Annotated in this window: 57 protein-coding genes (2 of these 57 cut by a window edge); 28 read left to right on the top strand and 29 right to left on the bottom strand. The window is 63.1% G+C overall.

Going from position 1 to position 54938, the window contains the following annotated elements:
• From pdxR to V1279_RS13145, 3 genes are all read left to right on the top strand, one after another.
• Window positions 1–1308, top strand: partial view of a MocR-like pyridoxine biosynthesis transcription factor PdxR gene (gene pdxR / locus V1279_RS13155; RefSeq protein ID WP_334436264.1) — the 3' portion only. It extends 198 nt beyond the left edge of the window; 1308 of the gene's 1506 nt are visible here — the last part of the coding sequence; the start codon falls outside the window, past its left edge; its stop codon occupies window positions 1306–1308.
• A gap of 81 nt (window positions 1309–1389) precedes the next feature.
• On the top strand, window positions 1390–1545 hold the full coding sequence (locus V1279_RS13150; RefSeq protein ID WP_334436261.1) for a hypothetical protein: 156 nt from the start codon (window positions 1390–1392) through the stop codon (window positions 1543–1545).
• 14 nt (window positions 1546–1559) lie between these two features.
• On the top strand, window positions 1560–1814 hold the full coding sequence (locus tag V1279_RS13145) for a DUF6719 family protein (RefSeq protein WP_334446363.1): 255 nt from the start codon (window positions 1560–1562) through the stop codon (window positions 1812–1814).
• 19 nt (window positions 1815–1833) lie between these two features.
• Here the strand turns inward: V1279_RS13145 and V1279_RS13140 are convergent, their stop codons facing one another.
• From V1279_RS13140 to V1279_RS13130, 3 genes are all read right to left on the bottom strand, one after another.
• A complete protein-coding gene (locus V1279_RS13140; RefSeq protein ID WP_334436259.1) occupies window positions 1834–2283 on the bottom strand; it encodes a nuclear transport factor 2 family protein in 450 nt (149 codons plus the stop codon).
• A gap of 272 nt (window positions 2284–2555) precedes the next feature.
• Window positions 2556–2960: a hypothetical protein gene (locus tag V1279_RS13135; protein WP_334436256.1), complete on the bottom strand. Its 405-nt coding sequence runs from the start codon at window positions 2958–2960 to the stop codon at window positions 2556–2558.
• Between the two features lie 41 nt (window positions 2961–3001).
• Window positions 3002–3163, bottom strand: coding sequence for a hypothetical protein (locus V1279_RS13130; RefSeq protein WP_334436253.1), 162 nt, complete (start codon window positions 3161–3163; stop codon window positions 3002–3004).
• A gap of 412 nt (window positions 3164–3575) precedes the next feature.
• Here V1279_RS13130 and V1279_RS13125 point away from each other — a divergent pair, with 412 nt between their 5' ends.
• Window positions 3576–3872 carry a hypothetical protein gene (locus V1279_RS13125; protein WP_442894762.1) on the top strand — a complete coding sequence of 99 codons (297 nt, stop codon included), beginning with the start codon at window positions 3576–3578 and terminating at the stop codon, window positions 3870–3872.
• A 50-nt stretch (window positions 3873–3922) separates the two neighbouring features.
• Here V1279_RS13125 and V1279_RS13120 read toward each other — a convergent pair whose 3' ends face one another.
• On the bottom strand, window positions 3923–4471 hold the full coding sequence (locus tag V1279_RS13120; protein WP_334436248.1) for a CreA family protein: 549 nt from the start codon (window positions 4469–4471) through the stop codon (window positions 3923–3925).
• A gap of 344 nt (window positions 4472–4815) precedes the next feature.
• Here V1279_RS13120 and V1279_RS13115 point away from each other — a divergent pair, with 344 nt between their 5' ends.
• From V1279_RS13115 to V1279_RS13085, 7 genes are all read left to right on the top strand, one after another.
• Window positions 4816–6462 carry a L,D-transpeptidase gene (locus tag V1279_RS13115; protein WP_334436245.1) on the top strand — a complete coding sequence of 549 codons (1647 nt, stop codon included), beginning with the start codon at window positions 4816–4818 and terminating at the stop codon, window positions 6460–6462.
• A gap of 86 nt (window positions 6463–6548) precedes the next feature.
• Window positions 6549–7121, top strand: a complete 573-nt coding sequence (locus V1279_RS13110) for a glutathione peroxidase (RefSeq protein WP_334436242.1) — start codon at window positions 6549–6551, stop codon at window positions 7119–7121.
• A gap of 154 nt (window positions 7122–7275) precedes the next feature.
• Entirely contained in the window at window positions 7276–8217 is a 942-nt protein-coding gene (locus tag V1279_RS13105; protein ID WP_334436240.1) for a polysaccharide deacetylase family protein, read from the top strand.
• A gap of 67 nt (window positions 8218–8284) precedes the next feature.
• Window positions 8285–8794 (top strand): dihydrofolate reductase, encoded by a 510-nt coding sequence (locus V1279_RS13100; RefSeq protein ID WP_334446361.1) that lies wholly within the window; start codon window positions 8285–8287, stop codon window positions 8792–8794.
• A gap of 163 nt (window positions 8795–8957) precedes the next feature.
• The gene (locus tag V1279_RS13095) at window positions 8958–10046 is read left to right on the top strand and encodes a TRAP transporter substrate-binding protein (protein ID WP_334436237.1); all 1089 of its coding nucleotides are present in this window, start codon (window positions 8958–8960) and stop codon (window positions 10044–10046) included.
• Between the two features lie 67 nt (window positions 10047–10113).
• Window positions 10114–10707, top strand: coding sequence for a TRAP transporter small permease subunit (locus tag V1279_RS13090; RefSeq protein ID WP_334436234.1), 594 nt, complete (start codon window positions 10114–10116; stop codon window positions 10705–10707).
• Window positions 10704–12122 (top strand): TRAP transporter large permease, encoded by a 1419-nt coding sequence (locus tag V1279_RS13085; protein WP_334436232.1) that lies wholly within the window; start codon window positions 10704–10706, stop codon window positions 12120–12122. The genes V1279_RS13090 and V1279_RS13085 overlap by 4 nt, the downstream gene beginning before the upstream one ends.
• 27 nt (window positions 12123–12149) lie before the next feature.
• Here the strand turns inward: V1279_RS13085 and V1279_RS13080 are convergent, their stop codons facing one another.
• Both V1279_RS13080 and V1279_RS13075 read right to left on the bottom strand, forming a co-directional pair.
• Complete coding sequence (locus V1279_RS13080) at window positions 12150–12602, bottom strand: DoxX family protein (RefSeq protein ID WP_334436231.1); 453 nt, start codon at window positions 12600–12602, stop codon at window positions 12150–12152.
• 258 nt (window positions 12603–12860) lie between these two features.
• Complete coding sequence (locus V1279_RS13075) at window positions 12861–15170, bottom strand: NADP-dependent malic enzyme (protein ID WP_334436228.1); 2310 nt, start codon at window positions 15168–15170, stop codon at window positions 12861–12863.
• A 257-nt stretch (window positions 15171–15427) separates the two neighbouring features.
• Here V1279_RS13075 and V1279_RS13070 point away from each other — a divergent pair, with 257 nt between their 5' ends.
• Window positions 15428–17407: a hypothetical protein gene (locus V1279_RS13070; protein WP_334436226.1), complete on the top strand. Its 1980-nt coding sequence runs from the start codon at window positions 15428–15430 to the stop codon at window positions 17405–17407.
• 13 nt (window positions 17408–17420) lie between these two features.
• Here V1279_RS13070 and aspS read toward each other — a convergent pair whose 3' ends face one another.
• Window positions 17421–19196: an aspartate--tRNA ligase gene (gene aspS, locus V1279_RS13065; RefSeq protein ID WP_334436223.1), complete on the bottom strand. Its 1776-nt coding sequence runs from the start codon at window positions 19194–19196 to the stop codon at window positions 17421–17423.
• A 190-nt stretch (window positions 19197–19386) separates the two neighbouring features.
• Here aspS and V1279_RS13060 point away from each other — a divergent pair, with 190 nt between their 5' ends.
• Both V1279_RS13060 and rnd read left to right on the top strand, forming a co-directional pair.
• Complete coding sequence (locus V1279_RS13060) at window positions 19387–20859, top strand: protein adenylyltransferase SelO (RefSeq protein ID WP_334436221.1); 1473 nt, start codon at window positions 19387–19389, stop codon at window positions 20857–20859.
• Window positions 20860–21498: 639 nt separating this feature from the next.
• The gene (gene rnd / locus V1279_RS13055; RefSeq protein ID WP_334436218.1) at window positions 21499–22647 is read left to right on the top strand and encodes a ribonuclease D; all 1149 of its coding nucleotides are present in this window, start codon (window positions 21499–21501) and stop codon (window positions 22645–22647) included.
• Between the two features lie 143 nt (window positions 22648–22790).
• Here the strand turns inward: rnd and V1279_RS13050 are convergent, their stop codons facing one another.
• The gene (locus V1279_RS13050) at window positions 22791–23930 is read right to left on the bottom strand and encodes an autotransporter outer membrane beta-barrel domain-containing protein (protein WP_334436216.1); all 1140 of its coding nucleotides are present in this window, start codon (window positions 23928–23930) and stop codon (window positions 22791–22793) included.
• Window positions 23931–24303: 373 nt separating this feature from the next.
• On the opposite strand from V1279_RS13050, the gene V1279_RS13045 reads away from it, so the two are divergent.
• On the top strand, window positions 24304–24507 hold the full coding sequence (locus V1279_RS13045) for a cold-shock protein (RefSeq protein WP_334446359.1): 204 nt from the start codon (window positions 24304–24306) through the stop codon (window positions 24505–24507).
• Between the two features lie 72 nt (window positions 24508–24579).
• Here V1279_RS13045 and V1279_RS13040 read toward each other — a convergent pair whose 3' ends face one another.
• From V1279_RS13040 to purM, 4 genes are all read right to left on the bottom strand, one after another.
• Window positions 24580–25050, bottom strand: coding sequence for a glutathione S-transferase family protein (locus tag V1279_RS13040; RefSeq protein WP_334446358.1), 471 nt, complete (start codon window positions 25048–25050; stop codon window positions 24580–24582).
• Entirely contained in the window at window positions 24974–25312 is a 339-nt protein-coding gene (locus V1279_RS13035; RefSeq protein WP_334436213.1) for a glutathione S-transferase N-terminal domain-containing protein, read from the bottom strand. Before V1279_RS13035 ends, V1279_RS13040 begins: the two co-directional genes overlap by 77 nt.
• A gap of 64 nt (window positions 25313–25376) precedes the next feature.
• Entirely contained in the window at window positions 25377–26030 is a 654-nt protein-coding gene (gene purN / locus V1279_RS13030; protein WP_334436211.1) for a phosphoribosylglycinamide formyltransferase, read from the bottom strand.
• Complete coding sequence (gene purM, locus V1279_RS13025) at window positions 26027–27100, bottom strand: phosphoribosylformylglycinamidine cyclo-ligase (protein WP_334436208.1); 1074 nt, start codon at window positions 27098–27100, stop codon at window positions 26027–26029. The genes purN and purM overlap by 4 nt, the downstream gene beginning before the upstream one ends.
• A gap of 148 nt (window positions 27101–27248) precedes the next feature.
• On the opposite strand from purM, the gene V1279_RS13020 reads away from it, so the two are divergent.
• The 5 genes from V1279_RS13020 (at window position 27249) to V1279_RS13000 (ending at window position 34748) form a co-directional block, all read left to right on the top strand.
• A complete protein-coding gene (locus V1279_RS13020; RefSeq protein ID WP_334436206.1) occupies window positions 27249–27791 on the top strand; it encodes a CDP-alcohol phosphatidyltransferase family protein in 543 nt (180 codons plus the stop codon).
• Window positions 27792–27887: 96 nt separating this feature from the next.
• Window positions 27888–28565: a chromosomal replication initiator DnaA gene (locus V1279_RS13015; RefSeq protein WP_334436204.1), complete on the top strand. Its 678-nt coding sequence runs from the start codon at window positions 27888–27890 to the stop codon at window positions 28563–28565.
• A gap of 149 nt (window positions 28566–28714) precedes the next feature.
• A complete protein-coding gene (locus V1279_RS13010; RefSeq protein ID WP_334436202.1) occupies window positions 28715–30913 on the top strand; it encodes an RNA degradosome polyphosphate kinase in 2199 nt (732 codons plus the stop codon).
• A gap of 12 nt (window positions 30914–30925) precedes the next feature.
• Window positions 30926–32428, top strand: a complete 1503-nt coding sequence (gene ppx / locus V1279_RS13005; protein WP_334436201.1) for an exopolyphosphatase — start codon at window positions 30926–30928, stop codon at window positions 32426–32428.
• 211 nt (window positions 32429–32639) lie between these two features.
• Complete coding sequence (locus tag V1279_RS13000) at window positions 32640–34748, top strand: methyl-accepting chemotaxis protein (RefSeq protein ID WP_334436200.1); 2109 nt, start codon at window positions 32640–32642, stop codon at window positions 34746–34748.
• A 33-nt stretch (window positions 34749–34781) separates the two neighbouring features.
• Here V1279_RS13000 and V1279_RS12995 read toward each other — a convergent pair whose 3' ends face one another.
• From V1279_RS12995 to V1279_RS12970, 6 genes are all read right to left on the bottom strand, one after another.
• A complete protein-coding gene (locus V1279_RS12995; RefSeq protein ID WP_334436198.1) occupies window positions 34782–35393 on the bottom strand; it encodes a class I SAM-dependent methyltransferase in 612 nt (203 codons plus the stop codon).
• A gap of 277 nt (window positions 35394–35670) precedes the next feature.
• Complete coding sequence (locus V1279_RS12990) at window positions 35671–37089, bottom strand: NAD(P)/FAD-dependent oxidoreductase (protein ID WP_334436196.1); 1419 nt, start codon at window positions 37087–37089, stop codon at window positions 35671–35673.
• A 132-nt stretch (window positions 37090–37221) separates the two neighbouring features.
• Window positions 37222–37938 carry a c-type cytochrome gene (locus tag V1279_RS12985; RefSeq protein ID WP_334436195.1) on the bottom strand — a complete coding sequence of 239 codons (717 nt, stop codon included), beginning with the start codon at window positions 37936–37938 and terminating at the stop codon, window positions 37222–37224.
• Between the two features lie 175 nt (window positions 37939–38113).
• Window positions 38114–38350, bottom strand: coding sequence for a hypothetical protein (locus V1279_RS12980; RefSeq protein WP_334436193.1), 237 nt, complete (start codon window positions 38348–38350; stop codon window positions 38114–38116).
• A 137-nt stretch (window positions 38351–38487) separates the two neighbouring features.
• Window positions 38488–38748, bottom strand: coding sequence for a hypothetical protein (locus V1279_RS12975; protein ID WP_334436192.1), 261 nt, complete (start codon window positions 38746–38748; stop codon window positions 38488–38490).
• A gap of 84 nt (window positions 38749–38832) precedes the next feature.
• Entirely contained in the window at window positions 38833–39015 is a 183-nt protein-coding gene (locus V1279_RS12970; protein WP_334436191.1) for a hypothetical protein, read from the bottom strand.
• Window positions 39016–39046: 31 nt separating this feature from the next.
• Between V1279_RS12970 and V1279_RS12965 the strand changes: the two genes are divergently transcribed.
• The gene (locus V1279_RS12965) at window positions 39047–39169 is read left to right on the top strand and encodes a hypothetical protein (protein WP_334436190.1); all 123 of its coding nucleotides are present in this window, start codon (window positions 39047–39049) and stop codon (window positions 39167–39169) included.
• A gap of 156 nt (window positions 39170–39325) precedes the next feature.
• Here the strand turns inward: V1279_RS12965 and V1279_RS12960 are convergent, their stop codons facing one another.
• The 6 genes from V1279_RS12960 to V1279_RS12935 all read right to left on the bottom strand — a co-directional run bounded on the left by V1279_RS12960 (window position 39326) and on the right by V1279_RS12935 (window position 45958).
• On the bottom strand, window positions 39326–39967 hold the full coding sequence (locus V1279_RS12960) for a DUF1109 domain-containing protein (protein WP_334436189.1): 642 nt from the start codon (window positions 39965–39967) through the stop codon (window positions 39326–39328).
• Window positions 39964–40521 carry a sigma-70 family RNA polymerase sigma factor gene (locus V1279_RS12955; RefSeq protein WP_334436187.1) on the bottom strand — a complete coding sequence of 186 codons (558 nt, stop codon included), beginning with the start codon at window positions 40519–40521 and terminating at the stop codon, window positions 39964–39966. The genes V1279_RS12960 and V1279_RS12955 overlap by 4 nt, the downstream gene beginning before the upstream one ends.
• A gap of 99 nt (window positions 40522–40620) precedes the next feature.
• Window positions 40621–43803 (bottom strand): efflux RND transporter permease subunit, encoded by a 3183-nt coding sequence (locus tag V1279_RS12950; protein ID WP_334436185.1) that lies wholly within the window; start codon window positions 43801–43803, stop codon window positions 40621–40623.
• Entirely contained in the window at window positions 43800–45200 is a 1401-nt protein-coding gene (locus V1279_RS12945) for an efflux RND transporter periplasmic adaptor subunit (protein WP_334436184.1), read from the bottom strand. The genes V1279_RS12950 and V1279_RS12945 overlap by 4 nt, the downstream gene beginning before the upstream one ends.
• Window positions 45197–45604 (bottom strand): FixH family protein, encoded by a 408-nt coding sequence (locus V1279_RS12940; protein WP_334436181.1) that lies wholly within the window; start codon window positions 45602–45604, stop codon window positions 45197–45199. Before V1279_RS12940 ends, V1279_RS12945 begins: the two co-directional genes overlap by 4 nt.
• Before the next feature lie 75 nt (window positions 45605–45679).
• On the bottom strand, window positions 45680–45958 hold the full coding sequence (locus V1279_RS12935) for a hypothetical protein (protein WP_334436178.1): 279 nt from the start codon (window positions 45956–45958) through the stop codon (window positions 45680–45682).
• A gap of 325 nt (window positions 45959–46283) precedes the next feature.
• Between V1279_RS12935 and V1279_RS12930 the strand changes: the two genes are divergently transcribed.
• Window positions 46284–46688: a four-helix bundle copper-binding protein gene (locus V1279_RS12930; RefSeq protein WP_334436175.1), complete on the top strand. Its 405-nt coding sequence runs from the start codon at window positions 46284–46286 to the stop codon at window positions 46686–46688.
• A gap of 21 nt (window positions 46689–46709) precedes the next feature.
• Here V1279_RS12930 and V1279_RS12925 read toward each other — a convergent pair whose 3' ends face one another.
• Window positions 46710–47345, bottom strand: a complete 636-nt coding sequence (locus V1279_RS12925) for a class I SAM-dependent methyltransferase (protein WP_334436172.1) — start codon at window positions 47343–47345, stop codon at window positions 46710–46712.
• Between the two features lie 265 nt (window positions 47346–47610).
• On the opposite strand from V1279_RS12925, the gene V1279_RS12920 reads away from it, so the two are divergent.
• Genes V1279_RS12920 through V1279_RS12900 form a run of 5 tightly spaced genes read left to right on the top strand, consistent with a single transcriptional unit; the run spans window position 47611 to window position 49569 of the window.
• The gene (locus tag V1279_RS12920; RefSeq protein ID WP_334436170.1) at window positions 47611–47934 is read left to right on the top strand and encodes an ArsR/SmtB family transcription factor; all 324 of its coding nucleotides are present in this window, start codon (window positions 47611–47613) and stop codon (window positions 47932–47934) included.
• Window positions 47931–48362: an SRPBCC family protein gene (locus V1279_RS12915; RefSeq protein ID WP_334436169.1), complete on the top strand. Its 432-nt coding sequence runs from the start codon at window positions 47931–47933 to the stop codon at window positions 48360–48362. Before V1279_RS12920 ends, V1279_RS12915 begins: the two co-directional genes overlap by 4 nt.
• Window positions 48363–48417: 55 nt before the next feature.
• Window positions 48418–48612, top strand: a complete 195-nt coding sequence (locus V1279_RS12910) for a hypothetical protein (protein WP_057851425.1) — start codon at window positions 48418–48420, stop codon at window positions 48610–48612.
• Window positions 48613–48637: 25 nt separating this feature from the next.
• Window positions 48638–49105 (top strand): DUF1801 domain-containing protein, encoded by a 468-nt coding sequence (locus V1279_RS12905; RefSeq protein WP_334436166.1) that lies wholly within the window; start codon window positions 48638–48640, stop codon window positions 49103–49105.
• Between the two features lie 17 nt (window positions 49106–49122).
• A complete protein-coding gene (locus V1279_RS12900) occupies window positions 49123–49569 on the top strand; it encodes a DUF1801 domain-containing protein (RefSeq protein WP_334436163.1) in 447 nt (148 codons plus the stop codon).
• A 40-nt stretch (window positions 49570–49609) separates the two neighbouring features.
• Here the strand turns inward: V1279_RS12900 and V1279_RS12895 are convergent, their stop codons facing one another.
• From V1279_RS12895 to V1279_RS12885, 3 genes are all read right to left on the bottom strand, one after another.
• Complete coding sequence (locus V1279_RS12895) at window positions 49610–50605, bottom strand: Bug family tripartite tricarboxylate transporter substrate binding protein (RefSeq protein ID WP_334436160.1); 996 nt, start codon at window positions 50603–50605, stop codon at window positions 49610–49612.
• 73 nt (window positions 50606–50678) lie between these two features.
• The gene (locus V1279_RS12890; RefSeq protein ID WP_334436158.1) at window positions 50679–51896 is read right to left on the bottom strand and encodes a CaiB/BaiF CoA transferase family protein; all 1218 of its coding nucleotides are present in this window, start codon (window positions 51894–51896) and stop codon (window positions 50679–50681) included.
• Window positions 51893–52849, bottom strand: coding sequence for a hydroxymethylglutaryl-CoA lyase (locus tag V1279_RS12885; protein ID WP_334436156.1), 957 nt, complete (start codon window positions 52847–52849; stop codon window positions 51893–51895). Before V1279_RS12885 ends, V1279_RS12890 begins: the two co-directional genes overlap by 4 nt.
• Before the next feature lie 125 nt (window positions 52850–52974).
• Between V1279_RS12885 and V1279_RS12880 the strand changes: the two genes are divergently transcribed.
• Window positions 52975–53943, top strand: coding sequence for a LysR family transcriptional regulator (locus V1279_RS12880; protein ID WP_334436154.1), 969 nt, complete (start codon window positions 52975–52977; stop codon window positions 53941–53943).
• Here V1279_RS12880 and V1279_RS12875 read toward each other — a convergent pair.
• Window positions 53940–54938 carry the end of a xanthine dehydrogenase family protein molybdopterin-binding subunit gene (locus V1279_RS12875; protein WP_334436152.1) on the bottom strand. 1329 nt of this gene lie beyond the right edge of the window, so 999 of the gene's 2328 nt are visible here — the last part of the coding sequence; the start codon falls outside the window, past its right edge — the gene reads right to left on this strand; its stop codon occupies window positions 53940–53942. The two genes, V1279_RS12880 and V1279_RS12875, sit on opposite strands and share 4 nt — an antisense overlap.

The raw sequence follows: 54938 nt of genomic DNA, 5'->3' as shown, positions 1-54938 counted from the left end.
TTTCGCCGCAACGCCGTCACCTCGGCCTATGAGCGGCTGATCGCGGACGGCTTTGCTGTGGCGACCGTCGGCTCCGGTACGTTCGTCGCCGCGCGCATTCCGACCCGCGCCAGCGACGCGCGCAAGACCAAGATCGCGATCGAGGCGCCGCAGCAAGGCCCGCTGGCGCTCGGCTGCACCCATATCGATGAAAGGGCACTGCAGCGCTTCAGGTCGTTTGCCGGCCGCCGCCTGCGCGCCTTCGGCACCGAGCACCTTCAGTACGGCGACCCGCGGGGCAGCCGCGAACTCCGCGCCGCGATTGCCGATCACCTGTTGTCGGCGCGCGGGCTGCGCTGCGATCCGGACCAGATCATGCTGACGTCGGGAACGCAGCATAGCTTGAGGATCGTGCTGGGCGCGATTCTCAAGCCCGGCGATCAAATCTGGTGCGAGGATCCCGGCTATCCCGCCGCGCGAAGAGCGATCGGGCATTATGGCCTGCGCCCCGTCTCCGTGCCGGTCGACGCCTCAGGCATGATCGTGGCCAGGGGCCGGGCCCTCGCACCGTCGGCGGGCGCGGCGTATGTGACGCCATCGCACCAGTTTCCGCTCGGCGTGCAGATGTCGATGCCGCGGCGGCTGGAATTGCTCGAATGGGCAAGGGATGCCGGCGCCTTCGTGATCGAGGACGATTACGACAGCGAATTTCGATACGACGGTGCGCCATTGCTGTCGCTCGCCGGCATCGATCACCTCTCGCGCGTCATCTACATGGGCACGTTTGCAAAGACACTGTTTCCCGGATTGCGCATCGGCTACTGCGCGCTGCCCGAACGGCTGGTCGGGCCGGTGGCGACGGCCCGCGCCGCGCTCGACCGCTTTCCCGGCACGCTATTGGAGGGCGCGGTCGCAGACATGCTGAATTCGGGCGCGTTCGCGGCAAACCTGCGCAATGTGCGCGGGATCTATCGCGAAGCGCGCGACTTCCTGGCTTCGACGTTGTCGGCAGCATCGGACGGACAGCTATCGGTACCGGTACCCTCGCAGGGGCTGCATCTGGTCGCGCGGTTCGATCCATCGACTGATCCGCGCGTCGCAGCGAAGGCAAAGGCCGATGCCGGCGTCGCGGGCTGGCTCTTGGCAGAAACCTGTTTTCGCGCGCGCCCGCTACCGGGCTTCGTCCTCGGCTTTGCCGGCCATCCGATCCCGCAACTGATTGCATCGGCCGAAAGACTGGCGGAGGCATCGCTGGCTGCCCTGCGGGCAAACCGCAAAGCGAACAGCGGAACCGGCGTACGAAGGCTGAAGTCCGCGACAGGGCCGTAGCGGCGCAGCACTGCCCGTGCTCTATGAGAATCGCCGCCGCGTCACTAAGCTCGCCGTGCATCATCATGACGGAACCACCGGATGCCCGGCAATCGCAATGTCCTCCTCTATCTCATCATCGGCGTGTTGATCGTCGCGGTCGGCGCGCTCGGCTACAATCTCTATAAAGCCAAGCAAGAACCCGAGGGCCTGCAGATCAATGTCGGGCCCGATGGGCTGAAGATCAAGACCAAGTGAGCGAGGCCGGAATGATGACGACAAAGGCTGCCCGATCGCTTGCCCTGCCCGCCGGCGTCGCGCTGTGGCTCCTTACGAGTCCCGCCCTAGCCCAGGTGGCCTCGCGCGAGCAGGACATTATCGACCTGCGGCTCGGCCAGCGCGTGCTGGTCGACGATGGGTCGTGCCCTGCCGGACAGATCAAGGAGGTCCAGGGCTCGCAGATGACCACCTCGGGCGTGCTGCGCACCCGCAAATGCATTCCGAGGCTCGGAACGAAGAAGCGATAGTGGGCGGCGCGACAGCGCGCTAGAACATGCCGTTGGTGTTGGCGGCCTTCTCCGGAATCTCCTGCACGACGTCCCAGTGCTCGACGATCTTGCCGTTCTCGAGCCTGAAAATGTCGACGATGGCGCGGCCGCGCGTACCCTTCTCGCGGACGCTGTGAACGTGCACGATCACGTGGTCGCCGTCCGCAAAGGCACGCTTGATCTCGCTGCGGGAGTCCGGAAATTTCTCGCGCAGGAATCCGAGGAACGCCTTGAAGCCTTCGATACCGTCCGGCGCCGTCGGATTGTGCTGAATGTAGTGCGGTCCGAAGAACTTCGCGGCGGCGTCAAAATCCTTCCGGTTGAGCGCCGCATCGTAGAATTCGAGCACGGCCTTCTTGTTGGCTTCCTGGTTCGCAGCGTCGGCGGCGGACGCCGAAGATGTGGCCAGTGACAATAAGCCGATAAGGCCGATAAGAAGAGATCGCATGATAGCTCCCTTGTGCAACCGATCTCGATAGCAAGCCTATACTACCAACTTCCGTATTTGGCGATGACTCCCCGCCACAGCGCGCCGCGTTTGCGCTCGAAGGTCTCCTTGCCGATGCCGGCGTTCCTCGTGGCGGCGGTGATCACCATGCGGCGAAGCCGCCGTCTTCAGCGTGTCGTGCTGTAGGATGCAGCCGAGGTGACTGAAGGATCCGACGCGGCCGCGCTCGTCATCAAGCCAGTTGGCGCGAGCCGGATCGGGTAGCCGGCCGCTTACTGGTTCGTCGCCGGCTCGAACATGCATTGCAGGGTAGGCTTGGCGATTTTGGTGAAGGTCGGGCCGATTTCGGACTGCTTCGACGGCGGCACCCAGGCGGTCTCGATCGTCGGCACCCCGGTCTCGCTGATGCCGCGCAGCAGCGCCTCGCGCAGGTCGGCATCTTCCACGGTCGCGGCGGCGTGGTCGTGCAGACAGCTGCAAACGCTTTCGGGGTGCGCCCAGCGTCCGACCATATGGGGCGCGCAGAGCCGCACGAACTCGCCGCGCGGATCGGGCACTTTGAACAGGGAACGGAACGAGGTCTGCGGCGGCTGAAACTGGAGTTGAAGCTGGGCCTGCGCCGCTCCGCTGAGAAGGAAGAACGTCAGGAATACGGCAGAACAGATACGTAGGAACATACAGGGCCTTTGTCGGCGATCTTGCAAAGGATCCGCCTCACTTAGTTGGCGGCCACGACCATCGGCTGGGACGCCGACGTCGCAACCGGCGAGCCATTGTAGGCAAAGGTGCCGACACCCGGCAGAGCCTGGTCCGACGAACCAGCCATCGAGGGACCCGCCAGGATGAAGGCGAAGGCGAGGATGAAGCTGATGGTCCGCATCTGACTGTCTCCGGTGATCCCTGTCCGGCGGCGCCCCGCCGTCTCGTTGGCTACCTGATAGCCGTCGGCTGTTTCCGGCCATCTGCGCCAAAAACGGAAAATGGTTTCATCGCGCAGGAGAATTGTTTCGTCGGCGCTGCCGGACGAAACAATAGCGGGAAAAGTTCAATGAATTCAGCCGGGACGCATTCACTTCGGATGATCCGGCTGAACACCGCAGGCAGCTAATCAGGACCGCTTTGGCGCCCGTCCGGTCGATGAGGACAGCCTCGTTCACTGGCTGATCGGATGAACCGAAGCTTCGGTCTGGCCGACTCACTCGAATGCCGTGCAACCTTGCGCGCGCTTGTGCGTTGTGACCCCTCCTCAACGCTTGTGCGTTGTGACCCCTCCTCAACAAAGGATGGCAGTCGTGGGTAGTGGCAACAACGATGTTGGCAGTGCAACCCCGACCCGCAAACCCGGCCAGCCGGCGGTTGAAAATTCGTCGGTGAGTAACGGCTCCGAACTGCGGATCGATCCTTCCCTGAAGACAGGGCGCCAAGGGAAAACTCCCGCAAGCCTTTGTGGTGCGATGTCGCAGCAAGGCAGCGAATTTCGCGGCAACGTGTCGGCGCCGCAAAAATTCGTGCAGCTGGTCGGTTGCCGTGACCGCAAGGTCGGAACCGGCCTGGAGGCCCGCCAATATTCCAATCCGGTCAAACGGTAAGCCCGAAGCCCTCATCCCGGATCCGATCCGGATCCCGGCTGGCATCGGACTTACTGAATGAATTCACCGCATTTCTGAACCGCGGCATCGGCTGCCCCCCAAGGCATGATCGGTACAGAGGAGGTCGAGTTTTTGGGTGAACCCTCGATCAGCTTGTCCGAATAGACCATGTAGACCAGCACGTTGCGCTTGGCGTCACAGCCGCGAACGATCTGCATCTTCTTGAAGAACAGCGAGCGGCGCTGGCGGAACATGTCGTCGCCCTGGTCCATCTTGTGCTTGAAGCGGATCGGCGCGATCTGGCGGCAGGCCAGGGAGATGTCCGAGACCTCTTCGGCGAGACCGAGCCAGCCCTTGAAGCCGCCCTTTTCCGGCACCGTGAAGTGACAGGCCACTCCATCGATTTCCGGGTCGTCGACGGCGTAGGTCGCGAGCTTGTCGTTCGGGCTCATCCACTTGAACACGGTCGAGCGGCGAAAGATCAGGTCGGGCTCATCGGCGGCCGACGCCGGGGCCGCGTGCCACAATGTCAGCGCCAACACCACCAAGGCCACACTTCTCCACTTCCTGTCACACTTAACGATAGCCTTGGATGTCATTGAAATCTCCGCTGAAGGGCTCGCCGCCTATGTAGTGCCGGAAAGCCGGACAGGAAGGCCGCTGGGGATTTGGACGCCGCAGTACCGCCTTATGGATGGCGTCAGATTGACCAGGCGCCGTTTAACGGAATGTGAGGCTTTTTTGCTACGATCGGAGCGAAAAGCGCTGAAATTATAAGGCTTACGCTGGTGAACGCTTTTCGCCTCTGCGACAACAAATGAATACGCAGGACAGTAGATTCGAGTAACCGGGTTTGAGGACTATGCGCGTGAGCGGGCATCGATTTTTCAGTGCGAGTATTGCGGGCACAGCTATTTCGAAGCAGCGATTTTGGCAGATTGCCATGTTGACTGCGGCCGGCTCCGTCGCCGCCGCTCCCCAGGTGGATGCCGCCGCCCTGTTCTACTGGCAGGATTCCGACCCTGGTTACTACCGGCCCGCGCCGATGGTGCAGCCGCGCAAGCCGAAGGCACGTCGGCCATCAGCCAAGACCGAGGCGGCCATCAAGGAAACCAACGCCAAGCCGCAGGGGCCGCTGATCATCGCGGTCTCGATCGAGCAGCAGAAGGTTCGAATCTACGACGCCAAAGGATTGTTCGCTGAAAGCCCGGTGTCGACAGGCATGAAGGGTCATTCGACCCCGATGGGCGTGTTCAGCATCATCCAGAAGCACAAGATGCACCGCTCCAACATCTACAGCAACGCACCGATGCCTTACATGCAGCGCATCACCTGGTCGGGCGTCGCGATGCATGCCGGCGTATTGCCCGGCTATCCGGCGTCGCACGGCTGCATCCGCATGCCGACGGCGTTCGCCATGAAGATGTGGAACTGGACCAGGATGGGCGCGCGCGTCATCATTACGCCGGGCCAGATCACGCCTGCCAGTTTCACGCACCCATTGCTGGTGACGCAGAAGGTCGTGCCGCAGCCCCTCATCGCCAACGACCCGGCGACCGACGCGCCCGCGGTGAAGAGCGACAAGGGCGCGGACGCTGGCAGCGCGAGCAAGCCTGCGAATTCCAGTCTTGCGAATTCGGAGGCGAGCCTGGATCTCCGATCGACTGTCGGGCACGCGGCGCCGTTGCGCGAACAGACCCACACGGTGGATGCCAGCCGCGCGCGGCCAGCGATCAATGGCGTCGTGACCATGTTCGATGCGACGCCGTCTGCTAACTCGGCTGACAGCAGCGAACCCACAAAGACCGATATCGCCGCAAGCGAAAGCGCGAAGACCGAGGACAAGCCCGGCGAGGCGGAAATCGAAGTCAGTTCGGAAACGAAGTCGGAAGAGGTGAACGCCGAGGCTCCCACCGCTGCGATTGCCAATGCGGCGCCTGCCAAGGCGGAAGCGCCGAAGGCCGAGGAAGCCAAGACTAACGAATCCAGGAGCACCGAAAAGCCCGCTGAGCCCGTCAAGGCAGTCGCCGATGCGCCGGCTGGACCAGCCGTTGCACCCGACGTGAAGAAGGATGCGGCGCGTCTGCCCGGCGCGGAAAAGGCCGCCAGGGCCGAACCGCCGAAGCGTCCCGGCCAGATCGCGGTGTTCGTGAGCCGCAAGGATTCCAAGCTGTACGTCCGCGAGAACTTCAAGCCGCAGTTCGACGTTCCGATAACCATCGCGCCGAGCGACCGGCCGCTGGGTACGCACGTCTTCACCGCCGAGGCCGACAAGAACGATCCCAACCTGTTGCGCTGGTCAGTGGTCTCGCTGCCGGTCACGGCCCGCAATGCGGCCCGGATCGATAATGCCGACCGTGCCGCGCGGCGCGGCAAGATGGCCGGCGCCGAGGCGAAGCCGCTGCCGGTGGCGAACAGTCCCGCCGAGGCGCTGGACCGCATCGCCATCCCTGAGGATGCGATGGCGCGCATCGCGGAGTCGTTGACGACCGGAGGCTCGATCATCGTGTCCGACCATGGCATCAACCAGGGTGGCGAAACCGGCGAAGGCACTGATTTCATCGTCCCGCTGCGCATGGTCCAGCCATAACGGCTTGTTGAGGGGCAGCGGCCCGCGCGTTGCGCTATGCTTTGCGCGGTTGAACCGCATCCCGAATCTTTTCATCGAGGCTTTTCATGATCGACCGCAGGAGCGTGATGTCAGCGGCGCTGGCAGCGATCGCAGCCGTCACCTCGAACAGGCAATCCCTGGCGCAGGCCGGCATGAGCCGGATCACGGCTTATGCGTTTTCATTTCCGGGATTGGCCAGCGGCGATATCAGGCTGGCCGAATTTGCCGGCCGGCCGCTCCTGATCGTCAACACCGCTTCGCTCTGCGGCTTCACCCCGCAATATGGCGGGTTGCAGGAATTGTGGACCGAGTTTCACGGCCGAGGCCTGATGATCATCGGCGTTCCCTCCAACGATTTCGGCGGCCAGGAGCCGGGCGGCGTGACCGAAATCACCGCGACCGCGCAGAACCATCACGTCACCTTTCCGATCGCCGCGAAGGCTGTCGTCAAGGGACCGAACGCGCATCCGTTCTACAAATGGGCCGCGGAAGCGCGGCCGAAGGATGTTCCACGTTGGAACTTCCACAAATACCTGATCGGCCGCGACGGCCATATCGCCGACGTATTCCCGCAATCCGTCGACCCCGTGGATTCACGGGTAAAGACCGCCATCGCACGGGCACTCGCCGACTCCTGAATTAACCCGATCGAGGACAAATCGGCCAGGGGTCGTGACAGCCGTTGCGTTGGCGCGCCCCCTCCATCTAAGGTACTGTCCGTCAACGGATGGTGGCGGACCGGATCACGGCAAAGCCGCGACCCGGGAGCGGGATTCGAATAAGGAAAGCAAGATGCGCATTCGGGCAGGGATGATTTTTGCTGGCGCGATTTCGCTGCTGGCATCGAGCGCGGCGTGGTCACAGACACCAGCCGCCAAAGGCGTGGCCGCTCCGCAGGCGGCTCCAGCACCGATCCCTGCAGCAGCGCCCGCCCCCACCCGTCCGCCCTGCAACAATCCCAACGCGCTCGGCATCGGCCGCACGGTCGAAATCGACACCACGGGCGGCCCCGGTTTCGGCTTCGAGCATTTCAAGGATCTCGACTTCCTGCGCGACAAGGAAGTGGTGCTGACCTTCGACGACGGCCCGTGGCCGGTGAATACGCCTTCGGTGCTGAAGACGCTCGCGGAAGAATGCACTACCGGCATCTTCTTCCCGATCGGCAAGCACGCCACCTATTATCCCGAAATTCTCAAGCAGGTGTTCGCGGCGGGTCATTCCATCGGATCGCATACCTGGTCGCATGCGGCGCTCGTCAACAAGAAGCTGAACGAGCAGCAGCGCAAGGATGAAATCGAAAAAGGCTTCAGCGCCGTGAAATGGGCGCTCGGCGGCAAGGCGCCAGCGCCGTTCTTCCGCTTCCCCGCGCTGCAACACCCGCCGGAGATGGTGACCTATCTCGGCGAACGCAACATCGGGATATTCTCCTGCGACCTCGATTCCTTCGACTTCAAGGCGAGCAAGGCGCAAACCATCATCGACAACGTGATGCGCAAGGTCGAGAAGAACGGCAAGGGCATCATTCTGATGCACGACTTCCAGAAGCATACCGCGGAAGCCCTGCCCGAAATTCTGAAGAAGCTGAAGGCCGGCGGTTACAAGGTGGTTGCGATGCGCGCCAAGACGCCGGTGCAGACCATCGTCCAGTATGACGAAGACATCGTCAAGGATCTGAAGTTGCCGACCGTGAGCTCGCGCCCGGTTTCCAGCGTCGTGCAGACGATTTCGGAATAACGCGGCGCGACACGGACCCGTGCCGGCGCTGCGTATCGAAGGCTATGTCATCGTCTCCGCGGACGGCATGCTGGCCGACGCGCGCAATGTCATGCCGGACGAATTGAAGTTCGAGGGCGACAAGGCGTTCTTCACCGCCGCCCTCGACCGCGCCGACCTGATCCTGCACGGCCGCAATTCCTACGAGGACCAGCCGAACTCGCCGCAACGCCGGCGGATCATCCTGACGCGGAAGGTAGACGCGATCGCGCCCGATCCGGCCAATCCGAAAGCCACGTTGTGGAATCCTGCGGGCGCGACCTTCGAAGCTGCCTGCGCGCATGCAGGAGTACGTGACGGCACCGTTGCGATCATCGGCGGCCCCGGCGTGTTCGGCATGTTCATGGACCGCTACGACGCGTTCTGGCTCTCGGTGGCGCCGCTTGTCCGCCTGCCCGGCGGCGAACCTTGCTTCCCCGGCGTGCCGGCACGTTCTCCGCAGGACATCCTGACCGCGCATGGGCTGCGCGCCGGCGAGCCGCAGATGCTCGACGCCGCCCACCAAGTCACCGTCACGCCGTGGCGGCGCGGCGCCTAGGGCGTCATCCTTTCGTACAATCAGCCTCACCGTAAGCCAGCTCGGCCAGAGATCGCTTGACAGTACGCGGCCGCAGTTCCAACCTGAAAAGAAAAAATAAACAAACCATTACCATCGGGAGGACCACAACATGTTGAGGCGCGCTTCAACTATGATTGCAGCGGTGACCCTTGGACTTGTCACCGCCTTCGTTGCACCGGTTCACGCTCAGACTACGGAAAAGCCGTTAGTTCTAAAGGGTCAGTCGACCCACCCCGCATCCTCGAACTTCCATCTCATCTTCAAGTTGTGGGCGGAGACCGTCGAAAAGATGACGGCCGGACGTCTCAAGATCGAGACGCTTCCGGCGGGCGCGATCGTGCCCCCGTTCGAGGTGTTCGACGCCACCTCCAAGAACGTGCTCGACGTCGGCATGGGCCCGTTCGGCTACATTCTCGGCCGCAACACCGCGACGATACCGATGTCGCACGGTCCGCTATACGGCATGGACGGCTCGGACTACTGGGCCTGGTACTATGACGGCGGCGGCATGAAGCTGCTCGACGAGTTCTACCGCGACGTCCTCAAGCTGAACGTCGTCGGCTTCCCGATCCCGACCGACTACCCGCAGGGAATGGGCTGGTTCAAGAAGGAGATCAACAGCCTCGCCGACCTCAAGGGCTTGAAGTACCGGATCTATGGCATCGGCGCGGAGACCTACGGCAGGCTCGGCGTGTCGGTCGTCACCATTCCCGGTGGCGAGATCGTGCCGGCGATGGAACGCGGCGTGATCGAGGGCGCCGAATGGATCAACTGCGAGGAAGACAAAAAACTCGGTCTGCACCAGGTTGCCAAGCACTACTACACGCCGGGCATGCACGAGCCGGTCACCGGCGGCCAGTTGATGATCAATGGTGACGTCTGGAAGAAGCTCACGCCGGACTTGCAGGAGATCATCAAGGTGGCGAGCGTTTACGCCACGACGCAGCGCAACTTCGCCTTCAACCGCGAGACGGCGCACGCTTGCCAGGAACTGATCAAGATGGGCGTCCAGATGCATCGTACGCCCGACGAGATCCTGAAGAACTTCCTCGACGAGTGGGAGAAGATTCAGGCCGAGCATGCGGCGAAGAACCCGTTCTACCGGAAGGTCATCGATAGTCAGAAGGCTTATGCCGAACAGATCGTGCCGTTCAAGCTTTCCTGGTTCCCGCCGTACAACTTTGCGGGCGAGTACTACTGGAAGAACAAGATCTACCTGACCAAGAAGTGATCTCTCTGTAACGGAGCTGCTGGCGTCCGAACCGCCGGACGCCAGCACTGTCTGAAGAGGAGCGGTTATGTCCGCGGACACCAGCAGTGCTTCGGTCGCCAGCAATCCGGGCGGCGAGTTCCCGCGCGCTTTTTACTCGATCATACGGGCGATCGACCGCTTCACTGATGTGACCGGCAAACTCATCGCCATGTCGATGTTGTTTCTGGTGGTGACGATCTCCTACGAGGTCGTCATGCGTTACGGGTTCGGCGCGCCAACCGTTTGGGTCTACGAATCCAGCTTCATGGTCAACGGCGCGGCCTTCATGCTCGGATCGGGATACGCGCTGTTGAAGGGCGCGCATGTTCGCACCGACATCTATTGGGAGAATTACTCGGAGCGGAAGAAGGGCATCGTCGACCTGATTTCCTATCTGTTGTTTTTCTATCCGGCCATGATCACGTTCATGCTGATCAGCTATGACGACGCCTTGCACTCCTATGACACCGGCGAACGGTCGCAGGAAAGCGTTTGGCGCGCGATCATGTGGCCCTTCCGGGCAACAATCCCGCTGGCGGCCCTTCTTCTCATGATCCAGGGCGTGTCCGAGGTCCTGAAGTGCTGGTACCAGGTCCAGTTCGGGCGCGAGTTCGAGCACAAGGAAAAGATCGAGATATGACGGGACTCGAACTCCTCGGACTTGCCATGCTCCTCGTGATGCTGGGGGCGATCTTCATCGGCCTGCCAATCAGCTTCACGCTGCTGTTCCTGGCGCTGTCGTTCGGCTACGTCGGCATGGGAGAGCGGGTTTTCAACCTTGCCTACCTTCAGACCATCGGCCTGATGAAGCAGGACGAACTCGTCGCGGTGCCGATGTTCATTCTGATGGGATTCATCTGCGACCAGGCCGGACTGATGGAGCGGCTGTTCAAGGCGTTCCGCGATCTGTTTGCACCGATCAATGGCGCGCTCTACGTGGTCGTCATCCTCACGGCGACGCTGTTCGGCATCGCCGCCGGAACCGTCGGCGCGACGGTCGCTCTTCTCGGCATCATGGCCGGGCCGATGATGATCCGCGCGGGCTACGACGTGCGCATGTCCGCCGGCGCCATTGCCGCCGGCGGCACGCTCGGCATCCTGATCCCGCCGTCGGTGATGCTGGTGGTGATGGCGCCGGTGCTCGATATCTCGATTATCGACCTCTATGCTGCGGCGTTCGGCCCGGGCTTTCTGCTGTCCGCGATGTTCATCGCGTACACCCTGATCCGTTGCTACTTCAATCCCAAGCTCGGCCCGCCGGTGCCGGTGGAGGAGCGGCCCGCTTCGATGCGGATCGTGCTGTGGGAATGCGTGGTCGGCCTCGTGCCGGTTACGGTGCTGACGATCGTGACGCTCGGCGCCATCCTCGCCGGGATCACGACGGCCGCGGAGGCGGCCGCGTTCGGCGCATTGGGAGCTATCTTCCTTGTCATTGCCTACGGCCGGTTTTCATGGCGAGGCCTGCTGGATGCCTGCTACGCCACACTCGCAACGACCAGCATGGTGCTGCTGCTCGCGGTAGCCTCCAATGTGTTCGGTTCGGTATTCTCATGGCTTGGCACGGCAACCTGGATGACCAATGCCCTGCTCGCTTCGCCGCTGCCGCCCTGGGGCACGATGTCCCTGCTCCTGACCCTGATCTTCCTGCTCGGCTGGCCGTTCGAATGGCCGGCCATCGTCTTCATCTTCCTGCCGATGCTCGCGCCGGTCGCCAAGGGTCTCGGCTACGACATGATCTGGTTCGGCTGCATCGTCGCGGTCGTGCTGCAGACCGCCTTCCTGTCGCCGCCGGTCGCCATGTCGGCCTATTATCTCAAGCAGGTCGTCAAGGAATGGAACCTGAGGCTGATCTACCGCGGCATGGCCGACTTCATGGTGCTGCAGGTCGCTTGCGTGGCGCTGGTGCTGATCTTCCCGGCCATCGCGATGTGGTTCCCGCAATGGCTGCAGGCGCGCAGGATGGCGGCGCGCACCGCGCAGATCGAGTACGTCGCGCCGCCGCCGAGCGCGACGGTGGCGTTGAAAGAGCCACCCGCCATCATCAGGAATTTCTGATTTTGTCTGAAGTCGCGGATACCGGGCTCAGACGTCCCCGTAGGCCGGTTCATTCGGCCGCGGCCCGCGGCCGTATCCTGCGATCATGAACAGCGCGCCGATGAGCGACAGGTTCTTCAGGGCGTCGATCAGCGTCTTGGCGTTTTCGGGCGCCGGCTGGTTCCAGAAGTCGTGGAAATAAAAGGTTGTCGCCAGCACGAAGAAGATCAGCATGATCGCGAAGAAGCGCGCGCCGAAATTAACTGCGATCATCAGGCCGGCGAGGACCTCGAAGCCGCCGGCGCCGAACGCCAGCAGTTGCGGCATCGGCATGCCCGTCATGGTTTCGAGCTGCGAGGTATAGGGCAAGAGCAGCGCCGGAATGGTCACCTTGGATGCAATGAAGTCCGCCGTCTGCTGAATCGCGAAGAGCTTGGTCGCTCCCGTGTACATGAAGAGGACGGCGAACAGGACTCGCCCGAAGGTAACTAACGCTGGCATGGGATCGGCCTCACTGAATGGCATGCAAAGATAGCAGGCGGCGCGAAACGATTATGGGCGTTTCGCATCCGCTTTTCAAACGCTCAAATCGAAACCATCCGCGCAGGAGCCTGCGCAGACCCCAACCAGACCTTCTGATAGAAGCAGAACCAAGGCCCTTTTTTGGCCATAGCGATTTCGAGCGCGGATACATTCCGCGCAGAAAAACGCGCCAGAACAAAAGGCTAGATCCCAGTTTTGATTCAATCTGAACCGGATCTACCCAAACAACGTCGGCTGCTGGCGGCCGGCGCGCTCCTGGGCTTCGACAGCGGCAACCGCCGTCATGTTGAGCACGCCGCGTGCCGTCACCCCCGGAGTCAGGATATGCGCCGGACGCGCCGGCCCGATCAGGATCGGCCCGACCGGCAGCGCATCCGCCAGCGTCTTGATCATCTGGTAGGCGACGTTGGCGGTGTCGAGGTTCGGCATGATCAGGATATTGGCGTCGCCTTCCAGGTTGGAATGCGGCAGCACGAGCTTGCGCGCCGCGGCCGAGAGCGCGGTATCGCCCTGCATCTCGCCATCGGCCTCGATCTCCGGATGCTTTTCCTTCAGCAGCGCGGTGGCGCGGCGCATCTTGCGCGAGGAGTCGGTGTCGTAACTGCCGAAGTCGGAATGTGACACGAAGGCGACGCGCGGCTTCATGTTGAACCGCTGCACGTGGATCGCCGCGAGCGAAGCCATCTCCGCGAGTTCTTCGGCGCTCGGATTGGGCCGCACCTGGGTATCGGCGATGAAATAGGAACCCTTGGTGGTGATCATCATCGACAGCGCCGCGAAATCGCTGACGCCAGGCAGGAAGCCGATGATCTCCCGGACATGGCGCAGATGGCTCATGTAGCGGCCCTCGACGCCGCAGATCATGGCATCGGCCTCGCCGCGCACCACCGCAAGTGCCGCGATCACGGTGTTGTTGGTGCGGACCACGGTACGCGCGGCCTCAGGCGTGACGCCGCGCCTTCCCGCCATGTCGATATAGGTCTGCACATAGGAACGATAGCGCGGATCGTCCTCGGGATTGATGAGGTCGAAATCCTGCCCGGCCTTGATCGAGAGGCCGAACCGCTTGAGCCTTGCCTCGACGACGGAGGGACGTCCGACCAGGATCGGCCGCGCCAGTTTCTCTTCCAGCACGACCTGCGTCGCGCGCAGCACGCGTTCGTCCTCGCCCTCGGCGTAGATCACGCGAACCGGCTGGGTCTTGGCCTTGGCGAAGACCGGCTTCATGACAAGGCCGGAGCGGAAGGCGAAGCGTTCCAGCAGCGCGGTATATTCCTCGAAATTCTTGATCGGGCGCGTGGCCACGCCGGAGTCCATCGCAGCCCTCGCCACCGCCGGCGCGATACGCAGGATCAGCCGTGGATCGAACGGGCTCGGGATCAGCGAGCCCGGGCCGAACCCTTGCGTCTCGCCGCTGTCAAAGCCCTGCGCCACCGCATCCGACGGCGGATCGCGCGCGAGCTGCGCGATCGCGTCGACCGCGGCATGTTTCATTTCCTCGTTGATGCTGGTGGCGCCGACATCGAGCGCGCCGCGGAAGATGAACGGAAAGCACAGGACATTGTTGACCTGGTTCGGGAAGTCGGAACGCCCGGTGCAGATCATCGCGTCGGGGCGCGCCTTGCGCGCCTCGTCGGGCATGATTTCCGGATTAGGATTGGCCAGCGCCATCACCAGAGGCTGGTCCGCCATCGACTTGACCATATCAGGCGTCAGTACATTGGGCGCGGACACCCCCAGGAAAATATCGGCGTCGCCGATTACGTCTGCCAGCACACGCGCGCTGGTCTTCTGCGCATAGACCGCCTTCCAGCGGTCCATCAGCGTGTTGCGGCCCTCGTGCACCACGCCGTCGATGTCGCAGACCCAGATGTTCTTGCGCTGCGCGCCCAGCGAGACCAGGAGATTGAGGCACGCGATCGCCGCAGCACCGGCGCCCGAGCAGACGATCTTCACATCCGGCAACTTCTTGCCGTTCAACAACAGCGCATTGACGATCGCAGCTCCCACAATGATGGCGGTGCCATGCTGGTCGTCGTGGAACACCGGGATCTTCATGCGCTCCTTGAGCTGCGCCTCGATCTCGAAGCATTCCGGTCCCTTGATGTCCTCGAGATTGATGCCGCCGAAGGTCGGCTCCAGCGCCGCCACCGTCTCGACCACGCGCTCGATGGTGTCGGCAGCGATTTCGATGTCGAAGACGTCGATCCCGGCGAATTTCTTGAACAGGACCGCCTTGCCTTCCATGACGGGCTTCGAGGCCAGGGGGCCGATATTGCCAAGCCCCAACACCGCGGTACCGTTGGAGACCACGGCGACCAGGTTGGCCCGGGAGGTCAGCGACGCCGCTTCGGCGGGATTGTTGGCGATTTCGGTGCAGGCTGCAGCGACGCCTGGCGAATAGGCCAGCGCGAGGTCGCGCTGGTTGGCGAGCGGTTTTGTCGCCTGGATCTCAAGTTTACCCGGCCGCGGCAGCCGGTGATACGCAAGCGCCGCGGAGCGGAGATCTTCGGAATAGGACGACATGCACTCCCCCACGGGCTTTCTCGACCCCGAATTACTTCCGGCGGCCGGTCTTCATTCGAACCGTTAGTTTTGCGGCAGATTTAGCCAGATGTGAAGCACGGGCGACCACTTGGATGCAACATCCGAAAGCGTCCCCATCAACAGGGGCATCGACGGAAAGCGCTAAAGCCGATAGCATATTTTCCTCTCTATCCCCTTCCCTTGACCGACATATGGCAATTTTGCCTCCCGCGATGCCGGCGTCCGGAGCACAACTGATGGTCAAGATACTGATGGGCCTGGCCGCCGTGGTCGTGATCGCGGTGGGTGGCTTCTTCGGCTTCGAGTTTTATACGCAGCACCGGATCACGAGCGAGATCGAGGCCGCGTTCGCGCAGATTCGCGCCACAGGCGGCAAGGCAAGTCACGGCAAGGTGTCGTTCGACCTGCGCAGCCGGACACTCAGGATAGACGATATTGCGACGGAATCGGCCACGCAGCCGCCCGTAAGCGTCAAGATCGCCAGCATCACAGCCTCCGGTGTTGGTCAACCGGATGCGACGCGCTTCTCGGCCGCCGCTATCGAGGCGAGCGACCTCGAACTCAATACCAGGATGCCTGCAGCGGATTGGCAAGTCACCTACAAGGTGCCGCGGATCACAGCTAAGGATTTTTCCGGACCGACAAGCCCGCCGCGGCCACCGGCATCATCGTCGATAATCGACCTATATCGGTTGCTTATCGAACAACTTGGTGGGGTCACCGCATCCTCGATCACGGCGCCCAGTGTTGCCGGCACCATGAACTCCGGAAGCCCAACGCTGGGGAACGGAGAATTCGCCTATTCCAACCTTGCGCTGCGCGACATCAAGGCCGGCAAGGTCACCGCTGTCACGATCGACCGAATGACATTCACAGGGACTACGCAGCCGAAGGGCAAGCCAGAGAAGGTCACCGGTGAGCTGGCAAATCTCGCTGCGCAGGACGTCGACATTGTCGCGGCCGCGACAATCCTCGATCCGCAGCGCGCCAACGACGACCAATACTACCGCGTCTACCGCCAGATTACCGCCGGCCCCTATACGATCACCTCAGGGCAAGGCCCAAAGGTGCGTATCGAGGGGCTGACGGCCGAGGATATCGGGGCGCGACCCTCGCGGCTGCAATTGGCTGCGCTTCTCGCAACGATACCGTCGGGCGCGGCGCAGCCTACGCCGGCGCAGGCGCGCGAAATGATGGAGAGGGCGGCCAAAATCTACGAGGGCGTGCGCATCGGAAATGCCGAGATGCGCGGCTTTTCGATGGATATGCCGGAGGGCGGCTTCAAGCTCGCCTCGATGCGCTTCAGCCTGGAGAACGGAAAGACCGGCGAATTTGCGCTCGAGGGTTTTGACGGCCGTACACCGCAGGGTCCCGTCAAGCTCACCCGCTTTGCCCTCAAAAGCGTGGATGTCGCCGGTTTGTTGCGTATGACGGCGCTGCTCTCAAATCCGGCGCAACCGCCACCGCCTGACCAAGTGCTCGGCATGATCGCCCTGCTCGAGGGCGCCGAGCTCAAAGGCTTCACTGCGCCCTACAAGAACACCGGCAGACCGATCAACGTCGATCTCGTCAACCTCGACTGGGGACAGTTCGTCGGACCGATCCCGAGCAAGGCGCGGCTGACCGCGAAGATGTCCGGCCCACTCGACGCGACGCATCCCAACCAGCGAATGCTGATTGCCGCGGGCCTCGACAAAATGGCGATCGATCTCGATCTCGGCACGGCATGGACCGAAGCATCACGCTCATTCGTGCTGGAGCCTGTGACGTTCGAGCTTGGCGGTATGCTGAAAGCGTCCGCAAGAGTTTCGCTCGCCAACGTGCCGCGCGAGGTGTTCTCGATCAATCCGCTTCAGGCAGCCGCCATGGCGACGCAAATCGAGGCCGGCACCGTCGAACTCACCGTGCGCGATTTGGGTGGCGTTGATCTCGCAGTCGCCCACTATGCCCGTATGCAGAACATCAGCCGCGACGCGGCGCGGCAGGCCATCGTCCAGGACATCAGGGCCAGCGGCGCCAAAACGGCAACCAGCAATCCCGATGCAGAGGCGTTCGTGGACGCGCTGGCGCGCTTCATCGAGACGCCGGGGACAACACTCACGATCAAGCTCACGCCGCTCGGCAAGGTGCCGGCAATGCAGCTATTCCAACTGCTTCAGACCGATCCGTTCATTGCCTTGGCGCAGTTTCGGCTGGAGACCACGACGGCGCTCTGAGCCGTCGCGTGCCCTACCCCTTGTCCGGCAGATTGAGCCGGATGTGAAGCTCGCGGAGTTGCTTCGGTCCGACTTCCGATGGCGCGCCCATCAGCAGGTCCACGGCCTGCTGGTTCATCGGGAACAGCGAGATTTCGCGCAAATTGGTGGTGCCGCACAGCAGCATCACGATGCGGTCGACGCCGGCCGCCATGCCGCCATGCGGCGGGGCGCCGTACTGGAACGCGCGATACATGCCGCCAAAACGCTCGACGACGTCCTTTTCGCCATAGCCCGCGATCTCGAACGCCTTCACCATCGCCTCGGGACGGTGGTTGCGGATGCCGCCGGACGCGATCTCGTAGCCGTTGCAGGTGATGTCGTACTGGAACGCCTTGATGGTCAGCGGGTCCTGCGTCTGCAACGCGTTGAGGCCACCCTGCGGCATCGAGAACGGGTTGTGCGAGAAGTCGACCTTCTTGTCTTCCTCGTTGTACTCGTACATCGGGAAGTCGACGATCCAGGCGAGTTCGAACCGGTCCTTGTCGATCAGGTTCAATTCCTCAGCCACCTTGGTGCGGGCGAGGCCTGAAAACTTCCAGAATTTTTCCGGGTCGCCGGCGACGAAGAACGCCGCATCGCCCTCCGTCATGCCGAGCTGCGCACGGATCGCAGCCGTGCGCTCCGCGCCGATGTTGTTGGCCAAGGGACCCGCGCCCTCGCCGCCCTCGCGCCACATGATGTAGCCGAGCCCGGGCTGGCCTTCGCCCTGCGCCCACGAGTTCATGCGGTCGCAGAACGCGCGAGAGCCGCCGGCCGTGCCGGGGATCGCCCAGACCTGGTTCTTGGGGTCTTCCAGCATCCGCGCGAACACCTTGAAGCCGGAGCCGCGGAAGTGCTCGGAGACGTCCTGCATCACGATCGGGTTGCGCAAATCCGGCTTGTCAGTGCCGTATTTGCGTAAGGCTTCCGCAAAGGGAATCCGCGGCCATGATTTGGTGACCGGCTTGCCCTTGGCAAACTCCTCGAAGACGCCGGTGACAACAGGCTCCATCGCCGCGAACACGTCGTCCTGCGTGACAAAACTCATCTCGACGTCGAGCTGATAAAACTCGCCCGGCAGGCGGTCGGCGCGCGGATCCTCGTCGCGGAAGCATGGCGCGATCTGGAAGTAGCGGTCGAAGCCCGACATCATCAGCAGCTGCTTGTACTGCTGCGGCGCCTGCGGCAGCGCGTAAAATTTGCCGGGATGAATGCGCGACGGCACCAGAAAATCCCGCGCGCCTTCCGGCGAGGAGGCCGTCAGGATCGGGGTCTGGAACTCGAAGAAGCCCTGCTCCTTCATCCGCTTGCGCATGGAATCCACGATCGCGCCGCGAGTCATGATGTTCTGGTGCAGCTTCTCGCGACGGAGGTCGAGGAACCGGTACTTGAGCCTGATGTCTTCAGGATATTCCTGCTCGCCGAACACCGGCAGCGGCAGCTCGGCCGCAGGCCCCAGCACCTCGATCTCGCTGACATAGACTTCGACCATGCCGGTCGGCAGTTCCGGATTGTCGGTGCCCTCGGGGCGCCGCCGCACCTTGCCGTCGATCCGCACCACCCATTCCGAGCGGAACTTTTCGACTTCCTTGAACGCGGGCGAGTCCGGGTCGGCCACGCACTGGGTGATGCCGTAATGGTCGCGCAGATCGATGAACAGCACGCCGCCATGGTCGCGGATACGATGGCACCAGCCGGAAAGACGGGCGGTCTGGCCGATGTCGCTGTCGCGGAGCGCGCCGCATGTATGTGACCGGTAGCGATGCATGGAATTCCCAAAATCAGATGTCGGAGGTCAGAATCGGAGGCAAAAGCCGGGTCCGAAGTTGCGGAGGGTTTACCCGACGCGGCCGGGTGCGGCAACCAAGGCGGAGGCTGTTTTGGGCTCAAGAACCGCCATTTCGGCGTCGCGGGTTTGATCTGTTTGCCTATTCCCGCCGCGCGCCTATCTTTGGGTCATGACCGTCCATTTCCCGTTCCAGAACACCTATTCGGCGCTGCCGGCGAACTTTTTCGCGCGCGTGGCGCCTACGCCCGTCGCCGCCCCCCGGCTGATCAAGCTGAACCGGGCCCTGGCCGTCCATCTCGGGCTTGATCCCGATGTGCTGGCGACCCCGGAAGGGGCCGAAATCCTCGCCGGAAAACGCCTGCCCGACGGCGCCGACCCGATCGCCATGGCCTATGCCGGCCACCAGTTCGGCCAATTCGTGCCCCAGCTCGGCGACGGCCGGGCGATCCTGCTCGGCGAAGTCATCGACAAGGCCGGTGTCCGCCGCGACATCCAGCTCAAGGGATCTGGCCCCACGCCATTTTCACGCCGGGGCGACGGCCGCGCCGCGCTCGGGCCGGTGCTGCGCGAATACATCGTCAGCGAGGCGATGTTTGCCTTGGGCATCCCCACCACCCGCTCGCTCGCCGCCGTGACCTCGGGCGAGAACGTGATGCGCGAAACCATGCTGCCCGGCGCCGTGCTGACCCGCGTCGCCGCCAGCCACATCCGCGTCGGCACCTTCCAGTTCTTCGCCGCGCGCGGCGACACCGATGGCGTGCGCGCGCTCGCCGACCACGTCATCGCCAGGCACTACCCTGAGATCGCCGGCGCAGAGCGCCCCTATCACGCCCTGCTCGAAGGCGTCGTCGCCCGCCAGGCTGATCTCGTCGCGCTCTGGCTTCTGGTCGGCTTCATCCATGGCGTCATGAACACCGACAACACGTCCATATCGGGCGAGACCATCGATTACGGCCCCTGCGCCTTCATGGACGAATACAACCCCGCGCAGGTGTTCTCCTCGATCGATGAATTGGGCCGCTACGCCTACGCCAACCAGCCGCGCATCGCGCTGTGGAATCTGACGCGGCTCGCCGAATGCCTGCTGCCGCTGTTTGCCGACGAACAGGACAAGGCAATCGAACAGGCGCAAATGATTTTGGGCGAGTTCGCCGAGAAATTCACCGCCGCCTATCAGGCCGGATTGCGCAAGAAGATCGGCCTGTTCACCTCACGCGACAGCGACGAGGCGCTGGTGCAGGACCTGCTCGATGCCATGGCCAAAAACCAGGCCGACTTCACCCTCACCTTCCGCCGCCTGAGTGATGCCGCTCTCGATGCCGACGACGACAGCGTCCGAGCGCAGTTCACCGATCCCGCCGCCTTCGATGAATGGGCCGCGCGCTGGCGCCAGCGCCTCGCAGACGAGCCGCAATCCGCCGCAGAGCGGCAAGCGGCGATGCGCGCGGTCAATCCGGCCTTCATCCCGCGCAACCACCGCGTCGAGGCCGTGATCGCGGCGGCCGTAAACAACGACTACGCGCCGTTCGAGGAATTGCTGACGGTGCTGTCGAAGCCGTTCGAGGACCAGCCGGAATTCGCGGCCTACGCCGAGCCGCCGCTGCCCGACCAGCGCGTGCTGCGGACGTTCTGCGGGACGTAAGGGCGCTGATCCTTCCGCGTCATTGCGAGCGAAGCGACTTGTCCGCCGTAGCTCAAGAGCGAAGGCGGAAGCAATCCATCCCGCGACGGAAAGAAAGAATGGATTGCTTCATCGCTTCGCTCCTCGCAATGACGGCGCTCTACCCATCCTACCCACTGTGAGGCAGGTTCGCCGGCGTTAACCGCCCATCCACCATCCGCGCACACGCCCGGCCACAAATTAAGAAACGGTCAACGCGCTCCCCACAATTCTAGCGGTTTATCGGGGGAGAATTGCCGTGGACGCCTTTGCTTTTGAACTTATGGGAATGGTGATGATCGGGCTCTGTCTCGCCGTGCTCGCGATCCCGTCGGGCCGCCGACGGTCGCGGCGCGTCCGGTACGAGTAGTCCGGATCGCGCCTCCATAACCCGAAGGCCCGCGGTGCCTGGCGATTGGCCGCCGGCGCCTCCGGAAACCGGCTGTCCGGGCGCCTGACCGAAAAACGCCCCCACGCGCTTGCCGTCTATGGCAATCCGCCCGCCAAAACGACGCAAAAAAGCCGTGCTCAGGCTCAAATGCAGGGCTCAAATCTTCCGCGACACCCTTGACATATCAGCGTTTTCGGCAGAACGCCTGTCCGACGCGTCATGGATTGTTCATGGATCTGATTACCACCACTTCCGACCTCGCTGCCGCCTGCTCCCGGCTCGCCCAACACAAGGTCATCACCGTCGACACCGAATTCCTGCGGGAGACGACGTATTACCCCCTGCTCTGCGTCGTGCAGATGGCGAGCGCGGAAGAAGCTGTCGTGATCGACACGCTGGCGCCCGGTATCGACCTCAAACCGTTCTTCGACCTGATGGGCAACGAGGCGGTGCTAAAGGTGTTCCACGCCGCCCGCCAGGACATCGAAATCGTCTGGCACCAGTCCGGCACGATTCCGCACCCGATCTTCGACACCCAGGTGGCGGCGATGGTGCTGGGTTATGGCGACAGCATCGCCTATGATCAGCTCGTCGAGCGCGTCACCGGCCACCGGCCCGACAAGACCCACCGCTTCACCGACTGGTCGCGCCGGCCGCTGACGCCGGAGCAGATGCACTACGCGGTTTCCGACGTCACCCATCTGCGCGACGTCTTTGCAGCCCTCGACGCCGACCTGAAGAAGCGCGCCCGCAGCGACTGGGTCAGCGAGGAGATGGAAGTCCTGACCTCGCCAAGAACCTACGATTTCCACCCCGAGCGCGCCTGGGAGCGGCTGAAGACGCGGGTGCGCAAGCCGAAGGAGCTCGCGGTGCTGATGGAAGTCGCGGCCTGGCGCGAACAGGAAGCGCAAAGCCGCGACGTGCCGCGCTCACGCGTGCTGAAGGACGATGCGGTCGGCGACATCGCCACCCATGCACCGACCTCACTGGAGCGCCTCGCCGGCCTGCGCTCGCTGCCGAAGGGCTTTGACCGCTCCAAATGGGGCACCGATATTATCGCGGCCGTGCAGCGCGGCCTTGCCCGCGATCCCCAGACGCTGCCGAAAATCGAAAAGCCGCGCGGCAATTCGAACGGGGCTGCGACCGTCGAACTCCTGAAAGTGCTGCTGCGGATGACGTCGGAACGCCACGCCGTCGCGAGCAAAGTGATCGCCACCGTCGACGATCTCGACCAGATCGCCGCCGACGACCAGGCCGACGTCGCCGCCCTGCACGGCTGGCGGCGCGAATTGTTCGGCGAAGCAGCGCTGGCGCTCAAGCATGGCCGGCTAGCGCTTGCGATCGAAAAAGGCCGCGTCGTCAGGGTCGACCGGGCGTAGATCGGACTCCCAGCCCGTTCCCCGGATGCTGCGCGGCGCGAAGCGCTGCGCTGCTGATCCGGGGTCCGTACATCGCTCCCATGGGTCCCGGCTCTGCGTCGCATCACTACGTGCTGCGCCGCGTCCGGGACACGGGGATGTAGCTACCACTTCAGCTCCAACCCCACCGTTCCCTGATGCGACTGCATCGCGGCGCGCAATTTGGCGTCGTAATTGACGTAGAGCCGCGCCGTATTGGTGAAGCTCAGCGATGCCGAGGCGCCGGCATCGGCGCCGTACCGGCTCTCGCCGATACCCTGGAACGTAAGACTCTGCACGCCCTGGCTGACGGTGATGTCGGAGAAATTCTGCACGACATTGTCGACGAACTTGCCGTAGCCCGACAGGTCGAAAATCTTGCCGTCGAATATCCAGTAATGGCCGATCTCCGCGCCGATCAATAGACGCCCGCGCTGCACGGTGGCGCCCGTCGCCGTCACGGGATCGAGGCCGCCGATCTCCTGCAGCGAACCGGTCTGGGCGCGGACATATTCGAACGCGGCCTTTGGCACGATGCGGCCCTGGTTCTTCGACCAGTAATAGCCGATCTCGCTCAACACGCCGTCGAGCCGCGCATTGTATCCGGCGGTCGCAATTCCAAGCCCCGTGTCGCGGCGCGAATTGATGTTGCCGAAACCGTGCACCACCGCGTTGGCCCAGGTCCACGGCCCGCTATCGACGGAAGCGGTGAAACCGATCTGGGTCAGGTCGATCGTCGCCGATTGCAGCGCCAGCGGAATATCGATCGCCGAGCGGCTCTGGTCGACCGAGAAGCCGATATTGATGCCCGGCGCCACCCGCGCACCGATCCCGGCCACACCGCCCCAGGTCTTTCGGCTATCGCCGACGAAATCACCGATCGCGCCGGTCTTCGTATAGTTCCCGTAGCCTTCGAACCAGGTCCGGTAGCGCGGCGCTTCCGTGCTCTCGGAGGCCCCGCCGCCGCCGGGATTGGTCCGCTGCAGGCGGTTGAAACCGTTGCTCGACTGATTGCCCAGCCGCTCCAGGAAATTGCTGCCGAGATTGGTCAGCGCCGCGCCGGACGACACCGACGAATTAATCACCGTCGGGGTTGGACTGGGCGTCGGTGAAGGCGTGGGTGTCGGGGTGGGTGTCGGCGTCGGCGATTGCGCCTGCGCGGCGGACATGATGCCGATGAGCACGAACACGATCGCGACCAGCCGCGCGCACGCGTGGCCGATCCCGATTTTTCGTGCCCGCGAAAGCTGCGATGAGCAGCGCATGCAAATCCATTCCCAAAGGCAAAAGCGCGGGGGCCGAAAAATGCGCAAAACCCATCAACCAGAGCGATTTGCCCCCAGTTCGTGCGAAGGGTCAATCGGTTGGCCCCCCGACGCACCGCCGAATACGCGCCATTGTTGTCTGGTTGCCACAGCTCGCGGAAGCGCCAATCGATTTGCCGGCCTGCGCCAGAACCTTGCGAACGCCCAAATTTCGTGTTGCAATCCGAGGTGCAATCGGATTCAGGCCGTTCGACTGTGCGTTTCGCGAGCAGGAAATCTAGCAGCTACCGGGGAGCCCGTTTGTGGCGTGGCACGTGGAAACGTGGCCGCGTCTTTTTTGTATCTAGTCTAAACTTGGAGACAGGCGATGGCGATGCACAAGGGCAGCGTCAAGTGGTTCAACCCCACCAAGGGGTATGGGTTCATCAAGCCGGCGGTCGGCGAGAAGGACGTGTTCGTTCACATCTCGGCCGTCGAGCGAGCGGGGCTCACCACTCTCAACGAGAACCAGCACATTGAGTACGACCTTGTCGAAAACCGCGGCAAGACATCAGCGGAAAACCTCAGGATCTCCTAGACTTCATCTCCTAGACTTCGTCCAACTTGATGACCCCCGGCCTAGCCGGGGGATCTTCCCCTGCCTCGGAATTCAGGCCGCCGCCTGGCACCCCGCAATCTCGCTGAGTTCCGGATAGAATCGCGCAGTCATTCGCCCGACATACCGCCGCAAATTGTCATGGCTTGCGGCCGCCCGCTGCAGATCCGACTCAAACAGCGGACAAATCGCGCTGACCGCGAAGGCGAACATCGTGGCATCGATGCCGGCGGGCGCACTACCCATGAAGAACGGCTTGTCGCCGAGATAGGCCGCCATCGCATCGATCGAGCGGATTCCGATCGCGGTGATTTCGTCGGCGGAGTGACGACCGATTCCCTGGCCCTGCAACGTCTTGCGCAAGCGGCGGCGGATCATCGAGACGACAACGGGCCGGACCGGCGCAGGCACGCCCTTGAAGAAATTGACCGGCCCCTTGCGGAAATTGTCATCGATCATCCAGCGGAAGTAGACGCTGGCCCAGTAGAGATTGTCCTCCGCCATCTTCTCGAACGCCCAGGCGATGGCGAGCTGCTCGGCGGTGAGGCCCTGGTCGAAATCGATGCCGTATTTCTTTTTCGAGGTGCCAGCGGATCAGCGTGGAGTCGCCGAGCAACTGGCCGTCGTCCTCGATGTAGGGGATCTTCCCCTTCGGCGCCTTCGAAAAGCTCATCAGCGCCTTTTCGAACGGGAGTTTCGACATCCGCAACAAGGTTTCGGCCTTGGTCACGAACGGGCTTGCGTCGGGAAGGCCGAAATTGGGCCCGGAGCCATAGAGCGTGATCATGGAACCTCGATGGATTTTGCAGGGCGCGGTTATCGCGCTCGTTCGTGCACACCGGCAGATAATATCAGATCGTCCGCGGCGAAATCAGGGTGCCGTCACGGTCGGCCCCGTCGGCAAGCTTGCAAATGTCGCCTTCGAGCCGAAGCCTGCCGCTCGCAAGCAACCGCAGCGCCTCAGGATAGATGCGATGCTCGATGCCGAGGATGCGCTGCGACAGCGTCTCAGCCGTGTCGTCATCGGCCACCGTGACCGCGCCCTGTATCACGATCGGGCCGGCGTCGGTTTCGGGAATCACGAAGTGCACGGTCGCGCCCGAGATCTTCACCCCGGCCAGCAACGCCTGGCCATGCGGATCGAGGCCCGGAAAGGACGGCAGCAGCGAGGGATGGACGTTGAGCATCCTGCCGTACCAGCGCTGCACGAATTCGGCGGTGAACAGTCGCATGAATCCGCCGAGGCAAATCAGCTCGACCTGCTTTTCCTCCAGCTCCCGCTGCAGGATGGCTTCGAAGCCGGCGCGGTCCTTGCCGAACGGCTTGCTTTCGATGACCGCGGTCGGGATGCCACTCGCGGCTGCCTTCTCGAGCCCGGCCGCATCGGCGCGGTTGGAAATGACGGCGACGATCTCGGCCGGAAAATCCGCAGCCTTCGTCGCATCGATTAGCGCGGCCATGTTCGATCCACGGCCCGAGATCAGGATGGCGACACGGCGCTTCATGGCGCGAGATCGAGGTGACCGTTGTAGATCACGCGAAGTTCGCCTTTGGCCGGGACCACTTCGCCGAGCACGGCGACGGTCTCGCCGCCTTCGGTCAGCACTTCCGTCACCTTCTCGACTGCATCCGGCTTGACGATGGCGATCATGCCGATGCCGCAGTTGAAGGTGCGCAACAATTCGAGTTCGGCGATGCCGCCCAACTCCGCCAGCCACTTGAACACCGGCAGCACCGGCAGCCGCGCCAGATCGATGCCGACGCCGAGATGCTTTGGCAGCACGCGTGGAATGTTGTCGGTGAAGCCACCGCCGGTAATGTGGGCGAGGCCCTTGATCGCGCCGGTCTCGCGAATCGCGCGCAGGCAGGACTTCACATAGAGCCGCGTCGGCACCAGCAGCGCGCCGCCCAGCGTCATGACCGGCGAGAACGGCGCCGGCGCATCGAAGCCGAGGCGTGAGTTTTCCACGATCTTTCGGACCAGCGAAAAGCCGTTGGAGTGGACGCCCGACGAGGCCAATCCGATCACCGCGTCGCCTACGGCGATGTCGGCGCTCGGCAGCAGCGTGCCGCGCTCGGCAGCCCCGACCGCAAAGCCCGCCAGATCGTAATCGCCGTCCTTGTAGAGCCCCGGCATTTCCGCGGTCTCCCCGCCGATCAAGGCGCAGCCGGACTCCCGGCACCCCTCGGCGACGCCGGCCACGATGGCCGCAGCCGCTTCCGGATCGAGCTTGCCGCAGGCAAAATAGTCGAGGAAGAACAACGGTTCCGCGCCCTGGACCACCAGATCGTTGACCGACATCGCCACCAGATCGATGCCGATGCCGCCATGCAGGCCGGTCTCGATCGCGATTTTGACCTTGGTGCCGACGCCGTCGGTCGCCGCCACCAGCACGGGATCCTTGAAACCCGCCGCCTTGAGGTCGAACAGGCCGCCAAAACCGCCGATTTCGGCGTCGGCGCCGGCCCGGGCGGTGGCGCGGACCATCGGCTTGATGAGATCAACCAGGCGGTTGCCCGCATCGATATCAACGCCCGAATCCGAGTAAGTCAGCCCGTTTTTGCGGTCGATCATGCCCAATTTCCGTATGATGACCGCTGGTTACGAGGAATTCCGCGATCCTGCAATGGCTCGCGAACGCTTCTCACATATACTATGTAGATAAGGTCCGGCCGAACCCGCCAAGGGCCGGAACCAGGCCGGGAGCCGGGAAGCGACCGAGTTGAGCATTCCGAATATCATCACGCTGGGGCGCATCATTCTGGTCCCGGTCATCGTCTGGGCGATTGTCTCCAGCCAGATGGAAATCGCCTTCGCGATCTTCGTCATCGCCGGGGTCAGCGACGCCGTCGACGGCTTTCTCGCCAAGCGCTTCAACATGGCGAGCGAGCTGGGCGCCCTGCTCGACCCGCTCGCGGACAAGGCGCTGCTGGTTTCGATCTTCGTGGCGCTCGGCATCTGGGGCGCGGTGCCGCGCTGGCTCGTCATCCTCGTGGTGTCGCGCGACATCATGATCGTCACGGCCGTGATCGTGTCATGGCTGCTCGACAAGCCGGTCGCGATGAAACCGCTGATGGTGTCGAAGCTCAACACGGTGGCCCAGGTGGCGTTCGCGGCGCTGGTGCTGGCTTCGCTCGGTTTTAATTTCAAGCCGGCGCCCTATGACGTGATCCTGATGGGTTTTGTTACGGTCTTTACTTTGGTTTCCGTCTCGCTCTATCTCGTCGAGTGGGTGCGGCACATGAGCACGATCGACGCGCGCTAGCTTGTTCTTTGTTATGACGCGTTTTCTTCACGCGAACCGGTGCCCACTTCGCTTGGAAACGCTATGAAGGCTGTACATCCCAGCCTGGAGATTTGAGTGGCAGTCCGCGTTCAACCTCGTCAGCTTGCCTTTGCGCTGCCGCATGCGGAGAGCCTGACCCGCGACAATTTCCTGGAAGGGCCGGCCAATGAAGCCGCGCTCTCGCTGATCGAAAGCTGGCCGGACTGGCCGAACCGCGTCATGCTGCTGGTGGGACCGGAGGGCTCCGGCAAGAGCCATCTCGCCGCGATCTGGGCCGAACAGGCCGGCGCGCGCTCGACATCGGCGCACGCGCTTAACCCTGCTGCCGTCCCCGGCGCGCTCGCCACCGGAGCACTGGTGGTCGAAGACCTGAGACCGGCCGATTTCGACGAACGCGCGATGTTTCACCTCCTGAACCTGGCGCGCGAGGACGAGGCATTCGTCCTGGTCACGGGGCGCGTTCCTCCGGCGGCGTTCGAGGTTGAGCTGCGCGATCTCAGGTCGCGGCTGCGCGCGGTGCCTGTGGTGTCGCTATTACCGCCCGACGACTTGCTATTTCGCGGCCTGATCATCAAATTTTGCGCGGACCGCCAGTTGAGCATCGACGAGACGGTGGTGAGCTACCTCACCACCCGGATCGAGCGGTCCTATGCCGCCGCTCGCCAGGCTGTCGATCTGCTCGACACCGAGGCGCTACGGCTGGGCCGGCCGGTAACCCGGGCGCTCGCCGCCGAACTGCTCCGGAACGCCTGATCGGACAGCTGCGTGCTGCTTCCTGCCGCCTTGACGGCGGCTGTGGGCAGAACGTCAATGTCATTGAAACGTCATCGGCGTATCACATGCTCTGCGCTGCACTGATTTAAGAACGCCCTGCGCCCTCGCCCGAGATGGATCAAAGCTTTATGGAATCGGCACAAGTTATTGAAATTAAAGAAAAAGAACAGATCGTCGAGGCTCCCCCCGCGATTGCCACGAGCCCCGAGCGATTCATCAACCGCGAGCTGTCCTGGCTGCATTTCAACCGTCGGGTGCTCGAAGAGTCGGTCAATCCAGGCCATCCCGTGCTGGAACGGGTTCGGTTTCTGTCAATTTCCGCCAATAACCTTGATGAGTTCTTCATGGTCCGCGTCGCCGGTATCAAGGCGCAGGTCCGCGAAGGCATCGCCGAACGCAGCCCAGACGGCCTGACGCCGTTGGAGCAACTCGTCGTCATCAACAAGAACGTTTCGGAACTCGCCTCCGACCAGCAAGCCATCTGGCGGGATCTGCGCACCACCCTGTCGGAGACCGGCATCGTGCTCGTCGACGGCCACGAGTTCACCAAGGCGGAGCGAAGCTGGCTCGAGGATCACTTCCTCCGCAACATCTTCCCGCTGCTGACGCCGCTTGCCATTGATCCGGCGCACCCCTTCCCGTTCATCCCGAGCCTCGGCTTCACCATCGCGCTGCAATTGTCGCGGGTGTCGGACGGCAAGGCGATGAATGCGCTGATCCGCATGCCCGGCAAGATCGACCGCTTCATCCGGATGCCCCAGACTGGGGACGGCGCGGTGCACCTGATCCCGCTGGAACAGGCCACCGGGCTGTTCATCGGCCGCCTGTTCCCCGGCTACACCGTCAAGGGCCAGGGCGCTTTCCGCATCATCCGGGATTCCGAACTGGAAATCGAGGAAGAGGCCGAAGATCTGGTCCGCCTGTTTGAGAGCGCGCTGAAGCGGCGGCGGCGGGGATCGGTGATCCGCCTCGAGATGGAAGCCAAGATGCCGGAAGCGCTGCGCGGCTTCGTGCAGCAGGCGCTTTCCGCCGACGACGACGAGGTGTTTCTGGTCGACGGCGTGCTGGCGATGAACGAACTCTCGCAACTCACCCGGCTCGACCGGCCCGACCTCGAATTCGTGCCCTACGTGCCGCGCCATCCCGAGCGGGTGCGCGACCATGGCGGCGACATCTTTGCCGCGATCCGGCAGAAGGACCTGATCGTCCACCATCCTTACGAATCATTCGACGTCGTCGTGCAGTTCCTGCAGCAGGCCGCCCGCGACCCCGACGTCGTCGCCATCAAGCAGACGCTCTACCGCACGTCGAACAATTCGCCGATCGTGCGCGCGCTCGCCGAGGCTGCGGAAGCCGGCAAATCGGTGACCGCCCTGATCGAGTTGAAGGCGCGGTTCGACGAGGAAGCCAATATCCGCTGGGCGCGCGACCTCGAACGCGCCGGCGTGCAAGTCGTGTACGGTTTTCTCGAACTGAAGACGCACGCCAAGCTGTCGATGGTGGTGCGGCGCGAGGGCGGTAATTTGACGACCTATGTGCATACCGGCACCGGCAACTATCATCCGGTCACCGCGCGCATCTATACCGACCTCTCATACTTTACCTCGGACCCGATCATTGGCCGCGATGCGGCGCGGGTGTTCAACTACATCACCGGCTATGCCGAGCCGAGCGACATCGAGCGGATGGCGGTGTCGCCGCTGACGCTGCGCAAGCGCATTATCGAACACATCAGAGGCGAGGCCAATCACGCCCGGCACGGCAAGCCGGGAGTGATCTGGATGAAGATGAACTCGCTGGTCGACCCCGATGTCATCGACGCGCTGTACGAGGCCTCGCAGGCCGGCGTCTCGATCGAACTGGTGGTGCGCGGCATCTGCTGTCTGCGGCCGGGCATTCCCGGATTTTCCGAGAACATCCGGGTCAAATCGATTATCGGCCGCTTCCTGGAGCACGGCCGAATCTACTGCTTTGGTATGGGACAGGGCCTGCCCGGCGCAAAAGCGGCTGTGTATATCTCGTCCGCCGACATGATGCCGCGGAACCTCGACCGCCGCGTCGAGGTGCTTTGTCCGTTGCAAAATCCCACGGTGCATCAGCAGGTTCTCGAACAGATCATGGTCGCGAACCTGAAGGATACCGAGCAGAGCTGGCAGTTGTTGCCGGACGGGACGTCAACGCGTATGAAGGCCGCGAAAGGCGAAGAGCCGTTCAATCTGCACAACTATTTCATGACGAATCCGAGTCTGTCTGGCCGTGGAAAGTCTCTCAAGGAATCTTCGCCGCGTCGCCTCACGCGCCGTAACGAGCGCCTGCAATCGCCATAAGGGGCCGCGGCTGTGAAGCGGCCGCGCAAGCGCGCTTCCAGCGTCGCCGTCATCGACATCGGTTCGAACTCGGTTCGTCTCGTCGTCTATGAGACGATGGCGCGCAGCCTCGTCACCATCTTCAACGAGAAGGCGCTGTGCGGGCTCGGCCGCGAGGTGCAGAGCACCGGACTCTTGGCCGAGGACGCGGTTGCCAAGGCGCTGACGGCGCTCCGGCGGTTCCGGGCGCTGTGTCGCATCCAGCAGGTCGGGCGCGTCTTCGCCATCGCCACCGCCGCCTGCCGCGACGCCAAGAACGGCCCCGACTTCATCGCCAAGGCCGAGCGCATTTGCGGCGCGCACATTCAAATCCTGTCGGGGCCGCGCGAGGCGAAGCTTTCCGCGCTCGGCGTCGTCTCCGGCATCCACAATCCCGACGGCGTCGTCGGCGATCTCGGCGGCGGCTCGCTCGAACTGATCGACGTGCATGGCAGCCGCGTCAGCAGCGGCGTCACGCTGCCGCTCGGAAGCCTGGCGCTGCAGGACCTGTCGCACAAATCGCTGAAGCGCGCCGAACGCATCGTCAGCAACGATCTGTCCAACGTGGCCCAGCTCAAGGCCAGCAGTGGCCGCACCTTCTACGCGGTCGGCGGCACCTGGCGCGCGCTGGCGCGCATCCACATCCTCCAGAGCGGCTATCCGCTGCGGGTGATGCACGGCTACTCGCTGCCCGCCGCCGACGCGCTGGATTTCGCGCGGCGCCTGCGCCGGCTCGTGGCGGCCAACATGCTCGCCGATATCGAAGTGGTCGCCGACGCGCGGCGTCCGCTCCTCACCTATGCGGCGCTGGTGCTCGAATACATCATCCGCGTCGGCAAGCCGAAGACGATCGTGTTTTCGACCTTCGGCGTGCGCGAGGGCCTGCTCTACGAGATGCTGCCGCCGCAGGAGCGCGCCAAGGACGGCTTCATCTGCGCAGCCCAAACCCTGAACGGGCTGCTGTCGCGCTCCGCGCGCCACGCCGAGGAACTGGTCGCATGGACCGATCGGCTGGTGCGAGTCGTGAAGCTGCGCGAGACCGCGGAGGACCGCCGCCTGCGCCACGCCGCCTGCCTGCTGTCCGATGTCGGTTGGCGCGTGCATCCCGACCACCGCGGCGAGGAAACGCTGAGCCTGATCACCAACGGCAATTTCGGCTCGATCAGCCATCAGGGCCGCGCCTTTGTCGCGCTGTCGGTGTTCTACCGCTACGCCGGCTTGAGCGAGGAAAACGAACCGCCAGCGCGCATCCGTGAGCTGGTGCCGCCGGCGATGGATGAACGCGCCCGCATTCTCGGCGCGGCGTTCCGCGTCGCGCATCTGATTTCGGCGGCGCGCACCGGCGTGTTGCCCGCAACGCATTTCCGCAGCGGCAGCCGCAAGCTGATGCTGGTGTTCGAACACCGCATGGTCGATCTCGTCGCCGATCGCGTCGGCAGCCGGTTCAAGCAACTGGCGCGGCTGGTCGGCCGCGCCGGCTCGATCGTGCGGAAGTGAGAATCTCGTCCCCATGCCGCACACCATCATCCCGCCGGCGCCTGCAACCTAAAGGGCGCAGCGCGTCCCCGTGAATATCAGAAAATGCCGAAAAGGATTTTAAAACAGAGCCTTGGCACTACAACTTGGCGCTCCAATTAGCGGCTTGGTAACGGCGGGCTGGTAGAAACAAAGAGGCCGTCGTCAGGGGCCGCCACCGGAAGGTATCCCCATGCATGCCAAGCGCGAGGCCCTTTCGGGCACCCTCACCGTCAAGACCACCCTCGCCGTCATCGTTGGCGTGCTCTCGGCACTGGTCCTGATCTCCTGCGGCATTGCCGGAACAGATGCCTGGCGCAGCTACGCGGCCGCCGTCCGCGTCGCCGAGGTGAATGCAAACGCCGATCAACTGCTCAAGGGACTGGAGAGCATTCAGCTTGAGCGCGGCCAGACCAATACCGCGCTGCAGGCCCCTGCTCCGACAAACGCCGAGACGCGCGAGTTGATTCAGAAGCGCCGTTCGCAGGGCGATGCTGTGTTGGCTCCGGCGCTCAGGCAAATTGCCGCCACCGCGACGCCGGAGGGCAAGAAGCTGATTGCCGATATCGAGCAGGCCTATGAACGTGTAAAGCAGCTTCGCCGCAGCGCGGATTCCGCCCTTCAGTCTCCGAAGGAGCAGCGCGATGCCGACCTGCTGAAATCCTGGTATCCGACCGTCTCCGAGTTCTTGACCAGAATTCAATCGCTCTGGACCGCGGCCTCGCGCGAGATCAGCAAGGAAGACGCCATCGTCGGCGAGCTTACGATGGTCAAGCAAGGCGCGTTCCTGATGCGCGAATATGCCGGCCGCGAACGCGCCGTCCACGCCGGCAACATCTCGGCGAGCCGCGCGCTATCGACCGAGCAGCAGCGCGACATCGCCAACTGGCGGGGGCATGTGCAGTCGAACTGGCAGACGATACGCGATCTGACTGCCGGCGCGGCGTCGCCGCTGGTATCTGCGGTGGCCGCCGCGGAGCAAAACTTCCTCGGCCATTTCAAGACTCAAACCGATACGGTCTACAAAACCGGTGCGGCGGGCACCGCCTATCCGATGACGGTCCAGCAATGGTACGACGCGTCGAATCCGGCGCTCGGATCCATCGTCCGGATCAAGGATGCCGCGGTCGAAATCACCAACGGCCACGCGGGGGCCAAGGCTGCAGCGGCATGGACGCAGCTCATTCTCGTCGCCCTCGTCACGCTGTTTGGTATCGCTGTCGGCGTCGGTTCGATCTGGATCCTGTCGCGCCGCATCATCCGTCCCTTGACCGCGATGACGGCTGCCATGCGGCGCCTCGCCGGTGGCGACATGTCGATCGACGTTCCGGCGCTTGCGCGCGCCGACGAGGTCGGCGAGATGGCGCGATCGGTCGCGGTGTTCCGCGACAACGCCATCAGGGCGAGCGCACTGGCAACCGAGCAACGGGCCGAACAAGAGAAGAAGGAGCATCGCCAGCAGGCGATGGAAACGCTGACGCAAGGCTTCGACCGGAATGCCACAAGCGTGCTCGATGCGGTTGCCGCCTCGATCGTCGAGATGCGCGCCACCGCCGAAAGAATGGCAGCCGTCGCGACCGAGAACACCAACAAGGCGTCAGCCGTGGCGTCGGGCGCACAGGAAACGTCGAGCAACGTGCAGACGGTGGCAACAGCCACGGAAGAACTGTCCGCTTCCGTCAGCGAGATCAGCCGGCAAGTCACCCAGTCGGCGGCGATTGCGGCAAAAGCCGTACAGGAAGCGCAAGGCACCAACGCCGAGATTCAGGGACTTGCGGCCATGGCCCAGCGGATCGGCGACATCGTCAAGCTGATCAACAACATCGCTTCGCAGACCAATCTGCTGGCGCTCAATGCTACCATCGAAGCGGCGCGTGCCGGCGACAGCGGCAGGGGCTTTGCCGTCGTCGCGGCCGAGGTGAAGAGCCTGGCCGAGCAAACGTCAAAGGCCACCGAGGAAATCGCCTCCCAGATCGCCGCTATCCAGGGGGCGACGCAGAAATCCGTCGTCTCGATCGAGGCGATCGGCAAGACGATCGGCGAAATCAGCGAGATCGCAACGACGATTGCGTCCGCCATCGAGCAGCAGGGCGCCGCGACCCAGGAGATCGCGCGCAATGTGCAACAGGCCGCGTCCGGCACCCAGGAAGTATCCGCCAATGTCGGCGGCGTGACCGAGGGCGCCGCAGCCACCGGTATCGCAGCAAACCAGGTCGAGGCCGCCGCCGGCAATCTGTCGCGGCAATCGCAGCAACTACGCGAGCAGGTCGACGCATTTCTCGGTCAGGTGCGCGCGGCGTAGCACAAAGGCCGGAACGGAAACTGCGCCGGCCGACTACCCTGGTCGCGCGCTGCCCTCGTACATGAAGGTCATCGGCTTGGGTCCGGGCATGTAGCCCGTTTCCACCCGATCAATCCTGAAGCCGGCGCTCTCGATCATGGTCTGGATAGGTCGATTGAGGTGACAGCCTCCGCCGATGCGTTTCCAGGCAGGCGTCAGCCAGTCCTGCCATCGCCGGACATTCTTGTCCGGCGCCATGCCGTGTTCCACGAACAGAAGCTTGCCGCCCGGCCGAAGCACGCGACGCATTTCGGTGAGCGCCATGGCGGCATCTGGAATGCTGCACAAGGTCCAGGTGGTGACAACGGTATCAACGCTGCGATCATCGAGTGGAATGGCTTCTGCAGAAGCTTCGATGAAGTTGACCGGCATACCCGGACGTAGCGCATGTCGAGCCATCGCAATCAGCTTCGCAGACGGCTCCAGCGCCAACACCTCCTTCACCGGTGATCGATAGAACGGCAAGTTCCGGCCCGAGCCGATCCCGATCTCGATCACCCGCCCCTCGGCCGCACCGATCACCCGCTCGCGATACGGCCGCAGCTGCTTGTTGCGCATCGCGAGATCACAAACCCGCGGCAGGATATGGTCGTTGTAGAAACCCATTCTGGTTTCCTCGGTCTCGTTTCCTCGGAGCCGGATTGTTTGATGTGACGACTTCGGACGCCTCCTCTGTCCATCACGATATGAAGCCCGGGAAAGGCTCAATCCGACACGTCAACTGTACGTACTGCCGCTGGCGGCTTCCATTCTCCACGGCGCCCTCCAGCCCGGACCGAAGTGGCAGCGATGATCGTTACGCCACCTTACTTTGCGCAGAACGATCTGCAACTCCAGCAATGCGAGCCTTACCAACGCCCACTGCGGCCTCCCGCATTGCCTGTCATATCAGCGCCATCACGCGCGCCGCGAGCGCTGGCTCGCGCAGCGCGGCCTGCGGCTTGAGCAGTTGCGAGACTTCCACCGTCAGCCGGTGCACCTCGGGATCCTGCGCGGCGAGCTTGGTCAGGGCCACACCATATTGCAGGCGCTGCGCGAGGTCGGCGGGCGGAACGCCGCGCGTGGCGGGATAGGCGAAATCGCTCACGGCAACGCCCCACGGCGTCGCGATGGTGTCTTGGATAGCAGCGAAGAAGTCACGCGCCAGGCGCTCCATGGGGACATCTTCCGCCAACAACCGGTCCAGGATCACGGCCTCCTGCGCGGCCACGCTCATGCCCTGGCCGAACACTGGATTGAAGCGGCAGAGGGCATCGCCTATCGCGAGCAGCCCTGCCGGGAAAGACTCCAGGCGCTCGAAATGCCGCCGTGTGCTGCAAGGCAGCTGGTAGCGGACGATATCAGTCAGCGGTCGCGCGTCCCTGACCGCGTCATAGATGGTCGGGGTGCGCAGGCTCATGACGAAATCCATGAATCCCGCGCGGTCGCCCGGAGGCGCATCACCATGATTGCCTCCGACGGAGAGCAGCCATCGCTGCTTCTCGATCGGAAACAGGAACGCCCCGCGGCTGCTGGCCGGTGCGGACGGCAGGACGATATTGCCCAGCCAGTCGGCATTGTGATCGATTGGTCGCTCGACGATGGTGCTCGCGTAGGCCTGATCAATGCCGATCTCGGTTTCTTCGGGCTTCTGCAGAGAAAGCTCTTCGAGCAGCCGCAGCGTCAGGCCGCAGCGGCCGGAGGCTTCAACCACCAGGTCGGCTTCCAGGGTCACAGGACCATCTTCGCCATCATACCGGACCGCCTCGATCCGCGTTGCATCACGCGAGGGGACAAGCCCGGTCACGCGGGAACGCACGCAAATGTCGATGTTCGGACTCTGCTGAACGCGTCGTCGCGTAACGGCTTCGAGCAGCGGACGCGACATGCAGAAAATGTCGAAGCCGAGATCGCGAATCGGGAAAGGATCGAAGCCGGGGCGCTCGAACCTCATATCCTTCCCGGTGCGGATCTTCACGGCGCCCGCTTCCGCCAGATCGTTCTCAAATCCCGGAAACAGGGTCTGCAGCGCCTGCAGCCCGCCCGCGAGCAGTATATGGGCATGCTGGGCCTGCGGCGTGCCGCTTCGGGGCTCTGCCTCGGCGGGAAGCACGTCCCGCTCGATGATCGTGACTTTCCTGAAATGCCTGGAGATCGCCTGAGCGGCCGTAAGACCGGCCATGCCGGCGCCAATAACCGCGGCATGACTTCTTGCAAGATCTGGCATGTGCTCCTCCTGGGAGGGAGTGTGCAAATGGGATCCAGAGACTAAAACGGATCCACGGATACGTGCGCCCCACGCAAAATGCTTCGGGTAAACCAATCTTATCTGATCTTTTCTGCGGCGATGGTGAAGGACATCACAAGTTGGGGGATGGGAGCCGCCGCTGATGGATTTGCACGCCGGTTTCAGCCGGTCCTGCCACCGTCGAACGCCTTCAATGCCAGTTCTCTCTCAGCACCGCGCCTCGATCAACTTGCTGATCTCTTCCGGGGCGGCAAAAATCACATCTGCCCGGTCCCCCATCATTCCCGCGGGCACGAGGGCCGGCGCGCCAATTTGCGGGCCATCTTTGCCGGAATCGGTTTTCAGGCGCAGATTGCGTTCCCAAAATGCGCGGGTCTTGCCGTCGGCCGTAGTCACCCGATAGGTGTCGCGACAGTAGGTGATCGTCTTCACCTGCATGTTCGACTCCAGGCTTTTCAAATTGGGCATGCGGCCGCCGCCCATCATTCCACCCATCATCCCGCCCATGCCTCCCATTTGCCCTTGAGCGTACCGCTCCGGCGCGGCTCCCGGTTTTGTTGCTTCCTTCAGAAACGCGAGCAGGTCTGCACGGCGCTGCGGGGCCTTGATGCCGTTAAACGGCATTTCATTGTCCGGCACCATGCGGTCGGGATCGGTCAACCAGGCGTCCAACGAGCGATCGTCCCAGATAATGCCGGACGATTTGAGAGCATCGGAGTAGCGTTCGAAGCTCGGCAACGAGCCGGCCTTGCGATCCCAGAGGCCGGCAAGGCTCGGCCCCGTCATGTTTTGGTCCGCCTCAAGCGAATGGCATGGCGCGCACATGCGGAAATCCCGTTGACCCCGCGCGACGTCGCTGTGCTGGGCTGCCGACGGAGATGCCAGTGCAATCGTTGAAAGCCCAATGACAATGAGCTTGTTCATTGCCGACCGTCCCTGCTCCCGGTGCGAAGGTACTTGATCAGTGCCGCGGCCGCCAAGATCAAGACGATCACGACCAACAACCAGATGAACCCCATGCCCCACATCATTCCGGGCATCATATTGTCCATCATTGGCTCACCTCAGACATCTCGCGAAACAACCGCCTGTTGAAGGGTTACCTGCAAGCCGCGCGCTTCATGCACATGAGCATCATGAACGTGCACGGCAGAGACGCCATGATGCGAAATATCTCGGCGCCTGTCAGCCAATTCCAGTTCCAGGCGACACTCAAGGAAACTGCCGTTGCAAAGACAACGTACAGCGCCATCCGATAGCGAGCGAAATAATTGCCCAAAGTGGTGCCCAGTGAGGTCCCGCCCATTGGGGTGTCGTCGTGCTGAAATAACGTCATTGGAATGCTCTCTCCTTCCGCGGTGAAACGAGGACGGTTGCGGGAGGTAGATGATTATCCGCAACCTCTTGTGCTTCAGGTCGCGTCAAAGGGCGTCGGCCGCGACCCTCGCTCTGCGATACTGCGCCCGCGCAACATCAACGGCCCTTCGGACCGCCCTGATAACGGAATGCCGATCCGCCCCTGTTGGTGGTTGCGGGCTCAAAACGCGACGTTGCTCGATCGTAGGCAAACGCAGAATACGCGTCGGTTCGCGCGCCAGCCCTGAACGGCGTGCTCTGCATGGCCTCGCTCGGCCAGTAACTCTTATCGGTAATGGTCGAGCCTGCCTGTGCAGTCGCGGAGACCGCCACGAGCGGCAACAAGAGGGACATCGTGAGAAGGTGTTTGGTTGACATGTTCCGGCTCCATGATGTTTGAAAGCGCCTTTGATGTGCGCTTCTAACCATGAGTTCGGAGCCGATTGTCATCCGGTTACAGGCTCACGCCGACGTGAAAACAAGGCGTTGGATTTCCGCAAGATCACGGGTTCGATATTGCGCCTGCGAACCTGCAAGGCCATCCACCGTTAACTCGCCTTTCAAGCGCGTCCGGCCACCGCCGATCCACTCAATGGAAATGGTCGGCGCGACCGCTTCATCCATGCTATCTTTGCCGACCGTCATCTCCTCGAACTGCGAATGTTGGAGGCAATTCATGACCATGGATATGACAGCGATGGGCTCCGGCATGATGGTGGCGATGGGGGTTTATCACCTCGCGATTTTCGCCTTCGCTGTGCTCGGGATTGCGGCATCGATCAAGTACCTACGCTCCTGATTGATCGGGATGGCGTTGCTCAAGCGCTCCGCGCGATACCGCTCAGAGCGGGGAAACCAAACATGAGCGCATCTCAATCTCTGGCTGCTGGGCGGCCACACCTTGGCGTCGCAGCGACGCCGGTCACGCCCTCGTGAAGCGCTTCAATTTCGCTGCTCACCAGCGCAACAGCCGCGGTCCCAATGCCGCACCTGCCAGGGTGCACAGTACAATCGTTCCGCCATACCAGACGGCGATAAACGGCAGCGAATCGTCCGTACAATGGAGCGCATAAGCCATTGCGCTGACGCCTCCCGCGATGAGGCCTGCGAACGCGCCGGCTCGCGAAAGATTGGTGGGAGCACCCTTTCGCACGGCCCAAATTGAAACGGCGAAGGGAACGATCGCAATGACCGGAATGGAGAGAAGGCATTCCAGCCATTCATCGCCCACGATCATCCTTTCCCAATGCGCGCGGGGCGTGGATCCAAGGCTGATTGCGGCAAGAACCAGAACGACGAGAAACGGCACAGCGATTAAGAGGGGCGAGATTTTTCGTTCCCCGCCGGGGTGTGCCAGCCTCGTCAAGTAAGCCAGAGAGAGACCGACGACACCGATTGCGAAAGCGAGCTTTACGGCAAGAAATATCAGCGCGCGGGTCGTCGTCAGGTCGGCGCGGAAGCCCAAGCCGACAAATGCGATGCCGATCGCCACGATCGACCCTGCGGCAATGGCGACGCAAAGCATGCGAACGACCGAATTCCGGTCGGCCGGCTCAAGGTTCGTGCTCAGCAGCGCAACCAGATCATCCGTCTTCATGTTCGCGTTTCCCGGGCGATCAGCGCAGCGAGCGCTTTGAGCCCGCGATGAATATTTACCTTTACGCCCGACTCGGAGAGACCGCATCGATTCGCGGCTTCGGCGACGCTCAGCCCATCAAGTTTTACGGCCTCGATCGCGCATTGCATGCCTTCCGGCAGCCGCTGCATAAGCCGCCGGATATCATGCGTACTTTCGGCGTCGGCATTGTCATCATGTGCCATGACCTCATCGGCCGCGTCGATCGGCATCTCGGCGAGCGACGCGCGATTGCGGCGCAAAAAATCGATCAGTTTGTAGCGTGCGATGGCGTGCACCCAAGGCGTGAGTGGCTCCCGCGAATCATAGGTATGCCGCTTGAGGTGGATCGCCAATATGGCTTCCTGCACCAAATCTTCCGCCTCCGCTATTCCTCTGCCGACTGCGATGAGTTTGGTCTTGTAGTAAGCACGCAGGCGACGGCTCAACCGATCGAGCAGCAAGCGGTGCGATGCCGCGTTACCGTCCAGGCTCGCAAGCATGAGGGCCTTGAGTTCGATTTCGAGGGTCGTCATGCCTGCTATCTCGTTAGTTCGACGATCCGGCGGATTTGGTTACAGTCTCTGCATCGAGCCGAAAAAATCCGAGGCCAGGAAGTTCCTTGTCCACTTTGTTCATTGGGCAAGCTCGGGAACTTTTCGAGGTGCGACAGCGATCGACGGCGGGGCCCCGGCAGAATCGTCCGTATCCTTCAGCCCAAATCCCTTCACCAGACCGAAGATCGCGGGGATCACGATCAGCGTCAGCAGCGTCGAGGAGACCATGCCGCCAATCATCGGCACCGCGATGCGCTGCATGATCTCCGAGCCGGTGCCGCTGCTCCACATGATCGGGAGCAGCCCGGCCATGATGGCCACCACCGTCATCATCTTCGGCCGCACCCGCTCCACCGCGCCTTCCATGATGGCATCGTAGAGATCACGCTTCGTCAGCGGCTGGTTTTCGGCGTCGCGGCGGGCCCTGATTTCGGCGAGCGCCTGGTTCAGGTAGATCAGCATCACGACACCGGTCTCGGCGGCTACGCCGGCGAGCGCAATGAAGCCGACTGCGACCGCCACCGAAAGATTGAAGCCGAGCCACCACATCAGCCAGAACCCGCCGACCAGCGCGAACGGCAGCGACAGCATCACGATCATCGTCTCGGTGACGGACCGGAAATTGAGGTACAAGAGCAGGAAAATAATGAGCAGCGTCGCGGGAACGACGATTTTCAGCCTTGCCGTGGCGCGTTCGAGATATTCGTACTGGCCGCTCCACATCACATAGTAGCCGGGTGGAAACTGGATGCTGGACTGCACAGCCCGTTGGGCGTCGGCCACGTAGCCGCCGAGGTCGCGGTCGCGGATGTCGACATAGATGTAGGTCGCCAACTGGCCGTTCTCGGTGCGGATCGAGGACGGCCCGCGCGCGGGGGCGATCTTTGCGACTTCGCCGAGCGGGACGGCGCCGCCGGCCGGCATTGGCACCAGCACGTCGCTTGCAATCGCCTTTGGATTGTCGCGCAAATCCCGGGGGTAGCGCATGTTGACTGAGAAGCGCTGGCGGCCCTCGACTGTCGTCGTGACCGTCTGCCCGCCAAGCGCCGTTGCAATGGTGTCCTGGACGTCCTGGACCATGATGCCGTAGCGCGCCATCGCTTCGCGGTCCGGCGTGATCTCCAGATAATAGCCGCCGATGCCACGCTCGGCGTAGGCGGACGAGGTGCCAGGGACAGCCTTCAGGACCTGCTCGATCTGCTTGGCGAGCTTGTCGATCTCGACCAGATCGGTGCCGATCACCTTGACCCCGATCGGGGTGCGGATGCCGGTCGACAGCATGTCGATCCGGGCCTTGATCGGCATGGTCCAAGCGTTGGAGACGCCCGGAAACTGCAATGCCTTGTCCATCTCCGCGATCAGGCTGTCGATCGTCACGCCGGCCCGCCACTCCTGCTTCGGCTTGAGATTGACGATGGTCTCGTACATTTCCGATGGCGCCGGGTCGGTTGCGGTCGCGGCGCGGCCTGCCTTGCCGTAGACGGATTCGACTTCCGGAAACGACCGGATGATCCTATCCTGGGTCTGCATCAGCTCAGCGGATTTGGTGATCGAGATGCCCGGCAATGTCGTCGGCATGTAGAGTAGCGTGCCCTCGTTCAGATTCGGCATGAATTCGGTGCCGAGCTGGCGCGCGGGCCAGACGCTCACGGCCAGAATTGCGAGCGCGAGCAGGATGACCAGCATCTTGGCGCGCATGACGCCCTTGATGACGGGCCGATAGATCCAGATCAGGAAGCGGTTGATCGGATTTTTGTGCTCGGGAACGATTCTGCCGCGGACGAAGATCACCATCAGCGCTGGCACAAGCGTCACCGAGAGCAGCGCGGCGGCAGCCATGGCGAAGGTCTTCGTGAAGGCCAGCGGGCTGAACAGCCGCCCTTCTTGCTGCTCCAGCGTGAAGATCGGCATGAACGATACGGTGATGATCAAGAGGCTGAAGAACAACGCCGGCCCGACCTGCGCGGCCGCCTCGATCAGGATCGTCACTCGGGACTTCCCGGGCTCCGCCCGTTCCAAGTGCTTGTGGGCATTCTCGATCATGACGATCGCGGCATCGACCATGGCGCCGATCGCGATCGCAATGCCGCCGAGGCTCATGATGTTGGAGCCAATCCCCAGCAGTTTCATCGCACCGAAGGCCATCAGCACGCCGACCGGCAGCATCAGGATGGCGACCAGCGCGCTGCGGACGTGCAGCAGGAACACAATGCACACCAGCGCCACGATGATGCATTCCTCCAGCAACGTGTTCTTGAGCGTGTCGATGGCGGCATTGATCAGGTTGGAGCGGTCATAGACCGGCACGATCTCGACCGATTTCGGCAGGCTGGAAGCGATTTCCGCAAAGCGCTTCTTGACGTTTTGAATCACGTCCAGCGCATTGACGCCAAAGCGCTGCAGCACGATGCCGCTCGCGACCTCGCCTTCCCCGTTGAGTTCGGTGATGCCGCGCCGCTCGTCAGGGCCGAGCTCGACTCTCGCCACGTCGCGCACCAGGACGGGCGTGCCATTGCTAACCTTCAGCACGACGTTGCCGAGGTCGTTGATGCTCTTCAGGTAGCCCTTGCCACGGATGACGTATTCGAATTCGGACAGCTCGACGGTGCGGCCGCCAACGTCAGCGTTGCTGGCACGGATCGCCTCGCGCATCTTCTGCATGGTGATGCCGCGGTCGCGCATGCGCTGCGGATCGAGGATCACGTTGTACTGCTTGACGAAGCCGCCGACGCTCGCCACTTCCGCGACGCCTTCGGCCTTGGCGAGCGCGAACTTCAGATTCCAGTCCTGAATCGTGCGGGTGTCGGAAAGGTTCAGCTCCTTCGACACGATAGCATATTGGTAAACCCAGCCGACACCGGTCGCATCCGGGCCGATAGTCGGCGTCACGCCGGCGGGAATGCGTGAGGTCGCGCCGTTCAGGAATTCGAGCACCCGCGAGCGCGCCCAATAGATGTCGGTACCATCCTCGAAGATGACGTAGACAAACGAGACGCCGAAGAACGAGAAGCCGCGAACCACTTTCGACTTCGGTACCGTCAGCATCGCCGTCGTCAGGGGATAGGTGACCTGGTCCTCGATGACCTGGGGCGCCTGGCCGGGGTACTCCGTGTACACGATGACCTGCGTGTCAGAGAGGTCGGGGATGGCGTCCAGCGGCAGATGGACGAGCGCGTAGATACCCGCTGCGGCCGCGAAGCCGGTGCCGAACAGCACCAGCAGCAGGTTACGCGCCGACCAGGCGATCAAGCGGGCAATCATTGCTGCGCTCCCTCGGCAAAGCCCTTGAGAGCGGCCTTGAGGTTACTCTCCGCATCGATCAGAAAATTGGCCGCAACGACAACGGGCTCGCCGTCTTTCACCCCGCTGCGGATTTCGATTAGCCCGCCTCCCCGACGGCCGATCTTGACGTCGCGAGGTTCGAACCGGCCCTCGCCCTTGTCGACAAGGACGACCTGCCGAGCGCCCGTATCAAGCACCGAGCTGTCGGGAACCGACACAACGGGCTCCGAGCCGCCAATATCGATGTCGGCATCTACGTACATGTCCGGCAGCAACGCGAGATCTGGATTGTCGAGTTCGACCCGAACGCGGGCTGTCCGTGTCTCGCGGTTGACCTGGGGGTAGATGACCGAGATTTGTCCGGAGAAGTCCCGCGTGGGGAAGCTGCGCGCCCGAACGGTGACGGGCTGTCCGACCGCAAGCGCGCCGAGGTCGCGCTCGGCTACGTCGATCATCGCCCAGACCACGGACGTATCGGCGACGCGGAAGAGTACGTCGCCTGGTTGAGCTCGCATGCCCTGGACCGCGTTGCGTTCCAGCACGATGCCGTCACGCGGAGCCGACCACTCGACGGTCACAGGAACGATCCGCGTCCGTTCGATCGCGGTGATCACCGCGTCGGGCACGTCGAGATTCATCAACCGTTGCCGCGAGCCGCGTCCGTAGGAGGGCTCGCCGGCCGTAGTCCTGGACGTCAATGTCGTCACATACTCGGCGGCCGCACTGGAAACTGCCGGACTGTAGACCTGCATCAGGGGCTGTCCCTTCTTGACGAAGGTACCAGTCGTGACGTCGGCGACCGATTGCAGGTAGGTTTCCGAGCGCATCGCGATGACCGAGACACGGCGCTCGTCGAGCTGGATCGTACCTGGCGCGCGCACGACCGTCCGGATCGGACGGAGGGCGGCCGGCTCCGATTTGACGCCGGTGCGCTGAATCTTTCCGGGCGAAACTTTGACCGATCCGTCGTCGCTGTCCTCGCCCTCGTGGACGGGGATGTAATCCATCCCCATCGAATCCTTCTTGGGTGTCGGCGAAACGTCCGGCAGGCCCATCGGATTGCGGTAGTATTTGATCTTGCGATCGGCAGTCGGTGCAGCCGTCACTTCCGCCGGATCGTCGAAACTTACGTCTGCGCCCGCAGGGACGGCGCGGTAGTCGCGGCCATCAGGCGTCTTCTTCGGCGTCAGCGAATAGAAAGGCTTGCCATCCGGATCCTGATAATAGATCGCGGCAGCAGACGGTTCGGCCTGCGCGACGACATGAGCGTGCTTGGAATCTCCGCTCGACAAGATGAATGAACGCGAGACGACGCCGGCCACCGCCGCAGCCCCGATGGCGGCAGCCGCGAGGGCGATCAGGACTGACCGTTTCATTGGTCGGCCTGAATGACGAGCTTGCTTTCGACCGTGCCGGGTTCACCCTGCACCTTGGCGGCGAGTGACAATTGCCACCGACCGGCCATGCTGAAATTGGCCTTGAAGCCATAGGTGCCTGGTTCTGTTCCTGGCACCGGGGTAAGCTTGGTGGCCATCTCCTGCATTCCATCCGGGGCCATATCCAGCCGCGTCGCGAAAATCACCGCGTTCGGAACGGGCTTGCCTGTGGTCTTGTCGACGAGCTTCACGGCGATGGGTTTGTCGGGACCGGTCTTCACGGTCGGTTCGACGAGTTTGAACTCGTAATTCTTGATATCCGCGAACGCGACGGTCGGGCCGCACGTCAAGGCAGCGCCGATCAGCGCGACCCGCAGGCTGCGCAAAAACTGATTGAACTTCATGTTGATAACTCGATCTCTGGTTAGCTGCCATGGCAGCATCAAGCGGACGCCACGAAGCGCCGCGCGATTTTGGCGTTACGCCAAAAGGTCCAGAGATCGGGGCGGTCTAGGAGGGGGTGAATAGCCGAGGCTTTCCACCTCGGGATCGCTGCCGGGACGCAGCATTCGCAGAATGACCGGCTGGAATTCGGCAACGCCGGCCGGCAGCGGCGCCTGCAACGTCGTCGACACGCAGAGCGCCATCAACGGGCACTGGCCGCAATCGACAGGCGCCGATTTGTCCGGGCAGCACGGCATGTCGTCGGACATGGCCGCTGCGTCGCCGGCCATGGTGGCCATGGTCATCGATGCCATTGAATCCACGTTCGCCCGCGCCGCGAGCGGGGCAAATACGAGGCCTGCGATCAAAAGGACCGCCAGCAGCCGGCAAAGGTGGATCGAGCGTTTCACGGGGGCAACTTTGCACAATCCGGCCCATGATGGGAAGCCAAGTTCCATCACGAAACCGCGGGTTTCGTTAACATAATCCGATCGGGCTGCGCCGCATTGCGTTGGATCGACCGGCCCATCCAGGCCCCGCCGGCATTCATTCTTGCCGGAGGCCAGAACATTTTCGCTGGCCGCGGCTTGGAATAGCGGACGCCCCGTTTGCGGCCAACCTTCAAGCAAGGAGCTCACCATGCACGCCCGCGAAATGATCGGTACCCACCCGGCCGTCCAGGGCCAGATCAACGACGCCCTGATCCGCTGCATCGAGGAATGCTACTCCTGCGCACAGACCTGCACCTCCTGTGCCGACGCCTGCCTGTCGGAGCGCATGGTGCAGGAGCTGACCCAATGCATCCGCCTGGATCTGGATTGCGCCGACATCTGCAACATCACCGGCCGCATCATGACCCGCCGGACAGGTTCCGATGACGAAGTGATGCGCCGCATGCTCAGCGTATGCGCCGCCGCCTGCCGGCTTTGCGCGGAGGAGTGCCAGACGCACGCCGCCATGCATGAACATTGCCGCATCTGCGCGGAAAGCTGCCGCCGCTGCATGGAGGCCTGTTACGAAGTGGCACGCGGCATGGCGCACTAACGCGGCGATCGCCGATCCGAATCAGCCGTCGCGCCTGAATACGCTGAACTGGAAGTTCTGCCGGGAGTCCCAAGGCGTTGCGTGCTCGTGCCGTTGGGTGTGGACGAGCTTGAACGTGGCGCCGAGCGTCCGTCCGAGACTCGCACTGTCGTAACGCGCGACCGGCAGGCCGCTGCACTTTTCGGGGCCATCGGGCGCGAAGGTGGCGATGATGGCGTGCCCGCCGATTTTCAGGCCCCGCTCGAGGCGGGCGATATAGGCCGCGCGATCGCTTGCGTCGGTGAGAAAATGGAACGCCGCCCGGTCGTGCCAGATGTCATAGGGCCTGGCCGGCTCCCAGGTGGTGGCGTCCGCGACAATCCAGCTAACCCGTTCGGCGCCGGCGCCAAGGCGGCTCTCAAGGCGGCTTTTGGCGGCAGCCAGCGCCGCGCCCGACAGATCGAGCACGGTAACATCCTCAAACCCTTGCTCAACGAGATTGTCGACCAGCCGCGAAGCGCCGCCGCCGATGTCGATAATCGCTGACGCGTGGGTGGTGCCCGCCTGCACGATCAATTCGAGCGAAGGCGCCGGGCTTTGCTGAAACCAGCTGACCTCGTTCTCGCCCTTCGTCGTGTAGACGTTCTCCCAATGGGCCTGACGGCCAGCATCTTCCATGAGCCTCACCTCCCAGTTTGTACATGGTCATGCCGCCCGTCTTCGACAACGAGCCAACGATCATCTCGTCGGCGTTCGCGTCTACAGTTCTGCTTCGCGGGCGGTCGCGGGACCAGACGTCGATGCATAACCAGCGGGATATAGTAAGCTGGGGGAACCGCTGGTTCCCTTTATGGAGTTCTGTCGTTGGCCCGCCTTATCGCTTGACGAACCCATATCTCAGTGGTTATGCGTCGATCAATAACCCAGAGGTTATCGATCTCAGATGCCGAACGCTCACGACGTGCTGTTCAGAACCCTCGCCGATCCTACCCGCCGGACGATCTTCGAGCGGCTGTGCCGCGAAGGAGAGCAGACGGTGGGGGCCCTGACGGCGCGGGCCGGGATCTCGCAACCGGCCGTCTCAAAACATCTCGGCGTTCTCAAGCAGGCTGGGCTGGTACGCGACCGCCACGAAGGCCGACAGACGCACTATAGCGCCCAGCTCAGCGCCCTCGCCCCGCTGATCGACTGGACGAGCCAGATGCACGGCTTCTGGCAAAACCGATTCGACCACCTCGAAGACCTGCTCAAACGGATGGACCAATGACCAATACAGCGACTGAAACGCGCACCGTCGTCGTCGAACGCGAGATGCCGCATCCGCCGGAAAAGCTCTGGCGCGCGCTCACGCAACCACACCTGATGGAGGAATGGCTGATGAAGAACGACTTCAAGCCTGCCGTGGGTCACCGTTTCAATCTTCGCGGCGAATGGGGCGGCGTGATGGACTGCGAGGTGCTCGCCATCGAGCCGAACAAGGAACTGTCCTACACTTGGAATTTCAAGCACGAGGATGCGGCCTTCAACCTGCAGAGCGTGGTGACGTTTACGCTCACGCCAACGCGCACGGGCACCCTCCTGCGCATGGAGCAGTCGGGCTTCCGGCCGGATCAGAAGCAGGCCTTTGGCGGCGCCCACGCCGGATGGCAGCAATTCTTCGCGAAGCTGGAAGAGCTCGTGGCGCGGACGGAGTGAACCGCCGCGTTACGCTCCGGCTCGTCTACAAAGTCTGCAAAGGAGGAACTGGAACATGTGGATTCGGCAAATTCACCGCTGGCTGTCGATTGCTTTCACGGTGACCGTCGTTGCCAATTTCATTGCCATGGGATTGGGGGAGCCTTCCCCGTGGGTGGTATACTCCCCATTGCCGCCGCTCTTTTTACTAATGTTCACTGGCCTCTACATGTTCGTCCTGCCCTACGCCGCCAAATGGCGCAGCGGCTGACGTATCGGCGACAGGAGCGAACACAATGGCGCAAACGACGTCGAGAAGGCCGGCCAAGGCCGCAAAGAAGGCCGCCGCCAAGCAGACTGCCGCAAAGCCCGCCCTGCTCTCGGGCGGCAATCCCCAGATCGCGAAGGGATACGGCGACGCCCCCGTGCAGGCCTACATCGCGGCCATGCCGGGCTGGAAACGCGACGTCGGGCGCCACCTCGATGCTCTGATCGTGCGCACCGTCCCCGGTGTGCACAAGGCAGTCAAATGGAACACGCCGTTCTATGGCGTTGAAGGCCAAGGCTGGTTCCTCGGCTTTCACTGCTTCACGAAATACGTCAAAGTGACTTTCTTTCGTGGCACATCGCTGCGTCCTATTCCGCCCGGCGAGTCCAAGCATAAGGAAGTGCGTTACCTCGACATTTACGAGGACGACCTCGACGAAGCTCAGTTCGTCGCCTGGGTGAAACAAGTTAGCCAATTGCCCGGCGAACGATTGTGAGCGGAACGGCGACAGCCATGAAGAAAGCGACAAGCATGAAGAAGAGCGGCGCGAGCGAAGCAAAAGCAGGAGGCTCTCCCTCTCAGCAGATCGATGCAAGAATCAAGGAGCTGGGTGATTGGCGCGGCGAGATGCTCGCGCGTATCAGGAGCATCATCAAGCAGGCCGACCCCGAAGTGGTCGAGGAGTGGAAGTGGCGCGGCGTTCCGGTGTGGGAGCACGACGGCATCATCTGCACCGGCGAGACCTACAAGGCGGTCGTGAAGATGACCTTCGCCAAGGGCGCCTCGCTGGACGACCCAACAGACCTCTTCAACTCCAGCCTCGAAGGCAACACCAGGCGCGCCATCGACTTCCATCAGGGTGACAAGATCGATGAGAAGGCGTTGAAGGCGCTCATCCGCGAGGCCGCGGCACTGAACGTTTCGGCGCGGGCTTCCCGGAAGAAACCAAAGAGCGCTTGAGGCGACGATGGCGACGGACCCGACGAGGCGCTTGCCTCGCTCACTCGGCGGTGATGCCGAGAGCTCGGACGAGTTCACCCCGCGCCTGATAGTCGACCTCGATCTGGCGCCTGAAATCATCAGGCATGCCACCGACGGCGACCATGCCCTGCTTGTCCAGCCAGGCGCGCATCGTGTCCGTTGCAAGTATCTGGTTCACTTCCTTGTTCAAGGTAGCGATCACCGGTCTGGGCGTGTTCCTTGGGAGCATGAACCCGATATAGCTGATGATCTTGAACTGCGGAAAAGTTTCGCTGATCGCCGGCACGTTGGGCAGCAACGGGAATCGTTTCTCGGACGTGACGCCGAGCACCTTGATCTTGCCCGCCGTCGCCAGCGGCTCCACCGCCGTCGGTGCGCCGAACAGCAGCGGTATCTGCCCGCCGAGGAGATCGTTCACTGAAGCCGCTGTTCCCTTGTAGGGGATGTGGGTCATGGTGAAGCCGCCGTACTTCTGCAGCATCTCGCCGGCGAGGCGGTGCGGCGTCGAGCTGCCCGAACTCCCAAAGCTCAAATTCTGCGTCTTTTGCTTGCCCAGCGCGACGAGTTCGGCCACCGAATTGGCCGGCACATTGTTGGCCGCGGCAAGCAGCAGCGGCGACCATGCGACGCTGACGACCGGCTCCATGGCCTTCGAAAGGTCGAAGTGATTGCTGGTGGCGAGGTGCGGGTCGATGGTGACCATTGCATCGGTCACCATGAGGATGGAGTATCCGTCAGGCTCGGCGCGCGCGGCCGCTTGGGCCGCAATCATGCCGTTCGCCCCCGTCTTGTTTTCGATTACGACGGATACTTTGAGGTTCTCGCCGAGTTGCTTACCCACGATCCGGGCCAGAGCGTCGGCCTGCCCGCCCGCGGAATAGCCGACCAGCATCGTGATCGACCGCGATGGATATGGTTGCGCCTTTGCAGGCAACGCGATTGCGCTCAGCGCAAGAGCCGCGGTCGCCACACCGAGGATGCAAGCTTTCGCTCGAACCAGTTTGCCGGAAATCATACTCCGCTTCCTCCCTGACCATGTTGCATCACGCGAGGCGGTTGGACCGCTCTTGTTCGCTTCGTCTTCACTTCTATGCGGGCACGCTCGCAGCCTCGCCCAATACGCCCGCCGCGCGCAGTTCGAGAATTTCGTGCTCCGAATATCCGGCTGCGCTCAGAATCTCGCGCGCGTGCTCGCCAACCTTCGGCGGCTGGCGGTCGAGACCTGCGCGTTCGCGCCCGTCGCCGAACTCCATCGGAAGTGCTGGGATTCCGACCAGCGGTCCGCCGCCCAGCCCGGAAACGGCTGTCGCAAGCAGGCCGCCATGGGCAAGCAGATGCGGATCGATCGACAATTCATCGGGCCGTCCGACGCGCGAATAGGCCACCCGCGCCGCCTCGCACTTTTGAAGGATTTCATCGAGCGGCAATTGCGTGATCCGCCGCTCCAATTCGGGCAGCATCCACTCGCGTGCCTCGCAACGATTGGCGTTACCTGCAAACCGCGGATCGTCGCGCCAGTCGTCGAACCCAAAAATTTCGCAGAAGCGTTGCCAGTGCCCATCCGACGTGCAGCCGATGAAGACCTGGCCGCCATCGGAAGCGGTGAAAACGTCGTACACGCCCCAGGCATTCTTGCGGGCCGGCATCGGCGGCATCGGTCCGCCGGTCACGGCACTACCCACGACGATCGCGCCGAGCATGAACGTCGCGCTTTCAAACAGCGAACTCGCAACCTTCTGCCCGATGCCGGTGGCGTCGCGCTCGCGAAGCGCTGATAGCGCGGCCACCACGCCGAACACGCCGCCGAGAATGTCGATGACAGGTGCTCCGGCGCGCAACGGCCGGCCCGGCGGCCCGGTCATATAGGCGAGGCCGGACTGCATCTGCACCACCTCGTCGAGCGCGCCGCGGTTCTCGTACGGACCTTTGAGGAAACCTTTCATCGAGAGGTAGACGAGGCGCGGGTTGATCTTGCGCAGATCCTCCCAACTGCACTTCAGCCGTTCGATGGTTCCCGGGCCGAAATTCTCCAGCACGACATCGGCATCCTTCACGAGCCGATGCACGATCGCCTGTCCTTCGGGCCGCTTCAGGTCGATCGCGATCGAGCGCTTGTTGCGGTTGTAGGTCGCGAAAAATCCGGCGGCGAAGCCCGGCAACCGCCTGGTCGGATCGCCGTCGGCCGGCTCGATCTTCACCACGTCGGCGCCGAGATCGGCAAATACGACGCCGGCGCACGGCCCCATGATGGTGTGACCGAAATCGAGCACCTTCAGCCCCGCGAGCGGTCTGGAGGAAGTCGTCATGCAGCCCGTCTCCTGAATGCGGCGAGCGTTCCCGATCGCAATGCAGCGCTCGGCAGTCTGTGTCCGACGATCCGCTCGGCAAGCCGCCCGGCCTCGATCAGCGCCTCGATATTCAGGCCCGTGGAGATACCCATTTCCTCGCAGAGCAGCGCAAGTTCTTCGGTGGCGATGTTGCCTGGCGCCCCTGGCTGGCCGGCAAACGGGCACCCGCCGAGCCCTGCCACCGCGGCATCGAAAGCCGTGACGCCGAGCCGCAGGCCCTCATAGGCACAGGCGATGCCCTGCCCGCGCGTGTCGTGAAGATGAAGCGCGATCCGCACATCGTCGAAGCGGTCCCGAACGGCGCCGACGGCATCCGCGACGCGCCGGGGCGTGGCCCAGCCCATGGAGTCTGCCAACGTGACGTCCTGCACCGCCACGCCGGCTTCGCGCGCGACGGCGCGCGCGTCCGCAACCGTCTCGACGACTTTTGCCGGCGAGATGTCTCCAGCGAAGTTGCAGCCGAAGGCGGCCATGACGATGATCTTGCTAATCGACACGCCGGCTTCCCGATGCACGCGCACATATCTGCGCATCGCCTCGATCTGTCCGGCACGGTCGCGATTGAGGTTCCTGATCGCAAACGGTTCGGAGGCGCTCAGTGAAATGAATCCGGCAAGGGCAAGTTTCTGCTTGAACGCCAACGCGCGCAGCATCCCGGCCTCATTGAACCACACCGCCGAGTATTCGACGCCTTCCCGCGCCGTGAAGCCTTCCATGACGGCCTCGGCATCGGCCCACCCCGGAACGTGCTTGGGATTGACGAAAGAAGCGACCTGGATCCGACGGAGGCCGCACGCGGAGAGCGCGTCGATCAACGCGATCTTGTCCGCCGTCGCGATCGGACCGGTCTCGATCTGAAAGCCTTCGCGGGGTCCCTCCTCGCTGATGACGACGCTGCTCGGCAGGTCCATGCGCCGGCGCTCCTCCGGGGTTGTCGTTATTACTTGTGACGGCAGCTTGCCGCGTGCATAGACATCTGACAAATATAATATGAAGATCATTCTATTCTGATAATTAGATGGCAGGAGCGATTTCAATGGCGCTCGGATTGCGGCAGCTCAGGTATTTCATCGCCATCGCCGACGCCGGCGTGCTGTCGCGGGCGGCGGAGACGCTCAACGTCGCCCAGTCGGCGTTGAGCCATCACGTCGCCGCACTCGAAACGGATCTGGGCGTCAAGTTGCTCGAACGAAGGCCGCGCGGGATCGCGCTGACCGCGGCCGGCCGGCGGCTCTACGAGCATGCCAGCGCCGTGCTTTCGGCGCTCGGCAAGGCGGAAGAGGATGTCCGGACCTATAACGAGGCCGCAACCGGTCCGGTTAGCCTCGGCCTCAGCCATACCGCGATCGCCATGGTCGCCCTCGATGTCATGAAGGCGGTGCGAAAGAACTCTCCGGGCGTATATCTGACGGTCGTCGAGGCGCTGTCGCCGGCGCTGATCGAGCGCATCTTCTCAGGCACGGTCGATCTCGCGCTCGCCTATAATCCACCGCGGGATGCTCGCCTGGACGTCGAGTTACTGCACGACGAAGAGCTCTATCTCGTCGGGCATCCGAGCCTGATCGGCCGATCATCCGGCCCGATCGCGTTCTCTGCCATTCCGCAACGAAGCGTGGTTGGGCTGACGCCGATGCCGGCATCGCGGGCCATCATCCAGACCCAGGTTCTTCGTAATCAAATCACTCCGAGCGAAACGCTCGAAGTCGATTCATTGTCGGCATTGCGAATGGCGATCGAGGCTGGACTGGGATGCGCGATCCTCTCCCGCGCAACCGTCCTCTCCGACCTGGCGGCGGCGAAATATCACGCACGGCGCATCATCGATCCGCCGCTGACGCGTTCGTGCGCCCTGGTTTCGCTTGCAGACCGGCCGCAGACCAAGGCGTTCCTCGAGGTTCGCAGGACCGTGGTCGAGATCGTCCGCGCGGCCGTCAACGAAGGGCGCTGGCCCGCGAAAGGAAGCGGCCGGCGGAGCAAGCGCACCAGCGCGCCGCGGCGGCCTTAGTCCTGTCCAGGCGTTTGCGAGCCGGCCGACCGGATCGCGCGCCAGATGCGGGAGGGCGTAGCGGGCATATCGAGATGCCGCACGCCGAGCGGCGTCAGTGCGTTCATCACGGCGTTCATGATGGTGGCGGGTGCGGCGATGGCGCCGGCCTGACCGCTTCCCTTCACCCCCAGCCGGTTGGCGCGGCTTGGAAAGTCGCCCGTCAGGCTACCCTCGAACGCGGGAAGATCGTCCGCGCGCGGCAGCGCATAATCCATCAGCGAGCCCGAGAGGATCTGCCCGGTCTCCGCATCGAACAGCGCGTGCTCGAACAACGCCTGGCCGATGCCTTGCGCGACGCCGCCATGCACCTGTCCCAGCGTCAGGCGAGGATCGAGCAGGCGACCATAGTCGTCGAAAATCACATAGCGATCGAGCCTGACTTCCCCGGTCTCGGGGTCGATCTCGACTTCGGCAATATGGCAGCCATTGGGGAAGGTATAGCGGTCGCACAGGTGGGTCGCCTTGTGCGCAAGGCCGGGCGCGACATCGTCGCCGGGCGTCTGGTAGGAGGCGCGCGCCACCTCGTCGAGGCTGATCTCCTGCCCGGTCGCGGCCACGCGCAGCATGCCGGCTTCATAGCTGACGGCATCGACACTGGCTTGCAGCAGGCGGGCGGCAAGCCGCCGCGCATTCTCGATCAGGCCTTCGGCCGCCATCAGCAGCGCGGTGCCGCCCTGATGCATGGAGCGCGCCCCGCCATGCCCGCCGCCGGAGTCGAGATCATCCGTATCGCCCTGCCGAAACCGGAAGCGCTCGAGCGGCAGGCCGAACGCATCGGCCGCGATCTGGGCGAACGTGGTCTCGTGGCCCTGGCCGCTGGAATGCGTGCCGACCTTCAGATCGATCAGGCCGTCCTTGCCGAGACACACCTCCGCCACCTCATTGGGCTGGCCGCGCGACGTTTCGAGAAAGCAGGCGTAGCCCAAGCCGCGCAGCTTGCCCCGCTTGCGCGA

The sequence above is a fragment of the Bradyrhizobium sp. AZCC 1610 genome (assembly GCF_036924515.1).
Lineage (GTDB): Bacteria > Pseudomonadota > Alphaproteobacteria > Rhizobiales > Xanthobacteraceae > Bradyrhizobium.
This window is presented reverse-complemented; position numbering and strand designations above follow the sequence as displayed.

What these genes read in the sequence shown, in the direction of transcription:
- V1279_RS12945 (WP_334436184.1), bottom strand. Translation starts at nt 45,200, where the DNA reads ATGAAACGGTCAGTCCTGATCGCCCTCGCGGCTGCCGCCATCGGGGCT.
- V1279_RS12930 (WP_334436175.1), top strand. Translation starts at nt 46,284, where the DNA reads ATGCACGCCCGCGAAATGATCGGTACCCACCCGGCCGTCCAGGGCCAG.
- V1279_RS12950 (WP_334436185.1), bottom strand. Translation starts at nt 43,803, where the DNA reads ATGATTGCCCGCTTGATCGCCTGGTCGGCGCGTAACCTGCTGCTGGTG.
- V1279_RS12890 (WP_334436158.1), bottom strand. Translation starts at nt 51,896, where the DNA reads ATGACGACTTCCTCCAGACCGCTCGCGGGGCTGAAGGTGCTCGATTTC.
- V1279_RS12880 (WP_334436154.1), top strand. Translation starts at nt 52,975, where the DNA reads ATGGCGCTCGGATTGCGGCAGCTCAGGTATTTCATCGCCATCGCCGAC.
- V1279_RS12885 (WP_334436156.1), bottom strand. Translation starts at nt 52,849, where the DNA reads ATGGACCTGCCGAGCAGCGTCGTCATCAGCGAGGAGGGACCCCGCGAA.
- V1279_RS12915 (WP_334436169.1), top strand. Translation starts at nt 47,931, where the DNA reads ATGACCAATACAGCGACTGAAACGCGCACCGTCGTCGTCGAACGCGAG.
- V1279_RS13135 (WP_334436256.1), bottom strand. Translation starts at nt 2,960, where the DNA reads ATGTTCCTACGTATCTGTTCTGCCGTATTCCTGACGTTCTTCCTTCTC.
- V1279_RS13080 (WP_334436231.1), bottom strand. Translation starts at nt 12,602, where the DNA reads ATGCCAGCGTTAGTTACCTTCGGGCGAGTCCTGTTCGCCGTCCTCTTC.
- V1279_RS13145 (WP_334446363.1), top strand. Translation starts at nt 1,560, where the DNA reads ATGACGACAAAGGCTGCCCGATCGCTTGCCCTGCCCGCCGGCGTCGCG.
- V1279_RS13070 (WP_334436226.1), top strand. Translation starts at nt 15,428, where the DNA reads ATGGTCAAGATACTGATGGGCCTGGCCGCCGTGGTCGTGATCGCGGTG.
- V1279_RS12995 (WP_334436198.1), bottom strand. Translation starts at nt 35,393, where the DNA reads ATGGGTTTCTACAACGACCATATCCTGCCGCGGGTTTGTGATCTCGCG.
- V1279_RS12970 (WP_334436191.1), bottom strand. Translation starts at nt 39,015, where the DNA reads ATGACGGTCGGCAAAGATAGCATGGATGAAGCGGTCGCGCCGACCATT.
- V1279_RS12960 (WP_334436189.1), bottom strand. Translation starts at nt 39,967, where the DNA reads ATGAAGACGGATGATCTGGTTGCGCTGCTGAGCACGAACCTTGAGCCG.
- V1279_RS12895 (WP_334436160.1), bottom strand. Translation starts at nt 50,605, where the DNA reads ATGATTTCCGGCAAACTGGTTCGAGCGAAAGCTTGCATCCTCGGTGTG.
- purM (WP_334436208.1), bottom strand. Translation starts at nt 27,100, where the DNA reads ATGATCGACCGCAAAAACGGGCTGACTTACTCGGATTCGGGCGTTGAT.
- V1279_RS13000 (WP_334436200.1), top strand. Translation starts at nt 32,640, where the DNA reads ATGCATGCCAAGCGCGAGGCCCTTTCGGGCACCCTCACCGTCAAGACC.
- V1279_RS13150 (WP_334436261.1), top strand. Translation starts at nt 1,390, where the DNA reads ATGCCCGGCAATCGCAATGTCCTCCTCTATCTCATCATCGGCGTGTTG.
- V1279_RS13100 (WP_334446361.1), top strand. Translation starts at nt 8,285, where the DNA reads ATGCTGGCCGACGCGCGCAATGTCATGCCGGACGAATTGAAGTTCGAG.
- V1279_RS12975 (WP_334436192.1), bottom strand. Translation starts at nt 38,748, where the DNA reads ATGTCAACCAAACACCTTCTCACGATGTCCCTCTTGTTGCCGCTCGTG.
- V1279_RS13115 (WP_334436245.1), top strand. Translation starts at nt 4,816, where the DNA reads ATGTTGACTGCGGCCGGCTCCGTCGCCGCCGCTCCCCAGGTGGATGCC.
- V1279_RS13110 (WP_334436242.1), top strand. Translation starts at nt 6,549, where the DNA reads ATGATCGACCGCAGGAGCGTGATGTCAGCGGCGCTGGCAGCGATCGCA.
- V1279_RS13105 (WP_334436240.1), top strand. Translation starts at nt 7,276, where the DNA reads ATGCGCATTCGGGCAGGGATGATTTTTGCTGGCGCGATTTCGCTGCTG.
- V1279_RS13090 (WP_334436234.1), top strand. Translation starts at nt 10,114, where the DNA reads ATGTCCGCGGACACCAGCAGTGCTTCGGTCGCCAGCAATCCGGGCGGC.
- V1279_RS13075 (WP_334436228.1), bottom strand. Translation starts at nt 15,170, where the DNA reads ATGTCGTCCTATTCCGAAGATCTCCGCTCCGCGGCGCTTGCGTATCAC.
- rnd (WP_334436218.1), top strand. Translation starts at nt 21,499, where the DNA reads ATGGATCTGATTACCACCACTTCCGACCTCGCTGCCGCCTGCTCCCGG.
- V1279_RS12905 (WP_334436166.1), top strand. Translation starts at nt 48,638, where the DNA reads ATGGCGCAAACGACGTCGAGAAGGCCGGCCAAGGCCGCAAAGAAGGCC.
- V1279_RS12980 (WP_334436193.1), bottom strand. Translation starts at nt 38,350, where the DNA reads ATGACGTTATTTCAGCACGACGACACCCCAATGGGCGGGACCTCACTG.
- V1279_RS12920 (WP_334436170.1), top strand. Translation starts at nt 47,611, where the DNA reads ATGCCGAACGCTCACGACGTGCTGTTCAGAACCCTCGCCGATCCTACC.
- V1279_RS13010 (WP_334436202.1), top strand. Translation starts at nt 28,715, where the DNA reads ATGGAATCGGCACAAGTTATTGAAATTAAAGAAAAAGAACAGATCGTC.
- V1279_RS13120 (WP_334436248.1), bottom strand. Translation starts at nt 4,471, where the DNA reads ATGACATCCAAGGCTATCGTTAAGTGTGACAGGAAGTGGAGAAGTGTG.
- V1279_RS13130 (WP_334436253.1), bottom strand. Translation starts at nt 3,163, where the DNA reads ATGCGGACCATCAGCTTCATCCTCGCCTTCGCCTTCATCCTGGCGGGT.
- V1279_RS12985 (WP_334436195.1), bottom strand. Translation starts at nt 37,938, where the DNA reads ATGAACAAGCTCATTGTCATTGGGCTTTCAACGATTGCACTGGCATCT.
- V1279_RS13140 (WP_334436259.1), bottom strand. Translation starts at nt 2,283, where the DNA reads ATGCGATCTCTTCTTATCGGCCTTATCGGCTTATTGTCACTGGCCACA.
- V1279_RS13050 (WP_334436216.1), bottom strand. Translation starts at nt 23,930, where the DNA reads ATGCGCTGCTCATCGCAGCTTTCGCGGGCACGAAAAATCGGGATCGGC.
- aspS (WP_334436223.1), bottom strand. Translation starts at nt 19,196, where the DNA reads ATGCATCGCTACCGGTCACATACATGCGGCGCGCTCCGCGACAGCGAC.
- V1279_RS12940 (WP_334436181.1), bottom strand. Translation starts at nt 45,604, where the DNA reads ATGAAGTTCAATCAGTTTTTGCGCAGCCTGCGGGTCGCGCTGATCGGC.
- V1279_RS12965 (WP_334436190.1), top strand. Translation starts at nt 39,047, where the DNA reads ATGACCATGGATATGACAGCGATGGGCTCCGGCATGATGGTGGCGATG.
- V1279_RS13085 (WP_334436232.1), top strand. Translation starts at nt 10,704, where the DNA reads ATGACGGGACTCGAACTCCTCGGACTTGCCATGCTCCTCGTGATGCTG.
- V1279_RS12925 (WP_334436172.1), bottom strand. Translation starts at nt 47,345, where the DNA reads ATGGAAGATGCTGGCCGTCAGGCCCATTGGGAGAACGTCTACACGACG.
- V1279_RS12955 (WP_334436187.1), bottom strand. Translation starts at nt 40,521, where the DNA reads ATGACGACCCTCGAAATCGAACTCAAGGCCCTCATGCTTGCGAGCCTG.
- V1279_RS13060 (WP_334436221.1), top strand. Translation starts at nt 19,387, where the DNA reads ATGACCGTCCATTTCCCGTTCCAGAACACCTATTCGGCGCTGCCGGCG.
- V1279_RS12900 (WP_334436163.1), top strand. Translation starts at nt 49,123, where the DNA reads ATGAAGAAAGCGACAAGCATGAAGAAGAGCGGCGCGAGCGAAGCAAAA.
- V1279_RS12935 (WP_334436178.1), bottom strand. Translation starts at nt 45,958, where the DNA reads ATGGCATCGATGACCATGGCCACCATGGCCGGCGACGCAGCGGCCATG.
- V1279_RS13045 (WP_334446359.1), top strand. Translation starts at nt 24,304, where the DNA reads ATGCACAAGGGCAGCGTCAAGTGGTTCAACCCCACCAAGGGGTATGGG.
- V1279_RS13035 (WP_334436213.1), bottom strand. Translation starts at nt 25,312, where the DNA reads ATGATCACGCTCTATGGCTCCGGGCCCAATTTCGGCCTTCCCGACGCA.
- purN (WP_334436211.1), bottom strand. Translation starts at nt 26,030, where the DNA reads ATGAAGCGCCGTGTCGCCATCCTGATCTCGGGCCGTGGATCGAACATG.
- V1279_RS12910 (WP_057851425.1), top strand. Translation starts at nt 48,418, where the DNA reads ATGTGGATTCGGCAAATTCACCGCTGGCTGTCGATTGCTTTCACGGTG.